General features: G+C 60.1%; 48 protein-coding genes, 4 tRNA genes and 1 pseudogene (1 of these 53 running past the window's edge). 19 read left to right on the top strand and 34 right to left on the bottom strand.

What is annotated here, in order from left to right:
• On the bottom strand, nucleotides 1–971 hold the 5' portion of the coding sequence (locus tag HUU46_18120) for a hypothetical protein (protein ID NUM55565.1). It extends 109 nt beyond the left edge of the window; the window shows 971 of its 1,080 coding nt (coding positions 1–971); it begins with the start codon at nucleotides 969–971; the stop codon falls past the left edge of the window.
• A 77-nt stretch (nucleotides 972–1,048) separates the two neighbouring features.
• On the bottom strand, nucleotides 1,049–1,735 hold the full coding sequence (locus HUU46_18115; protein ID NUM55564.1) for a hypothetical protein: 687 nt from the start codon (nucleotides 1,733–1,735) through the stop codon (nucleotides 1,049–1,051).
• Between HUU46_18115 and HUU46_18110 the strand changes: the two genes are divergently transcribed.
• Entirely contained in the window at nucleotides 1,736–2,257 is a 522-nt protein-coding gene (locus tag HUU46_18110) for a hypothetical protein (protein NUM55563.1), read from the top strand.
• Nucleotides 2,258–2,556: 299 nt separating this feature from the next.
• Here HUU46_18110 and HUU46_18105 read toward each other — a convergent pair whose 3' ends face one another.
• On the bottom strand, nucleotides 2,557–4,203 hold the full coding sequence (locus HUU46_18105) for a GAF domain-containing protein (protein ID NUM55562.1): 1,647 nt from the start codon (nucleotides 4,201–4,203) through the stop codon (nucleotides 2,557–2,559).
• Nucleotides 4,204–4,428: 225 nt separating this feature from the next.
• Here HUU46_18105 and HUU46_18100 point away from each other — a divergent pair, with 225 nt between their 5' ends.
• From HUU46_18100 to HUU46_18090, 3 genes are all read left to right on the top strand, one after another.
• Nucleotides 4,429–5,628, top strand: coding sequence for a hypothetical protein (locus HUU46_18100; GenBank protein NUM55561.1), 1,200 nt, complete (start codon nucleotides 4,429–4,431; stop codon nucleotides 5,626–5,628).
• Between the two features lie 88 nt (nucleotides 5,629–5,716).
• A complete protein-coding gene (gene rsmA, locus HUU46_18095; GenBank protein ID NUM55560.1) occupies nucleotides 5,717–6,565 on the top strand; it encodes a 16S rRNA (adenine(1518)-N(6)/adenine(1519)-N(6))-dimethyltransferase RsmA in 849 nt (282 codons plus the stop codon).
• 42 nt (nucleotides 6,566–6,607) lie between these two features.
• Nucleotides 6,608–7,645, top strand: a complete 1,038-nt coding sequence (locus HUU46_18090) for a PAS domain-containing protein (protein NUM55559.1) — start codon at nucleotides 6,608–6,610, stop codon at nucleotides 7,643–7,645.
• 265 nt (nucleotides 7,646–7,910) lie between these two features.
• Here the strand turns inward: HUU46_18090 and HUU46_18085 are convergent, their stop codons facing one another.
• Complete coding sequence (locus HUU46_18085; GenBank protein NUM55558.1) at nucleotides 7,911–8,624, bottom strand: HAD family hydrolase; 714 nt, start codon at nucleotides 8,622–8,624, stop codon at nucleotides 7,911–7,913.
• A 163-nt stretch (nucleotides 8,625–8,787) separates the two neighbouring features.
• Here HUU46_18085 and HUU46_18080 point away from each other — a divergent pair, with 163 nt between their 5' ends.
• Nucleotides 8,788–9,207 carry a hypothetical protein gene (locus HUU46_18080; GenBank protein NUM55557.1) on the top strand — a complete coding sequence of 140 codons (420 nt, stop codon included), beginning with the start codon at nucleotides 8,788–8,790 and terminating at the stop codon, nucleotides 9,205–9,207.
• A gap of 818 nt (nucleotides 9,208–10,025) precedes the next feature.
• On the opposite strand, the pseudogene HUU46_18075 reads toward HUU46_18080, so the two are convergent.
• Nucleotides 10,026–10,262, bottom strand: a pseudogene (locus HUU46_18075) (prepilin-type N-terminal cleavage/methylation domain-containing protein).
• A gap of 119 nt (nucleotides 10,263–10,381) precedes the next feature.
• On the opposite strand from HUU46_18075, the gene HUU46_18070 reads away from it, so the two are divergent.
• Nucleotides 10,382–10,963: an HD domain-containing protein gene (locus HUU46_18070; protein ID NUM55556.1), complete on the top strand. Its 582-nt coding sequence runs from the start codon at nucleotides 10,382–10,384 to the stop codon at nucleotides 10,961–10,963.
• A gap of 519 nt (nucleotides 10,964–11,482) precedes the next feature.
• Here the strand turns inward: HUU46_18070 and HUU46_18065 are convergent.
• The 3 genes from HUU46_18065 to HUU46_18055 form a co-directional block, all read right to left on the bottom strand.
• Complete coding sequence (locus tag HUU46_18065; protein ID NUM55555.1) at nucleotides 11,483–12,916, bottom strand: acyl-CoA dehydrogenase family protein; 1,434 nt, start codon at nucleotides 12,914–12,916, stop codon at nucleotides 11,483–11,485.
• A 77-nt stretch (nucleotides 12,917–12,993) separates the two neighbouring features.
• Nucleotides 12,994–13,170: a hypothetical protein gene (locus HUU46_18060; GenBank protein NUM55554.1), complete on the bottom strand. Its 177-nt coding sequence runs from the start codon at nucleotides 13,168–13,170 to the stop codon at nucleotides 12,994–12,996.
• Between the two features lie 1,360 nt (nucleotides 13,171–14,530).
• Nucleotides 14,531–15,172 carry a L,D-transpeptidase family protein gene (locus HUU46_18055; GenBank protein ID NUM55553.1) on the bottom strand — a complete coding sequence of 214 codons (642 nt, stop codon included), beginning with the start codon at nucleotides 15,170–15,172 and terminating at the stop codon, nucleotides 14,531–14,533.
• A 262-nt stretch (nucleotides 15,173–15,434) separates the two neighbouring features.
• Between HUU46_18055 and HUU46_18050 the strand changes: the two genes are divergently transcribed.
• Nucleotides 15,435–16,004, top strand: a complete 570-nt coding sequence (locus HUU46_18050; GenBank protein NUM55552.1) for a lactate utilization protein — start codon at nucleotides 15,435–15,437, stop codon at nucleotides 16,002–16,004.
• A gap of 11 nt (nucleotides 16,005–16,015) precedes the next feature.
• On the opposite strand, the gene HUU46_18045 is transcribed toward HUU46_18050, so the two are convergent.
• On the bottom strand, nucleotides 16,016–16,342 hold the full coding sequence (locus HUU46_18045) for a type II toxin-antitoxin system PemK/MazF family toxin (protein NUM55551.1): 327 nt from the start codon (nucleotides 16,340–16,342) through the stop codon (nucleotides 16,016–16,018).
• Nucleotides 16,342–16,572, bottom strand: a complete 231-nt coding sequence (locus HUU46_18040; protein ID NUM55550.1) for a hypothetical protein — start codon at nucleotides 16,570–16,572, stop codon at nucleotides 16,342–16,344. The genes HUU46_18045 and HUU46_18040 overlap by 1 nt, the downstream gene beginning before the upstream one ends.
• Before the next feature lie 80 nt (nucleotides 16,573–16,652).
• Between HUU46_18040 and HUU46_18035 the strand changes: the two genes are divergently transcribed.
• Complete coding sequence (locus HUU46_18035; protein NUM55549.1) at nucleotides 16,653–18,764, top strand: LUD domain-containing protein; 2,112 nt, start codon at nucleotides 16,653–16,655, stop codon at nucleotides 18,762–18,764.
• A 321-nt stretch (nucleotides 18,765–19,085) separates the two neighbouring features.
• On the opposite strand, the gene HUU46_18030 is transcribed toward HUU46_18035, so the two are convergent.
• The 6 genes from HUU46_18030 to HUU46_18005 form a co-directional block, all read right to left on the bottom strand.
• Nucleotides 19,086–19,664: a response regulator gene (locus tag HUU46_18030; GenBank protein NUM55548.1), complete on the bottom strand. Its 579-nt coding sequence runs from the start codon at nucleotides 19,662–19,664 to the stop codon at nucleotides 19,086–19,088.
• Nucleotides 19,665–19,807: 143 nt separating this feature from the next.
• Nucleotides 19,808–19,883: transfer RNA gene (locus HUU46_18025), tRNA-Thr, on the bottom strand.
• An 8-nt stretch (nucleotides 19,884–19,891) separates the two neighbouring features.
• Nucleotides 19,892–19,967 (bottom strand) — tRNA-Phe (locus tag HUU46_18020).
• Nucleotides 19,968–20,041: 74 nt separating this feature from the next.
• Nucleotides 20,042–20,959: a response regulator gene (locus HUU46_18015; protein ID NUM55547.1), complete on the bottom strand. Its 918-nt coding sequence runs from the start codon at nucleotides 20,957–20,959 to the stop codon at nucleotides 20,042–20,044.
• Between the two features lie 40 nt (nucleotides 20,960–20,999).
• Nucleotides 21,000–21,082: transfer RNA gene (locus HUU46_18010), tRNA-Leu, on the bottom strand.
• Nucleotides 21,083–21,162: 80 nt separating this feature from the next.
• Nucleotides 21,163–21,238: transfer RNA gene (locus tag HUU46_18005), tRNA-Cys, on the bottom strand.
• Nucleotides 21,239–21,376: 138 nt separating this feature from the next.
• Between HUU46_18005 and HUU46_18000 the strand changes: the two genes are divergently transcribed.
• Complete coding sequence (locus HUU46_18000) at nucleotides 21,377–22,348, top strand: ROK family protein (GenBank protein ID NUM55546.1); 972 nt, start codon at nucleotides 21,377–21,379, stop codon at nucleotides 22,346–22,348.
• Nucleotides 22,349–22,395: 47 nt separating this feature from the next.
• Here the strand turns inward: HUU46_18000 and HUU46_17995 are convergent, their stop codons facing one another.
• The gene (locus HUU46_17995) at nucleotides 22,396–23,997 is read right to left on the bottom strand and encodes a tetratricopeptide repeat protein (protein ID NUM55545.1); all 1,602 of its coding nucleotides are present in this window, start codon (nucleotides 23,995–23,997) and stop codon (nucleotides 22,396–22,398) included.
• 15 nt (nucleotides 23,998–24,012) lie between these two features.
• Complete coding sequence (locus HUU46_17990; protein NUM55544.1) at nucleotides 24,013–25,668, bottom strand: alpha-keto acid decarboxylase family protein; 1,656 nt, start codon at nucleotides 25,666–25,668, stop codon at nucleotides 24,013–24,015.
• A gap of 139 nt (nucleotides 25,669–25,807) precedes the next feature.
• Between HUU46_17990 and HUU46_17985 the strand changes: the two genes are divergently transcribed.
• The 3 genes from HUU46_17985 to HUU46_17975 are packed head-to-tail and all read left to right on the top strand — an operon-like array spanning nucleotide 25,808 to nucleotide 27,382.
• Nucleotides 25,808–26,500 (top strand): MotA/TolQ/ExbB proton channel family protein, encoded by a 693-nt coding sequence (locus HUU46_17985; protein ID NUM55543.1) that lies wholly within the window; start codon nucleotides 25,808–25,810, stop codon nucleotides 26,498–26,500.
• Nucleotides 26,497–26,952: a biopolymer transporter ExbD gene (locus tag HUU46_17980; protein ID NUM55542.1), complete on the top strand. Its 456-nt coding sequence runs from the start codon at nucleotides 26,497–26,499 to the stop codon at nucleotides 26,950–26,952. The genes HUU46_17985 and HUU46_17980 overlap by 4 nt, the downstream gene beginning before the upstream one ends.
• Nucleotides 26,939–27,382, top strand: a complete 444-nt coding sequence (locus HUU46_17975; GenBank protein ID NUM55541.1) for a biopolymer transporter ExbD — start codon at nucleotides 26,939–26,941, stop codon at nucleotides 27,380–27,382. Before HUU46_17980 ends, HUU46_17975 begins: the two co-directional genes overlap by 14 nt.
• A gap of 16 nt (nucleotides 27,383–27,398) precedes the next feature.
• Here the strand turns inward: HUU46_17975 and HUU46_17970 are convergent, their stop codons facing one another.
• Genes HUU46_17970 through HUU46_17960 form a run of 3 tightly spaced genes read right to left on the bottom strand, consistent with a single transcriptional unit; the run spans nucleotide 27,399 to nucleotide 34,090 of the window.
• Complete coding sequence (locus HUU46_17970) at nucleotides 27,399–28,553, bottom strand: PilT/PilU family type 4a pilus ATPase (GenBank protein ID NUM55540.1); 1,155 nt, start codon at nucleotides 28,551–28,553, stop codon at nucleotides 27,399–27,401.
• Nucleotides 28,554–28,601: 48 nt separating this feature from the next.
• Nucleotides 28,602–30,053, bottom strand: a complete 1,452-nt coding sequence (locus HUU46_17965; protein NUM55539.1) for a DUF1501 domain-containing protein — start codon at nucleotides 30,051–30,053, stop codon at nucleotides 28,602–28,604.
• A 23-nt stretch (nucleotides 30,054–30,076) separates the two neighbouring features.
• The gene (locus HUU46_17960; GenBank protein ID NUM55538.1) at nucleotides 30,077–34,090 is read right to left on the bottom strand and encodes a DUF1553 domain-containing protein; all 4,014 of its coding nucleotides are present in this window, start codon (nucleotides 34,088–34,090) and stop codon (nucleotides 30,077–30,079) included.
• A 738-nt stretch (nucleotides 34,091–34,828) separates the two neighbouring features.
• Here HUU46_17960 and HUU46_17955 point away from each other — a divergent pair.
• The 4 genes from HUU46_17955 (at nucleotide 34,829) to HUU46_17940 (ending at nucleotide 40,182) form a co-directional block, all read left to right on the top strand.
• Entirely contained in the window at nucleotides 34,829–35,788 is a 960-nt protein-coding gene (locus tag HUU46_17955) for a substrate-binding domain-containing protein (protein NUM55537.1), read from the top strand.
• Nucleotides 35,788–37,296: a sugar ABC transporter ATP-binding protein gene (locus HUU46_17950; GenBank protein ID NUM55536.1), complete on the top strand. Its 1,509-nt coding sequence runs from the start codon at nucleotides 35,788–35,790 to the stop codon at nucleotides 37,294–37,296. Before HUU46_17955 ends, HUU46_17950 begins: the two co-directional genes overlap by 1 nt.
• The gene (locus HUU46_17945) at nucleotides 37,280–38,254 is read left to right on the top strand and encodes an ABC transporter permease (protein ID NUM55535.1); all 975 of its coding nucleotides are present in this window, start codon (nucleotides 37,280–37,282) and stop codon (nucleotides 38,252–38,254) included. The genes HUU46_17950 and HUU46_17945 overlap by 17 nt, the downstream gene beginning before the upstream one ends.
• Nucleotides 38,255–38,379: 125 nt before the next feature.
• The gene (locus HUU46_17940) at nucleotides 38,380–40,182 is read left to right on the top strand and encodes a redoxin domain-containing protein (protein ID NUM55534.1); all 1,803 of its coding nucleotides are present in this window, start codon (nucleotides 38,380–38,382) and stop codon (nucleotides 40,180–40,182) included.
• Nucleotides 40,183–40,386: 204 nt separating this feature from the next.
• Here the strand turns inward: HUU46_17940 and HUU46_17935 are convergent, their stop codons facing one another.
• The 5 genes from HUU46_17935 to HUU46_17915 all read right to left on the bottom strand — a co-directional run bounded on the left by HUU46_17935 (nucleotide 40,387) and on the right by HUU46_17915 (nucleotide 45,816).
• Entirely contained in the window at nucleotides 40,387–41,952 is a 1,566-nt protein-coding gene (locus HUU46_17935) for an aminotransferase class III-fold pyridoxal phosphate-dependent enzyme (protein ID NUM55533.1), read from the bottom strand.
• Between the two features lie 74 nt (nucleotides 41,953–42,026).
• On the bottom strand, nucleotides 42,027–42,791 hold the full coding sequence (locus tag HUU46_17930; protein NUM55532.1) for a glycosyltransferase family 2 protein: 765 nt from the start codon (nucleotides 42,789–42,791) through the stop codon (nucleotides 42,027–42,029).
• Nucleotides 42,788–43,825: a DUF1080 domain-containing protein gene (locus HUU46_17925; GenBank protein ID NUM55531.1), complete on the bottom strand. Its 1,038-nt coding sequence runs from the start codon at nucleotides 43,823–43,825 to the stop codon at nucleotides 42,788–42,790. The genes HUU46_17930 and HUU46_17925 overlap by 4 nt, the downstream gene beginning before the upstream one ends.
• A 105-nt stretch (nucleotides 43,826–43,930) precedes the next feature.
• Nucleotides 43,931–44,725, bottom strand: coding sequence for a class I SAM-dependent methyltransferase (locus HUU46_17920; protein ID NUM55530.1), 795 nt, complete (start codon nucleotides 44,723–44,725; stop codon nucleotides 43,931–43,933).
• Between the two features lie 71 nt (nucleotides 44,726–44,796).
• A complete protein-coding gene (locus HUU46_17915) occupies nucleotides 44,797–45,816 on the bottom strand; it encodes an alpha/beta fold hydrolase (GenBank protein ID NUM55529.1) in 1,020 nt (339 codons plus the stop codon).
• A 129-nt stretch (nucleotides 45,817–45,945) separates the two neighbouring features.
• Here HUU46_17915 and HUU46_17910 point away from each other — a divergent pair, with 129 nt between their 5' ends.
• Complete coding sequence (locus HUU46_17910; GenBank protein NUM55528.1) at nucleotides 45,946–46,296, top strand: hypothetical protein; 351 nt, start codon at nucleotides 45,946–45,948, stop codon at nucleotides 46,294–46,296.
• A gap of 130 nt (nucleotides 46,297–46,426) precedes the next feature.
• Entirely contained in the window at nucleotides 46,427–47,749 is a 1,323-nt protein-coding gene (locus tag HUU46_17905; protein NUM55527.1) for a P-loop NTPase, read from the top strand.
• A 100-nt stretch (nucleotides 47,750–47,849) separates the two neighbouring features.
• On the opposite strand, the gene HUU46_17900 is transcribed toward HUU46_17905, so the two are convergent.
• The 6 genes from HUU46_17900 to HUU46_17875 form a co-directional block, all read right to left on the bottom strand.
• On the bottom strand, nucleotides 47,850–49,049 hold the full coding sequence (locus HUU46_17900; GenBank protein ID NUM55526.1) for an alanine--glyoxylate aminotransferase family protein: 1,200 nt from the start codon (nucleotides 49,047–49,049) through the stop codon (nucleotides 47,850–47,852).
• Between the two features lie 33 nt (nucleotides 49,050–49,082).
• Nucleotides 49,083–49,301, bottom strand: a complete 219-nt coding sequence (locus tag HUU46_17895) for a hypothetical protein (protein NUM55525.1) — start codon at nucleotides 49,299–49,301, stop codon at nucleotides 49,083–49,085.
• Nucleotides 49,288–49,560 (bottom strand): BrnT family toxin, encoded by a 273-nt coding sequence (locus HUU46_17890; protein ID NUM55524.1) that lies wholly within the window; start codon nucleotides 49,558–49,560, stop codon nucleotides 49,288–49,290. Before HUU46_17890 ends, HUU46_17895 begins: the two co-directional genes overlap by 14 nt.
• A gap of 383 nt (nucleotides 49,561–49,943) precedes the next feature.
• Nucleotides 49,944–51,302 (bottom strand): isocitrate lyase, encoded by a 1,359-nt coding sequence (aceA, locus tag HUU46_17885; protein ID NUM55523.1) that lies wholly within the window; start codon nucleotides 51,300–51,302, stop codon nucleotides 49,944–49,946.
• Between the two features lie 14 nt (nucleotides 51,303–51,316).
• On the bottom strand, nucleotides 51,317–52,933 hold the full coding sequence (gene aceB / locus HUU46_17880) for a malate synthase A (GenBank protein NUM55522.1): 1,617 nt from the start codon (nucleotides 52,931–52,933) through the stop codon (nucleotides 51,317–51,319).
• A 371-nt stretch (nucleotides 52,934–53,304) separates the two neighbouring features.
• On the bottom strand, nucleotides 53,305–53,910 hold the full coding sequence (locus HUU46_17875) for a hypothetical protein (protein ID NUM55521.1): 606 nt from the start codon (nucleotides 53,908–53,910) through the stop codon (nucleotides 53,305–53,307).
• A 150-nt stretch (nucleotides 53,911–54,060) separates the two neighbouring features.
• On the opposite strand from HUU46_17875, the gene HUU46_17870 reads away from it, so the two are divergent.
• Entirely contained in the window at nucleotides 54,061–54,966 is a 906-nt protein-coding gene (locus tag HUU46_17870) for a LysR family transcriptional regulator (protein ID NUM55520.1), read from the top strand.
• Between the two features lie 1,669 nt (nucleotides 54,967–56,635).
• On the opposite strand, the gene HUU46_17865 is transcribed toward HUU46_17870, so the two are convergent.
• A complete protein-coding gene (locus HUU46_17865) occupies nucleotides 56,636–57,247 on the bottom strand; it encodes an SAP domain-containing protein (protein ID NUM55519.1) in 612 nt (203 codons plus the stop codon).
• Between the two features lie 117 nt (nucleotides 57,248–57,364).
• The coding region (locus HUU46_17860; protein ID NUM55518.1) for a hypothetical protein at nucleotides 57,365–57,671 on the bottom strand (307 nt) is incomplete at its 5' end.

The following is a 57,671-nucleotide window of genomic DNA, read 5'->3' as shown; positions in this document are numbered from 1 at the left end:
AGATAACACGGGTTCACGGGAAACTGCTCGAGTCCCTTCTCGGCGACGACCCGCACGCCCAATTGCTCCGTCAGCGCCGGCAATACGTCGACCAGCCGCGATGGATTCAACGGCAACTCCATCCGCTGCCCCGTGCGCAACGGATATGGCAACGCCAACGTCACCTTTCGATCCAGGACCGCCCTGTGCTTGTCGCCGAGCGATGCCTCGTCAAGCAGCGCTGACGCAGGGTTTGTGTTCGCGGGCGTCGACAGGAAAATGAACTCCGGGGTACTTTCCGCCTGCACCGCGGCGACGCGCGCCGACTTCAGGATCGCCTCGATCGCCGTTTCCAGCGGCGCCTGCGCCAGGGCAAGTTCGCCGCACCGCGCGTCCCCGATCGAATTGTCCGCGACTATCGACACGCGCAGCGCGTATCCCATCCACATGAACACCGAACACAACGGCAATCCCGATCCGAACACGGCGTCGGTCTTCATGTCGCGGTACCGTTCGTCCAGCCGACCGGACAACGTCACGTTCAGGAGTTGCTCGTACCCTTCCGGAAACAGGAAGTAATACTGCGGGTGTTCCTCCATCGCCAAACCGCCGTGCGCCGCGACGGTGGTGGCGGCATCGCGGATTGGACGCCGCTTGATTTGGAGATCGCGCACAACCCGGCTCTCGACACCATTCATCAGCACGATGTTCCCGCCCGTCTGCGTTCCCATGGATCGAATGACATCGCCCAAGGTCGCGGCCTCGGGCCCAATTGTGACACGCACGTTCTTGGACTTGGCCGGTTTTCCCGCAGGCTTCTCCGCCGGTTCGCCCGGGCGATACACCTCGTTGGGATTGAGCGGAGGCAGCTTACCGGCCTTCGCGGGCTCCTCCACGGGGCCGGCGGGCTCCGCCTTGTTTTTCGCCTGTGTCGCGCAGGAAACCGCCATCGCACACGCGATACACACCAGGCCAAACCGCACGTATCTCATGGTGCAGACCCTCGGAAACACGTTCCCTCTCCGGCTAATACCCGCCAACCCGGAGGAAGTTCCCCACCGGAGATGTTTCAAATCGGATGATACGTACGGTCCACGCCCGGACGAAAGCAGCGCGGACAAATGTACGTTCCGTCCTTGGTCCGGTTGCGCGTCGCATCAACGGTGCATTGCACACAAACAACCGCGTTGCACTTGGAACACACCAATCCGTAGTCTGGCTGCAAGGGCGCCTCGGCCAGCCGCTTATCGTACGCCCCCTCGCCCCACGGCGCTACCCGAAGCGGCTTACTGCAATTGAGACAACGCGTGCCCTTCGCCTGCGGCGAGTACAAGTTGGCCCCCACCCATTCCGGCGAGCGGGTGTCCACGGTGAAGCAATGCACCGCCTCGCAATACGGACAGGTATACTCCGCAAGCTTTCGGCCATTGAGCGCCGGCACGGCGCGCACACACAGCGCCATCTCGACCGATTGCAGCGGTACCAGGTCATCCGGTGGGATGACCATCTGTTTTTGGCAAACGTTGCACTGCTGCTGAATGGTATTCGTCGCGTAGACGCCGCGCGTAGTGGTCTTCGATTCGTTGGCCCGCGCGCGCATGGTCAGCACGATCACCACTGCCGTGCCGATGGCCGCGCAAATGAGAGGGGGGAACCAGTCGGCCATTACAGCGTGTCCGTCCGCCGCCCGGCCAAACCTTGCCGCGAGCCGGCCGGTGCGATACCATGCCTGCGCAATCGCCTTGGAAACGTACATATGTCCGTGTTCGTCATAGTCCTACTTATGCCGGTCTTGGCGCAGGCCGATCAATCGGGCGACAACGTGTATGAAGTTCAGCCCAAAGCCGGCGGCGACTCCTACTTCGCGTACATTGTGGACACAACCGCGGACCCGCTGCAATTGCGCATCTACTACAAACCCGGGAAGAACCCCGGCGATCGCGATTCGGAACGGCGCGCCAACGTCGATATCATCCCCGTCGGCCGTGCCTCCGCCGACAGCGCCATCAAGCGCCGTCTCGATGCCGACAGTGTAGTGATTAATAAGGAGCGCTACCCTAAAGTCGAGGTTGAACGGGCGAACCAGGCACGTACGTGGGCCCTCGAATTGGACGAGAGCCTGAAGCTGCCTGACCCCACCCCAGTCGATCCCGGCGCCGCCCCGGACACCGCCGCGCCCGAAATCAGCCCACTCGCGCTTCGCGGTCCGCAGATTGGCCTCGTGCTGTGCTCCCTGATCGTCATCGGGATAATCGTCAAGCTGCTGATCATCGGATAACGCGCGTGAAACGCCGCGCGTGCCTGACCGAGCGACGAAAAATACACCTATCATGCGGCCGCCACAGTCAATCTCGTAATCGTCCTTCGTAATCGTAATGGAGTATCTGGCTTCGAGTTTGTAGCGTCCGGCCTCCGCGCCGGACGGTCCATACCGGCCAACCCCTGAAAGCGCTCCGCTCAAGTTTTCACAATCTAAGGTGGAACGCTGTTCATGACGACTCGTAATCGTAATCAAGCATTTTGGCTTCGAGACTGCGTTGTGCCCGCGCCTGTAGCTGCGCAAATTCCCGAAGTGCTCTAACCAACCGCGGCCGCCTGAAGCGACTCCACCTCGTACGCGTGAACCGGCTCTTCCTTGCCTTTCAACACAACTGTCCCAATTGGTCGCGCGTTCACAAATTCCTTCACTTCTTCGTACGTTGATTGGCTCACGATCACCTGTCCCGGCTCTGCAATGGAACAAAGCCGCCGCGCGGTGTTGACCCTGTCGCCAATCACCGTAAATTCCATTCGGTCCGGCGACCCCATGTATCCGGCGACCGCCTCGCCCGTCGCCACGCCGATGCCAAGCTCGAACAGCGGCTTACCCACCGCCGCGCGCTTCTCGTTCAACTCGTCGTTCTTCGCCTGCATGAACAGCGCCGCCTTCACGCAGCGCAAGGCGTCCTCGCCCTTCGACATGGGGGATCCAAATACCGCCATGATCTCGTCGCCAATGTACTTGTCGAGCGTTCCTTCCAAGCCGAAGATGATCGACGTCATCGCGGTGAAGTGCTCATTGAGCATGTCCACGAGATCGTGCGGCGGAATGCGCTCCGCGATCGGCGTAAACCCGCGCACGTCGCAGAACATCGTCGTTACGGTCTGCTTGTTGCCGCCCAGCGCGAGCGCGGTGTCATCCTTCATGATTTGCTCGACAATGCTCGGCGACAAAAAACGGCCCAGGTTCGCCCGCTTCTTCTCGGATTCGAGCATGCTTTCGTATAGCCGCACGTTGTCAATCGCCATCGCCGACTGCGCAGCGAGCGACAGGAACAACTCGAGGTCTTCCTGCGTAAACGCCACCTCGTGGCTGCGCGTATCGACATAGATTGCGCCGAGGATGCGATCTTCCACCTGCAACGGCACGCACATCGCGCTTCGAATCTGTTGGCGAATGATGCTCTCACGGCCGCCCAATTGCGCATCGCTGTCGCGGTCCGCCATCAGCACCGGTTCTCCGTCAATCGCCGCGCGCCCCGCGATGCCCATGCTCGGGCTACTCGCCTGCAGGTCCTGCCCCATCTGCCGCGCGACGCTGACCTTTAGGCCGCTCGTCGCCTCGTCCTTCATCATGATGAACCCGCGCTGCGCGCCCAGCGCGTCGATCGCTGTGTCGAGTACCGCCGACAACCGTTTGTTCAAATCGAAATCCGACGCAATCAATTTGCTCGCCTGATACAACGCCGACAGCCGCCGGAACGCCTTGGTCATGCGCAAAAAATCTTGGTCCGACGTGCCGGCGGGCTTGCCGCCCGCGCGCGGCGCCGGTGTTGCGCCTGACTTTCCAATAAGAGTCATGCTGCGCTCGACCGATTCCATCTCCTGTCGGATGCGCTGAAGGTCCTGCACGACGGCGGATTCGCGCGAACCTTCGTGCGGCGCCGGATCGGGCGCGTCGGTGCGGTAGATGATGCGGCATTTGCTCCCCAGCCAAATCTCGTCTTCGTGCGCAAGCACCCGTTCGACGATTCGCTGCCGGTTCACATACGTGCCGTTCGTACTGTTCAGGTCGACCAGCACGACGTTTTCCCCACGCCGCTGGAACTTCGCATGGTGGCGCGACACTTCGTCAACGACAAGCATCACGTTGTTGTCTTCCGCACGGCCCACCATGAGCACGGAATCCAACAACGGTACGGTAATCGGCGCAAGGCCCTGCTGTTCGACAATGAGTTGCTGCATGTAGAATCCAGTCCCAGGCAAACTACGATGATAACAACGCCCCGGATAACCGTCAAAGCAACAAGAAATTGGCGAAACGAATGCGCCGAACCGCTACAATCTCCCAAGACCGGGGCTTGAAAAGCGTACAGTGTCGTTCAGGTTTTCGGGGTCGTTTAACTTCTTTGGGTCGTTGAGGTCCGTTCGGTCCTTTTCGCCCTTTACTGCGTGACCTGGGGGATCGCCATGCTTCTGCTCGCCCTTCTGTCAATATTCGCCGCACCCGAGTTGCTCCGCATTCCCGGTCAGGCGGACACCGGCTGCGTCGAAATTCACGGCGTCGCCGCGGGCGAATTCGACGCTGCCGCGTGGGAAGCGGGCGCCTTGCACTTCGTCCCGGATGTCCGAGAACCCCTCTTGTCGCCGCGCCAATCCGGCGCGTTCCGCAATATTTACGCGCCGTCCGCCGTAGAAACGCCCGGCGGTTGGCGCGTGTTCTACGGAGCGTGGGACGGAGTCCATACGCCCAATGACCGCATCTACTCGACGACCACAAGGGACTTCATCGATTTCGGCCCGCGCGATACCGTCATCGAGCACGGCGCGTTCGTCCACGTCTGCAATGTAAACGCGCTCCGCAATGCCGTCGGCAGTTTCGAGATGATGTGTACCGCGTATCCAGCCGCGAATAATCTCAATAAGCCCGCCTACTTCACGAGCACGGATGGCGCAGTGTGGAACGGCTCCCCCGCGCCCCACGCCGCGACGTTCGACGACCTCGTCGTGATCGAAGGTTACGACGGTTTTGCCGGCGCGGACATTAACGGCATGAACGTAATCCTGCGAGACGGCAATGCCTTGTGGCTCTACTTCAACAATTTCGATGAGCGCGGCAAACTCTTTCGCGCCACAAATGCCGGTGAGAAGCGCTTCGCATTTGAAGGAGCAATTCTGGATACGAGCCATTACGTGAACGACGTAAAGCGCCTCGATACCGCATCCGGTCCGCACTATCTGATGGCGCTGCACCAGAACACGGGCCAACTCTGGTACACCCTGTCCGCCGACGGTAAATCGTTCGCGCCCGAGCGCGTCCTCGCCGATCGTCGCAACGAAGCCGATCGCTTTATCGTCGCCGTGTGTTGGGTCACGCAGAATAACAGGGTCCTCGGGTTCTTATATGGGGCGGGCGCCGTACCGGAACTGAACCGCAATCGAATCTTCGCGCGATGGCTGCAAAAACGAATCGTGTACGCCGACTCGCACGGACGGTCCCACGAAACCCTCGGCGCACTCGGCCCGGACCGGCAGATAATCCGGCTCCCAACCGATCTCAAGGATGACGTCGGCGCCGTCGATCTGTACGCGGAAGACGGCGCAACACAGATCCATTCCATCGAGAGATTCAAGATCGAGGCAGGCGCCTGCTATCAACTGAAGTGGTGAAAGCGCCGCATTGGCCGTCACGCGCCCGCCCTGATAGAATATGGCGATATGATTATCGATACGTTTCGCGCCGCCGAGACCGACTAGGATGGCGCTCCGCGATCTCGTCCAGCGATACGGCATCTCGTTTAAGAAGTCGCTCGGCCAAAACCTTCTGCTTGACGACAACATCAACCGCATCATGGTCGACGCCGCGGCGCTTTCGTCCGACGACGATGTGATTGAAGTCGGCGCGGGCCTTGGAGCGTTGACCGCGAACCTCGCGGAACGCGCCAGGCGCGTCCTGGCGATCGAAATCGACCGCGCGTTCATGCCCGTCCTCGAGGACCAGTTCCGCGGCACGCCGAACGTCACACTCTTTCGCGGCGACGTGCTCAACCACAGCCTCGCGAAACTCGTCGAGGAATACCTGCCCAACGGCGCGTCGTACAAGATGATTTCCAATCTTCCTTACTACATCACGACCCCCGTTCTCTTTCACTTTTGGGAAGCGCCGATACGCTTCGAGCGCCTCGTCATGATGGTGCAGCAGGAGGTCGCGCAACGCATGACCGCGCCCGTCAACGACTCGGAATACGGCGTACTGTCGATCGCCGCCGCACTTTATGGTGAAACGACAACGGTCCACTTCGTACCGCGCACCTGCTTCCGCCCGCAACCGAACGTTGACAGTTGCATCGTCCGCAGCATCCTGCACAAGGCGCCGCGGTTCGACAGCGTCGAACCCAAGTTCGTCATGAAGGTCGTTCGCGCCGCGTTCTCGCAGCGCCGCAAAACCCTGCGCAATTCGCTCACAAAAACCGGCGCGTTCGGCGCGGACAGGGCCGCCGTCGAGGCCGCTTTCTCCGCGGCAGGCATCGATCCCGCGCGCCGCCCGCAAACCATGAGTCTCGACGAATTCGCACGGCTCGCCGGTGAAATCCGCGCGCGAATCTGACACACTTCCGCGGGGAATTCCACGACAGGGGTATACTTCTACATGCACGACCTCAACGCGGAGATCATTCAGGGCCTCGCCAGCGGGGTCATCGCCGTCGATCGCGACGCCACGATCATTACGTTGAATCCCGCCGCGTCCGAATTCCTCGGCGTGAGCGTGGACGCGATTCGCCCGGGATCAAACTTGAAGGATATTCAACACGCCGAACCGCTCGCGGCGCTCCTCGCCGAAATTATGCGCAGCGGTCGCGCCGTCTCGCGGCATGAAATCACCCTCTCCTGTCCCGGCGGCATCGTAAAGCAAATCGGTCTGTCCGCCTCGCTCCATCGCGGCCAAGGTGCGTTTGACGGCGTCATCGTGCTGTTCACGGACATGACGGAGCGCCTGCGCCTCGAACGCAGCGCGGAACTCAACCGTCAACTCGCCGCCCTCGGCGAACTCACCGCTGGCGTCGTCCACGAACTGCGCAATCCCGTTAGCGTCATCAGCGGCCTTGCCGAACTCCTCATACGCAAACTCGAGGCCGGCGACGCGCGCCGAGAGGCCGCGGAAACCATCCTCCGCGAAACCCGCGAAATCGAACGGTCCATTTCCCAATTCCTCGGGTTTGCCAGACCCTTCGAGTTGCAGCTCGGCACCTGCTCGCCCGCGGACATCATCGACCGCACGATTCAGCTCTGCCGGCGACGCGCCGAAAACAACGGCGTCACCATCGAGAACCAGTCCGGCTCGCACATGCACCCCATGCGCGCGGACCTTTACCGCTTCGCGCAGGCCCTCTCGAACATCGTCAACAACGCCATCGACGCCGCGCCCAAGGGGGGCCGTGTCGTGCTCGACGCATATGAGGAAGGCGAAACTACAGTCTTCGAAATCGCCGACAACGGCCCCGGCATCCATCTCCGGCCCGGCGAGGACCTCTTCGCCCCCTTCTTCACCACCAAGGAAGGCGGAACCGGCCTCGGCCTCACCATTGCCCACCGCATCGTCACGGCCCACGGCGGCTCCGTCTCCTACTCGAACCGCCCCGACCGCGGTGCCTGCTTCGTCGTGCGCCTCGCGCGTGCGGGACGCTAAAGTGATTTGAGAAATTACGTAGCTGCATTTTCGTGCTCGTGCTCGTAATCGTGCTCGTGCTCGTGCTCGTAATCGTAGTCGCACACTCGATTTGCACCGAAACCTACGGGACATACCTGAGGTTTCTTAAACCGCTCCAGGCCATCAGGATTCGCCGATCGATTCAACTATTGCTCGTACTCGACATCGTACTCGCAGTTGTTATCGAGCAGTCGATTACGATCGCAAACTCGATAATGCGGCTGTGTAATCCGCGCGGCCCGCTTCAGAATTTCACCAGCAACTCCGGCAACTCGCTGATGTCCCGCACCCTCACGTCCGGCTCATGTGCCGGGCTGTCGCTCATACGGTGCTCGTACGGTCCGTCGACAAGTACCGCCGTCATCCCCACGCCATGCGCGCCGCACACGTCCCGGTGCGGCTTGTCGCCCACGTACCACGCGCACGACGCATCCAGCTTCATCGCGTCCAGCGCGTGGCGAAATATTCTCGGGTCAGGCTTGTTCGCGCCAAACTCCGCCGAGAAGACCATGAACTCGAACAGGTCGAAAATGCCCCCAGCGCGAAACAGGTCCCGGTGATACTGGCTCGTCAACAAGGTATTCGAGATCAGTCCTATCCGGTAGCCCATATCGTTGATTCTCTTGAGCGCCTCGCGTACGAACGGATACAGCGGCCGCACTTCCCACCACCCCAGCACGCCGTACCAGTCCTCGACCGTCTCGGCGCTTGCGTCCATCCCCGCCTTCGGCAGCCATTCGGCAATGATCGGCCGCAAGTCCATCGCCGGGCGTGGGGCCGGCAACCGCTCATACCGGGCCAGGATGTCCCGCGACATCCCCATGAACCATTCCGGCGACGCGCCGTTTGGGAGTCCATTCGGATACGACTTCTCGAACCCCGCATCCGTCCACATGTCAACGGACTCCAACAGCACCCCGCCCATGTCGAATAATATGGCCTCGGGTCGTTTCAGCATCGGGAGCACTCCTTCCGGCAAACCGCCTATTGAATCAGGAGCGCTACGCCGCCTGCAAAGTTCCGCGGTCGAGGGGCGGAACCCGTTCGCCGGGCGGACCGTATATTCTTGACGTGAATCCCCATATCGCGTATCGTACTCGACACACGAGTGGAGACGATTCATGCGCTGGGGCCGGTCTACGATTATTGGGATTTCCGTCGCTGCATCCGCGGTGGCATTTCAAGGCTGCGGGACCGTCGGCGCGTTGAACAATCTGCTGGGCAACGTCATCGGCACCGCGAACAATGCCGCTGGCAAGACCCTCGACGCGGCGGGCACCACAGCCAGCAAGGCCCTCACTCCCAACACCTACGCCGAGCTGGCCAAGAAAGCAAAGCAGCAACCCCGCACCTACTACCCATCGACGACCGCGCCGCGCACGTCCGCGCGCAACCACGATGCGGTGAACAATTCGTCAAATTCGACCAGCGGCCGGGGCAAGAACCCCGGGTCCTACTTGAGCGGGAAGGGCGGATCGAAGTCGAAGTCGTCGACCGGCCGGAAGAAAACGTACTTTACGGTTCCAAAATCGCAGCGCTAGCCAACAGCCCGCGCCTTCCGCTGTTATCCCAATCCGTGATGGCTGTTCTCTTTTAGCACTTGCTCGTCGTTCACGACCGGGAACGCTCCCGGATACTTCACGTACTCCACGTGCCCATCCATATACAACACGTTCGACCCGCCGGGCAGATGATTGAAAACGACCTGGGCGTCGCCGGAATCCGCAAAACTCGCCGCACCAAACGTGTCCCACATCACCGGAATCTCGCTCTGCGCCGCCGCGCTGCCCGCCGGGCTGTTGATGTCCGTAATCGTGAACCGTTCGACGCCCTCCCGCAGCACGCGCACGGCATCGCCCCCCGCCGTGCCCTTCGCCAACGGCGGCGCGGGAACCCACGGCGGCCAAATCGGCGAAGTGACCGACAAGTCTTCCGAATAGTCCTTCACGCGGACGTTGCCGACGCCCAGAATCGTGACCGTCGCAAGTATCGGGTTGCTGGCCTTCGCGCCCCACACGCCGTAATACTCCGCGGGCGACGTCGCCACGTACCCTTTGTAGTGATACGACCGCGCAAGCTCCGCGCAAAGGAAGTAATCGAGCGAGGTCGTATCGTTCGCCGCAATCGCCGCGTCTTGCCACGTTTTGAAATCGCCCGTACCGGGCACACGCTGCAACACGCTGGCCCACGCGGGGTCCCCGCCGCTGTCGGAAGGACACTGCGCCACGCGCAAATCGGTTAAGTAGTCGGGATAGATGGCCGCCGCGCGCGGCGACTCGAATAACGGCGACGACCGTCCGTCGCCGCGCACACTCCCATACGGAGACGACGGCGGAAACGAGCCGCGCGCCTCGCCGCCATACATCTTGAACACGATGCCCAACTGCTTCATGTTGTTTACGCAACTGATGCAGCGCGTTGCCTCGCGCGCGCGCGCCAACGCGGGAAGCAGTATCCCCGCGAGGATGGCGATGATCGCGACCACGACCAGCAACTCGACCAGCGTGAAGCCTCCCCTCGCCGGTCGCACACGATTACGCACGCGATTGCTCGGCGAAGTAATCTCAGCAATAGCTTCAGTCGCCAATCCCCGCATCTCCCATCGCTCCCAAAACTATCATTACTCCCATCCGATCTCTACAACTCGTTTGCCGCCGTCCGTACCTCCTGATACTATGACCACTCCGTTGCACCGCGGGCAAGCGAGGAGGACCAATGCCGAATACACCCGACAATATGTTGCTCTTATTGGCCGAGGCAATTGACGCCCGCGAAGAACTCGCGATCGGCTCGTCCATCCGCGTCATGGACCACGCCCGCCGCTTCGGCAAGGCCCTCAAATTGAGTGCGAAAGATCAGCGCACGCTCGAACGGGGCGCGCTCCTTCGTGACATTGGAAAAATCCGCGTCCCAAACAGCGTACTCCTCAAATACACCATCCTCACCCACGACGAATGGGACCTCATTCGCAAGCACACCCACCTCGGCGGCGGGATCGTGAAAACAATTCCATCGCTCAAGGATATCGAACCCATCGTGCGCTACCATCACGAATGCTGGGACGGCACCGGCTACCCCGACGGACTCGAAGGTAAGAAAATCCCGCGTCTGGCCCACATCATTCGCATCGTCGACGTGTTCTGCGCCATGACCGCCGTCCGCCATTACCGCCAAAATGTCCACTCCGTCACCCAAGCCCTCGACCACATCAAAAGCGAATCCGGCAAACACTTCGCGCCGGACTTGGTGGATGTCTTCATCAAAGCCAAGATTGGCAAAGCGGACAAGCGAAAATGAAGACGATTCATTCAACCAATTTCTCTCGTTCCCAACTTTCCATTCTCTCTCTCGTTCCCAACTTTCCATTCTCTCTCTCTCGTTCCCAACTTTCCAGTTGGGAACGCACTCTTGAAAAGCTCCGCTTTGTGAGCGCGAAGGACATCGACCGCGCCGGTGACAAAAGCGGCAGCGTCGAAGACCTCGTGCCCTGCCGCACTCCATTATCACGTGCTTTTCGGCAATTGCCATCTCTGTCGCCGCCGCAACCAATCTCGTAGTCGATCTGTACCGAATCGTAATCGAGTATTTGCCTTCGATACCGAACGACGCCCGCACCGGTAGCTACGTAAATCCTCGAACTGCGTTACTCGTTCATTCCGATCGAAATTGCGCAGCGCCGACGTACATCGACGTCACGACGAGCACCGCATCCCTCCGGCGGTCGAGAAGCTGCGAAACTCTTTCGCGTGATCCATCTCGCCCAGATCAATTGCCTCCCCAGCTCCCAACTCCCGATGTCCTCTCCCGTCTGAAATCTCAAATCTGAGATTTGAGATTCCTCTGCTTCCTCGCCAGTGCGTTCCCCGCGAACACCGCCAGATCGCGAAAGACTGCTTCTGCCCGCGCCTCGCGTTCGTCCTCCGCCACCGTCAAATGCGCTTCGATCCGCCGGACCATGTCCCCCAACTCGCCTGCTTCCGCACCCGGCGCGAGGTGCTCGAACAACAATCGGTGCGCCCCTTTGCGTTCCATCGCTTCGATGCCGTCTAGAATCTGCCGGTGTGGCGGGCCCTCCCAAATCGCGAGTATCATCGCCTCGCGCAACCACCGCTCCACGCCAAACTCCGCCAGCGTGCCCATGCCCCCATGCACTTCCATGCACCACTTCGCCGTCCGCACCGCCAACTCCGCCGTCCAATATTTCGCAAGGTGCACGACGATACGAAACAAATGGAACCGGTCCGAATAGGGTGGCGTCTCCTTCCACACCTCGTCGAACAACAGCACCGACTCCCACGCCAGCGCATGTGCCGTTTCCCATTCCGCGACGCGTTCGCGTATCTGCTGGCGCATCAGCGGTTGCTCTCCAATCGGTTTCCCGAACGCCACGCGCCGGTTCGCAAACGCGATCGCGTCCGCCAATGCCCGCTGCATGAGCGCCGCGCTGCCGATGGCGTTGCACACGCGCGAACAGTTCAGCACTTCGAGAATGTGATATATGCCGTGTTCGGGATTACCCAACAGATACGCCTCGCTGTCGCGCAACTCGACCTCGCCGGTGAACACCGAGCGCGTCGCAATCTTGTCCTTGATCCGGCGAATGCCATAGTTGAGTTCCCCGTCCTCGCGGCGTTTGGGGACGAGGTAAAGCGCGAGCCCGCGCACTCCCTTTGCCGCTCCCTCGGGCCGCGCCGCCACCACCGCCACGTCCGCAATTGCGTTGCTTGTGAAGTACTTGTCGCCCGTCAGCAGCCACCGATCCCCGTCGCGCCGCGCGACCGTTTCGACGTACGTACCCAGGTCCGATCCGCCACCTGACTCCGTCATCCACGTCGCGCCCTGCCACACCGTCTCGTCCTCGCGCAGCAAGTTCGGGATGAACCGCGCCCTTACATCCTCCGCGCCATACTTCGACAACGGCAACAGGGTCGACAATGACACGGTGTACGGACAAAACAATCCTGGATCGAAGTAGGAACAGATATATCCAATCCGAAACGACGACCTGAGCGACTGTTCCTTGAACGCGCGCCACACGACTCCGGCCTTGTACCCTCGCCGGAGCATCGTCCAGTATTCCGGCGCGCACTGCACCTCGTCGATGCGCTTGCCAAACACGTCGAACATCCGCAACCACGGCGTCCCGGCCCGGTCGTGCGCCGCGCTAATTCCCTTCCCCTCGCGTTCCCACCACGCCTCGTAGTCCGCGAGCGCCGCCTCCTGCTCGATCCGATGCTGTATCTTTCGCATCGCCCCACTCGGACTGCGCAACCAATCCCACTCCATGACAGAGTACCTCCACTAGTGTCGTGACTTTGAAATCCGCACTATTTGCCGTGCTCGTGCTCGTGCTCGTACTCGTAATCGTGCTCGTACTCGTGCTCGTGCTCGTGCTTCGCGCCCGTGCTCGTGCTCGTGCTTCGCGCCCGTGCTCGTGCTCGTGCTTCGCGCCCGTGCTCGTGCTTCGTGCTCGTAATCGTAATCGTACTCGTGCTCGTACTCATGCTCGTGCTCGTAATCGTACTCGTGCTCGTGCTCGTGCTTCGTGCTCGTGCTCATGCTCATGCTCGTACTCATGCTCGTAATCGTGCTAATCCGAAAATGCACAAATTGTCCCGCGCGCCGAAGGCGCAACGCAACCCTAGCCAGGGGCATCGCCCCTGGAAAATGTCCACGCCCCTATCACCGCGCGCTGAAAGCGCACCGCTCAAATTTTCATAATCTCTGGCAAAACTCTGTTCATGACGACTCGTAATCGTAATCGAATATTTGGCTTCGTTTGAACACGTCGCATATGGCGGCGACCCGAGTCCTTGGTAGACCAAAGCAGAACTTTTCAAGAGTCGATTGTCGGCGTTCGTCCTGGCTGCCGTCCATCTCGTATATCCCGTCCATTCGGTCCATGAATCTGCATTCGTTTGGCTGAAGCCATGCATCGCAACGAGTACTCCGCGAACAGGGGTAATTCAGGGACTACGAATTACGTTGCTCACTCTGGCTGACGCAAGGTATCTTTACGCTCGTGAGCCGAGTCGCACGCGTTGTGGTGCTGGGGTTTGCCCATCATGTCACGAAACGGGGCAACCCCTGCGCGGACGTGTGTTACTCCGACGACGACCGCCGCGCGTACCTGCGCTTTCTCCGACGGTATACCGAACGCTACGGGTTGGCGATGTGGGCCCAAGCTGCCTCCACACAGCGACGCTACGGGGAACGGCGACGAGCGGTTGATATGAACTTAATTCGTGGTCTGAATTCCCTGAATTCCCTCTGAATTCCCTCCCAATTGCGTAACGTGCTGTCTCAAATAAACTTGAAGAACGCTTTGTCAATCAATTACCCCTCGTTCCCGAAATCGCATCCATCGCCTCGCGCCGTCGCCGCAAAGCCATTCCTCAAACCGAACCGTGTGATCCGCGTGATTCGCAGTTGCCGTTTTCCCGTCCCGAGTGCAACACGTCGCGCGTAGAAATGAATGACGTGCACGAACCCATCGCGGAACTGCGGCTCTGAGCCAACCAAGTCTCCCATTGCGCGAAGCATTACACCAAAGGAGCAGCGTACCGAACATGAATATCATGAACGCATCCCCGAGCAGATCCAAAACGCGATCAGAACTGACCAATACGCCAAACCGCACAGAATATTTATTGAAGTTCGCAATTGTTCGCCAACTTCGTCAAGCAAATCACCCCCTTGTATCGTCAAATTCACTTCGTTACACCCCCCTCACTACATCCGGTTCCTCGAACCGATCCGTGAGATCCATGTGGTCCGTGGATGACATTTCCCCGTTCCGAGTGCAACACGATGGGCTAATAAGTAGGGCGTTGGAGTCGGGAGACTGGAAGCGGATGATAGGAGTCAGGAGTCGGTAACCAGATGAATGGGAGCAGCCGGCGGGTACCGCTGAAGTTCGGCGCGCACGTTCGCGTAGAGTTCGGGAAGCCAGACCGGCTGCGCGTCATAGCGCTCGGGCGTTTGTGTCCGAAGGTCCGTTGGAGCGATGACAACACGAGAATTCTCGATGCCAACTTCAGCGGCGAGGGTGAACAGTTCCTCGATGGCTGCGTCGCCCATGGCGAGGCAGCCGATGGACGCGTCGCGTCCGTGGATGAAGATATCGCCGCCGAGATCGGTCCGGCCGTCGGCGCCGGCCATGGCGCGATCGAATTCGTTGGGGTAGTTGACCTTCATGGACAGGTGAAATGCGCTGTTCGGGTTAAGTCCGTCGATCGCGTAGATGCCTTCTGGGACTTGTCGGTCTCCCTCGCGCAGTTTTGGGCCAGCGTTACCGCTCGCGGCGACAATGGGGTAGTCGCGAATGAACGACCACCGTCCGTCGTTTTCGGCGTAGAGTTCAACGCGCCGCGAATCCTTGAACGCGAGTAAAGCAATCCGTGCCGGCGGGAACAGGCAATCAGCGGCGTCAAACCGCGAGCGCAGCCGTTCCCGTGCGGCTGGGCCGTATTGTTTGACGACGTCTGCGACCGTGCGCTTGCCCATGAGTTTGAGATATGCCGGCACCCAGATGGTCCGTCCGTATTGATATACGATGGCAATTGTAAAGAGAACGATGACTACGGCAACCGTGACTCGAACAATGCTGCGCAACAATCGCACGGATGCCGGACCTCCGCGGTGATTTGCCAACGTGACAGCAAGTATAGAGAATGGCGCGTGGGCGTTGTACCCGATGCCATTCGGTTTTCGGCGTTGTGCTTCGCGATCGTCGAAGTCCGATGGGTGAGGGTTAGCGGGGGAACATATGGAGTTCAGTCCGGCCGTGGTCGAACGGTTCACAACGGCGTACCAACGGGTTGCGGGGGTGGCGCACGTCGCGCGGTCGGCGGACGACGTCCCGGGTCTCGTGCATGCGATAGTCGAAGAGCGAGGCGCAACGTGCGTGGCGCTGGCGAACCTGGTGGACGGCATGTCGAGCGCAATTGCGGGGGCGCTTGGCCCGAACGTGCGGGTGCTGACAGAGCCGTTTGACTCCGGCGCTTTGCCGGGTCTGATCGATCAAGCCCAAGTCGGCGTCACGGGCATCGCGTTCGGCATCGCGCAGACCGGCACCCTGGTCGAGATCGCGACAGACGACGCAACGCGGCTGGTTTCAGCGTTGCCGCGAGTCCACATTGGCGTCGTGCGCGCAACTGACCTGCTCGAACGGTACGACGAAGCGGCGCCGCGCATCCGCGCACTGTTCGAAGCGAACCCGGCAAATTGCGTCGTGAGCTTTCTTTCCGGTCCCAGCCGGACCGGAGATATTGAGCTAAAGCTGACGTTGGGTGTGCATGGCCCCGAGTCCGCGCACGCGATCGTTGTGCTGGATTAATGTGCAATGCTTCAATCGAATTGGTCGGAGTATCCGAGAGCAAATGAAATTGAAGTGAATACTTCCTGTAGCTTGGCCTCGGATAATTGTGTGATTCGTGCTCCGATCTCTCGCTTAGGAACGGTCTGTAGGTTGTGAAGATTAATTGCGCATGGGCTCGTCATACCATCGCCTGGCCCAAGCGCGACTTCCGAAGGCACCCCCCGAATGGTAGACGTAATTGGAGCGACGGTTACGGAATGGAGATAAGGAATTGCCGAGTTGCGAGTGAGAACCAATACGGGTCGTCTCTTATCCGGCGGGTCAAACCGGTACCAGCGAATTTTTCCTCGCTCGATCACTCAGGCCATACTCGATCTTTTTCCGCAAACGGGAACTCGTCCGGCGTGACTGGGAAACGGAGATACCCTTCACGGTCGATCCGTTCCAACTGCTCCTTCTTTGTCTCGGTGTGCGCCCGCTTGATCAGATTGCGAAGATACTCCGGAACTGTCACCCCCATGCGCTTGGCGGCGCGGGTGACTTTGCGGGCGGAGCGATCATCGAGCGTAGTGCGAAATTCCTTCATGGCGTTGCGGACGCGAATAGCATTATGCTTTGGGTTGCGGGCGCTTGTGCCCGGTTCGCTTCCGTAACACGGAGTATAGCATGGCAACGGCCCGTTACGAACGACTCTTCTCCCGCATTCGCGAGTCCATCGAACATCCCAAGCACAGCCAAGCATTGATGCGCTGCATGCAGCGCGGTCGCGACAAGCGCGCGGAAGCGCTGGCTTTGTTGCCGGGTGGCGCTGCGTTCCGGGACGAAGTAAAAAAAACCAAGGACCGCTGCATCGATCGGCAGCCGGAGTTGCTCGATCGCTTCATCGAAAACACGCGCAAACGCGGCGCGAATGTGTTCCTCGCGAAGGACGGCGCGGCGGCGATCGACTATGTCCTGCGTCTGGCGAAGGACCGCGGCGCGAAGACCGTCGCGAAATCGAAATCGCTGACAACCGAGGAAATCGAGATCAATCATCCCTTGATTGAAGCGGGTCTGAAAGTTATCGAGACCGACTTGGGCGAGTTGATCATTCAATTGGTGAACGAGAAGCCCTACCACCTCGTGTTTCCTTCCGTACACAAAATGGCCGAGGACGTCGCGGAAATCTTCGCGAAGGCGACCGGCAAACCCGTCAGCAGCGACATCCCGTCGATCATGAAAGTGGTTCAGGCGTACCTGCGCCCGATCTTTCTCGAAGCCGATATCGGCATGACCGGCGCAAATATAGGCGTCGCCGAGAACGGCGCGATCGTCATCGAGACAAACGAAGGCAATGCGCGCCTCGTATCGAGCATCGGCGATTGCCACGTTTGCGTGATGGGCATGGAAAAGATCGTCGAGACGGTCGAGGACGCGATGCTGATGGTGTTGGCGCACCCCGTCAGCGCGTCAGGCCAACTGCCAACGACGTACGTCACCTGGATGGCCGGGCGTTCGCCCTTGGGCAAAGGCGACGGCCGCGCGCCGCGCGAATCACACATCGTAATTCTCGATAACGGCCGCGCGCGGATGCGCGACGATCCGGCTATGCGCGAATCGCTCAACTGCATACGTTGCGGCGCGTGCATGAACGTCTGTCCCACGTACGGCGTCGTGGGCGGCCACACGTTTGGCTATATCTATCCCGGCCCAATTGGCATTCCGTGGACCGCCGAAGTGCACGGACTCGAAAAGGCGGGCGACTTTGCGTCCTTGTGCATCTCCTGCGGGCTGTGCAAGGAGATCTGCCCCGCGCAGATCGACATGCCGATGATGATCGCCGAGGTCAAACACCGCGACGCGAAAACGCACGGGCGCCCGCGCGTCGATCGCGTCATGATGGGTGCGGACAATGCGGCGAGGCTGGCCAGCGCCGTCGCCCCCGTCGCCAATGTCGTGATGAAGAGCAAAGCGGTTCGCGGCATCATGGAAAGGGTCTCCGGAATTTGCTCGAAGCGCGCGCTCCCGGAATTCAAGCGCGACACGTTTATGAAACGGTTCGCCCGGCACATATCCACCACGCGTGACGCCAAGCACAAGGTCGCCTTCTTCGTCGACGTCTACGCGAACTACAACGCGCCCGAACTCGGAATGGCCGCGGTGAGCGCGCTGGAAGATGCCGGCTGCGACGTAATCGTGCCGGAACAACGCTCGAGCGGTTACCCATACATCGCGTATGGCGACCTCGATCGCGCCCGCGAGACCGCCGCGTACAACGTCGCGCGGCTTGCGCCGTATGCGGAGCAGGGTTACGACATCGTCGCAACCGAACCGACCGCGGCGTATGCGCTCAAGGTCTCGTATCCTAAATTGCTGCAAAAGAGCAGGAAGTCGCAAAGAGTCGCGTCGGCGACGCACGAGATTTTCGAGTACCTACTGACGATCGAATCGGAAGCCGGCGCCGCGTCTTCGCATTTGTCCGGCAGGCGGTATGCCTTTCACGTCTCCTGTCATCAACGCCCGTTAGGATCGGGCCACGGCGCGATGGAATGGCTGCGAAAACGTGGTGCAACGGTTGAACTGGTGGAAACCGGCACCTGCTGTGGCATGGGCGGCACATTCGGCCTGAAGGGCGGCGCCCTGGGCTACGAACTCTCGATGACTGTGGGGAAGCCGCTATTTGCCTTGTTCAATGCATCGAATGCCGAGGCTATCGTCACGGAGAGCAGTGTGTGCGCGATTCAACTCGCGGAAGGCACAGGACTCCCCGTTATACATCCGCTCGCATTGCTCGGGTAAGAAAAACAAAAAAAGGCGGCCATGGCTCTGCCACGCCCGCCTCAACAGGTCGTAATCGTCAAAAAACTCAGAGGGTCAACTTATTACCAACCGTTACCGTCGATACCATTCGGAAAGCTGAGACCGCCACCGACGAGCACCCAGAAAATCAGGAACGGCCACAAGAGAAGCCACAACAGAAACATAACCAACGTCCTCCTTTCGCGTTTGTCGTTTGGCCCCTTTGGCTTAGAGGCTGAAGAAAGTCTAGCACAAGGGGATCGCCAAGTCAAGATTTAGACATTTTGCCCGCGCTGACCCAATCCGTTGTGCATAAGACGGTTAGCTGACTTCCACCCCGACTTTCGCCAGTGCCCGCCGCAGATCGTCCGGCGTGAACGGCTTGGTCAACGTCGCAGCCGCTCCGTGCTCGATCGCACGGTTCGCAAGTTCCTTGTCCTCCGCCGCGGCCACGCCAACGATGCGCGCGCCCGAAATCTCCGGGATGTCCTTGACCCGGCGAATCACCTCAAGCGGATCGATGCCCCCAAGCCGGAGGTCCAGGAAGATGACATCGGGCGCAAACGACGCCACCAAACGCCCGGCATCGAAGGCGTCAAACGCCGTTTCAACGTGGAATGGCGAGCGTGCGCGTTCCAACAGCCGCTTCACGACCTGCGCGACCGTCCGCTCCGGATCGATGAGAAGTATCCGGACGCCGGCGGCATTCAAGTCACCATGAACGGGGATGCTGTTCTCGCGGAGGAATTGGACGAGGTCCTCCCTGCGAATGCGCCGGTGCCCGCCCGGCGTCTTGAAAACGGTGATCCTGCCGGCCTCGGCCCATTTGCGAATGGTGTCGGCAGTGACGTGACAGTATTTGGCGACTTCAGAGGTGCTGAACGACTGTTTGATTTCCATAAATGCGGCATCACCTGCGAGACGACGGCAGTAAGAAATCCAACGCAGGAACCGTGCGGTCCACATCCGACCGCTACGGCCACGATTCCTTCCGCGAAGAACCCCTGGTCCCGTTCGCCCAACGCTGCTACTAAGTTGAACAGTGGAGCTGGATCGGGGAATCGAACCCCGGACCTCATCATTACGAGTGATGCGCTCTACCGACTGAGCTAATCCAGCCTATAAAATGGTGCCAAGGGCCAGAATCGAACTGGCGACACGCGGATTTTCAGTCCGCTGCTCTACCAACTGAGCTACCTCGGCACGCACAAAGTAAGAGAATACGAAACGCACGCGGGCAAGTCAAGCACTGCGCAAGCCTAGTGTGGCGTAACGGGTTACGCGGTGGGGCCGCGGCGATCGGCAAACACGCCGCCCTGCTTCGAATTCAGCGCCATGGACCGAAGGCGGGAAAGCAATTCAAAGAGGTTTTGCGGCGATACCGTTTCCTTGTTGTCGCAATTCGCCACACAAAAAAGCACATCGAGCGCCTTTTCCTTGCCCGCGGCAAGATCCGGCGGCCGCTCGTTGCCGGTTACGGCGTGATAAAGCTTGCCAAGGTGCGCAGCCCAAACCTTGCGCACCCACGGGCAATAGGCGCGCATGTGTTTTCCGGGCATCATAACCATAAAGTGGCCGCCGCCCATGTGCCCGACGTACGCGACACCTTTCACGAGTTCCTGTGCGCACTGGTCCAGCGCGCGGCCAAGATGGCGCACCGCCTTATTGCGCCCTTCGTTGCCGTACTTCCGCCCGAACTCGCGCAGATTCAGTAACTCGCAGTGCGCCACGCAAAAGTTTTCCCGCGTGCTCACGCGCCGCTGCAATTCCCGTTTCGTCGCCTCCGCGCTTGGCAGCGACGTTAAATCGTCCATTGCCGTTCCCGCCGAACTCGTTCGCAGCAGCGACTCGATACGCTGCAGAAAATTCGTTATGTCGAACGGTTTCGAGACAAAGTCGTCCGCACCCTGCGACAATCCGTGGACGATTTCTTCCTCGTTGCTCATGGCGGACATGATGAGGATGGGTGTCGTGTACAGATCGGGATCGCGGCGCACACGGCGGCAGATTTCGAACCCCGATACGTGGGGCAGCATCACGTCAAGCACAATGAGGTCGTGCCGGTCGGACTGGAGCGTTTCCACGACCTTTTTGCCCGACCGGTGTACCGTGCAAACGTGACCGTTGCGGCCCAAATGCTCCGACACAACCTGACTTGTAGTGGGGTCGTCGTCGACGATGAGAATTTTGGCCACGCTACAACCCTATCTCACTGCCGCTCAAGCAATGGAAAAGTGGGCGAGGAGGGACTCGAACCCTCAAGCCCGTTGGGGCAGCGGATTTTAAGTCCGCCGTGTATGCCATTCCACCACTCGCCCGTACCGACCCGCGGGGGTCCCGTTCCGTCGCGGATAGGGGCGGCATTACTACTAGTTCCCTCTTCCGAGCCGAGAAAAAATGGAGGCGGCACCCGGACTCGAACCGGGGAATGAAGGCTTTGCAGGCCTCTGCCTTACCAACTTGGCTATGCCGCCACCCTCGTTGGGATCATATCGGAGGTTTTCGGAACCTGTCAAGAAATTGTCTCGTACTTGCACTCACGGAATGCACACTAAAAAAGAGCCTGCGGGTACAGGATTTCGTGTTATGCTCCGTTTTGGGAGGGAACACGCATGAAAAAGCCGCTCAAGCCGGGGGATCACATTGTCGGACTGGACATCGGCGGGACGAAGATGATGGCCTGTGTGTTCGACCACAAGTTCACGGTGGTCGGCCGCTGCCGCAAGAAGAGCAAGTCCAGTAAGCAGGAGTCCCCGGAGGCGCGAATCGAACGCGTGGTTAGAGAAGCCATCGACGACTCCGGCGGCAAGTCGGTCCGCGGCATCGGGGTAGGGTCGCCGGGTCCTCTCGATCCGAAGACCGGTATCATTATCGACACGCCAAACCTCGGTTGGAAAAAATTCCCACTGGGTGAAGTTCTCGCGAAGGCATTCAAAGTCCCGGTCGCGGTCGACAACGACGTGAACCTGGGAACGTATGGCGAATGGGTATTCGGAAAGGTCAAAGACTGCAAGGACGTCATCGGCCTGTTTCCGGGCACGGGCATCGGCGGCGGCATCATCGTCAACGGAAAGTTGTACCATGGCGCATCGGGCTCCGCGGGCGAAGTCGGACATATGACACTGGAAGTTGACGGGCCCTACTGCGGCTGCGGGAAGCGCGGTTGTCTTGAAGCGCTCGCTTCGCGCGTGGCGATCGCATCGGAAATCGCGGCATTGGCAGCGCGCGGCGATGCGCCGTACATTCTCGAAAACTGCGGTACGGACCTCGCCAACATTCGCAGCAGCGCCATCGCGAAAGCGATCGACGCCGGCGAGAAAATGGTGGAAGGCGTCGTCCGGAAGGCCGCGTTCTATACCGGCATCGCCGCCGCAAACCTCGTCAATATCTTCAGCCCGGAGGCCCTGGTTCTAGGGGGCGGGCTCGTCGAAGCCATGGAATCGCTCTACATGGAAGAGGTCACGCGCGCGCTGAAGATTCACACCATGCCGTTTCTGCTGAAGTTTGTAAAGGTCGTCCCCGCGAAGCTCGGAGACGACGCGGTGGCCATGGGCGCGGCGCATCTTATCGCGCAGCGACTGTAACCGTACCGTAGTGGTTTTGCAGTTACACTCGCCGTGCGCGGCATGGCTTATGGAGAAGCACTCGTATTCTCCCCGGTCTCCGGTAAGAGCGACTCGAGCGCTACAGGCAGCGTCGCCCCCAGCCGTTTCGCAACCGCGGCGTGCTGGCCCGCCTTCGCTACTTCTCCCCGGTCGAGTAACGTGTCGGCAAGCTCAATGTGCGTTTCCGGCTCCAACGGATTGATGGTAAGGGCACGGTTCAGTTTTTCAATCGCCGCGAGTGTATCACCGCGCTTTCGTTCCAATCTCGCGAAGTCTATCCAGGTGGCCGGGTTCGTCGAATCCAGTTCGATCGAGCGCACGAACGCTTTCGCCGCACCGTCCAAATCGCCGCGTTCGGTCAGTACTCGCCCCATACCCGCGTGAGCCAATGCGTTGCTTGGCGCCGCTTCGATGCATCTCTCGTATTTGTTCTGCGCGGCGTCCCACTTATTTTGCTTCTCGAGTATCGCACCGGAATTGACCAGCGCGTCGGCATGGTTAGGCGCCAAACGCAACACTCTATCGTACGCGGCCAGCGCCTCGTCGAGCTGCCCGCTGTCCTCCAACGGAAATGCGAGTCGAATGTACCCGTCGACATCCCCCGGCGCGAGCGCGGTATAGTTACGAAATGCCTCGATCGATGCGGCCAGGTCGCCATTCTCGTAGAGCACCTGTCCGAGATTAAACATCGACTCGGGCTGCTTGTCGCACAATTCAACCGCTTTGCGCAGCGCCTGCGCTGCCTTCGCGAGATCGCCCTTCGCGCGTAACGCCGCGCCGAGCCCACCGTATGCCTCCCGCAATTTCGGGTTCGAGCGAATAGCGGCGTGAAATGCATTGATGGCCCGGTCGATGTGTCCTACCTTCGCAAAGTGAAAACCGAGTGCCGCGTGCGCTTCGGCATGATCGGGATCGAATTTCAATGCGTGTTGAAAGCACGCCTGAGCGAAATCGAGTTTGCCTTGCGCCGACACCGCTCCGCCAGTTTGCGTCAAGAGCACGGCCACGGCTTCGCGCGTAGAAACGGGTTTGTAGTCCTCCGGATTCAGACACGGAAACGGCAAGTACTCCGAGAGATAATCAACGCTGTCGTGAACCTTTCCGCGTTGCGTGGTCTCGACGTAGTAGCGGTCGCACCGCACGAGCACGTGCCCATGCCCGGAGACCAATTGCATCGGCAATCCAATGCGTTCGCCGAGCGCGACATAGAGCGCGCTCATGGAAACGCAGTTCCATTGGCGCTTGTCAATCGCGTCGGCAAATGAAACGAACACGTCGGCGGGGCGCAAGTCACGATTGGCGAATCCCCAATGGGTGTAGACAAATTCCGCGATCGTCGCCAGTTTGGCTTCGACGCCGGCCGCTGGGGCCAGGGCGGGTTTGAGTTCCGAGGCAAGCGAATCCAAGCGCTCTGCGTATAGCGGCGCGTCGACGCTCGCGTCAAGCGCGTGGGCGATAATCAACGCACACGCGCCCAACTCGGTTTGTTGGCCGCCGGTCTCGAGGGGTACAAGCGCCGCGAGGGGGTCGGCGCCTGGTTCCACGGCATTCGCGCCGGGCAGCAGCAATAGCGTCAGCGCGAAAAAGCGCCAACCCCATGTCGAACCCGCATCACAATCCGTGTACATTCGCGCGATCCGTGGTCAGCTTTTCGTCTTCGATTTCTTCACGCGCTTGCCGAGGCTGCGCCCCAATCGTTCCATCGCGCGCGAACTGTCGTACGGGTCAAGGTGCACATTGATGATTGAGAACCCTTCGTCATTCTCGTTTGCCTGCGCGAGCGCCGCGTCAAATTCCGCTTCGGTGCGCGCCTCGGCCCCCCACCCCGCGCCGAGCAATTCGGGCATTCGGTGGTACTGCCAGTTGAGGATATCGTTGTACGGTCCATCGTCAATGAATCGCTCGGTGCTGTACCCTTTGTTGTTCAGTACGATAACAATCGGGTTCAGCTTATGGCGCACGATCGTCGCCAGTTCCTGGCCCGTCATTTGAAACGCGCCGTCACCGACAAAAACGATGGGCCGCAGTTTGCGCTTGTTAACGTGCGCGCCGAGCGCGGCGGGGATTGCGAATCCCATTGATGCGTAGTAGGACGGCCCGAGGAACTCGGTGTGGCTTCGCACCGTCAAATCCGACGCGCCAAACAGACTGTCGCCGACGTCGCAAATGACAATGTGGTCGTCGCTCAGCATCGAATCAATCCGTTCGAACAAGCGGCGTACCGTCATGGTGTTCCGCGGTTTGGTCTTGAACTCGACGCGCTTCGGCGGTTTTGGCTTCGCCCGCGACGCGTTACGTTTCGGCAGCGCGTCAACCAGTCCGTCGATAAAGTCGCGCAGTTGAATTCCCTCGTACACGTGCCGCTTGATACCGATTCGTTCCGCGCTCGCATGAATGGTTTTAGCCGGATCGAGTTTGGCCGTGAAGATGCCGAGATCAATGTCCGTCAAAAACGCGCCGAGAATCACCAGGCAATCTGCGCGTTCGACCGTCCTGCGCACGTCGTCTCGGCCCATTGCGCCGGCGTACACACCGATATAGCCGGGGTGGTCTTCCTCGATCATCGATTTGCCGAGCAGGGTGGATGCGACGGGTATGCCCGTGTGGTCGACCAGGCGTACCAGCAGATTCTGCAGTCCGAACCGGTGAATCTCGACGCCGCCGAGAATCACCGGGCGCTTGGCCTTCCGCAACATCTCGACCGCCTCGGCGACTGCTTCCTTCAGCGTTTGGGTATCGCTTTTCGCGCGGTCGAACTTCCACGGTTTCGGCGCCGCGCACGGGACCATGGCCATGTCGCGCGGGATTTCGATGTAAACCGGGCGCTTCTGGCGGATGCACGCATCCAGCGCAAAGTCGATTTGTTCCGGCGCGTCTTCCGCGTTTTCGAGCGCGACGGCCGCCACCGTCACGCGCTCGTAAATCATCCGCTGCGTGTTGTAGTCCCGGACCTTGTGGTGGAGGAACGGCGAGCGTTCACGCTCGCCGAGGCCCGGCGCGCCGCTAATGAGGATGAGCGGCGACTTCTCCGCGTAGGCGCCGGCCACCGCGTTCAGCGCGTTGAACCCTCCCACGCAGTACGTGATGCATACGGCGCCGAGTCCATTCACGCGGGCATACGCATCGCCCGCGAACCCCGCACCAATCTCCGTGCACGTGCCTACAACCTCCAGCGGACTGGCCACGAGCTGATCGTAGAACCCAAGCACATAGTCGCCCGGCACGCCAAAGACGTGTTTCACGCCCAATTCTTCCAGCCTGCGGATCAGGTAGTCGCCTACGGTTGTACGTGGTGGCATATGGATGAACTCCGGAATTTCGGTCTTGCGCACACCAACACAATGCCGTGCTTCACGGGCTTCTGCAACTCGACCCACCGCTTTTGGTATAGTACCCGCGTGGCTGGGTGGGTCCGGTCATTATTGAGCGTGGTGGGGCATGAAAATCCTTTGGTTTGCGATAATGTACGACTGGCCGGTGCTGACACCGATCATATTCTGTTCGGTATTGTGCCTGGCTGTAATGATCGAACGATACTGGTTCTTTCGGAAGAACCGTGTGAATACCGCGGACTTCATCCATACGCTCCAGCGCGAACTCGATAACGGACTCGACCACGCGAAGGCGGCGGCGGAAAAACAGAAGGGTATACTCGGCGAACTCGCCGCGGAAGGCATTGTCATCGTCGGCAAGCACCCGGAGCGTTTCGAGCCGATGTTTGACGTGACAACCTCGCTGGCGATGCGCGAGCTCGATCGCAACCTCGCCGTACTCGGAACGATCGCGACGGTCGCGCCCTACCTCGGCCTGTTCGGCACCGTGGTGCGGATTCTCCTCACGTTCGGTGAACTGTCGCAGGAAGCTGGTGGCAATGTCGCCAACGTCATGTTCGGCATTGGGTCCGCTCTGGTGGCCACCGCGGCGGGTCTTGGCGTGGCGATCGCCGCGGTCGCTCTAAACAACTACTTCCGAACGCTGGTGGAGAAGTTCGCGGGTGACTTCGAGGTGCTTAAGCTCGTCCTTCTCAGCGTTGTCGGCGGCGGTTCAACGCGCGCCCAACGCACTGTAGCTGCCGCGCAGTACGCGCGCCGTCCCACCGATCCCCGGCTCGCCCAACAAGACCGTCCATGAATCACGTCGATCGCGGCAAGAAGCACGTTTTTGGCGAGATCAACATCACGCCCCTGACGGACATTTTTCTTGTTCTGCTCATCATTGTCATCGTGGTCGCACCATACATGACGAATGCGCGGCGCGACATCAAAATGCCACGCATCACCACTGGCGACAGCGTCGAACAGAAATGGCTCACCGTTGAAATCACCAACGACGGCGGGTACTTCATCGACGCGATCTCGATTGAGCCCGATGCACTGGCGGACACGCTTCGGTCGCGAATTGCGTCCGTTCCCGAAAAATTTCTCGTCGTACGCGGCGATCGCGGATCGAAGAGCAAGGCCGTGATGCACCTCTTCCAAGCCGCGAAGGATGCGGGGTTCGAGCGCGTCATGCTCGCTGGGGAAGCGGACGAGGGCGGCACTCGCTCAACTTCCGCAACGGAGGTCCCGCGTGAGGGCGCATAACAAGGGCGTGATGGACGAGATCAACATTACGCCGCTAACGGACATTTTCCTTGTGCTGCTGATCATCATGATGGTCGTCGCGCCGATGCTGAATTATCGCGCATTGCCCGTGCATTTTTCGTCCGCGAACGCGCAGGAGAGCAGGACCGAGACGGTCAAAATCATGTCCCTCGCAATTGCGGAGAACGGCGACATCCAGATTGAGGGCGAAATCACCGCCCGCGACCGCGTCAGACAGGTCCTGCAGGACAGGACAGCCGCCTTCCCCGATGGCGTGGAAATCGCCGTTGCGCCGGACGCGTCACTCGATGCGATGACCTTCGCGTTGAATGCAGTCCAGATGGCAGGCATCCAGAAAGTCGCCGTTACACAGCAGACGGAACCAGCAGCCGAAGGACCCAAGGCTGAAGCGACGCCGACGAAGAAGTGAGCGTTGCGCGATTCTGCTACGACGTAAAGTGGTGCGCCGGCTTCTTCAGTATTCCGCCGCGATCCCTGCTCGTGAAAATACCCTGAAGGTTCATCTTCAATTCCTCGGGATTGTCCGACGCCCAGATTGCCGTCTCCTCGTCGATCATGTGGCGGCGGACCAAATCCGCGAGGCTTCGGTTGAAGTTCTGCATACCTTCATCAATGCCGGCGGAAATGGCCGTGGGGATTTGGCGAATCTCGTTGTCACGAATCAACAGGGCAACGCCGGGATTGTTAAACATGACTTCGACCGCGGGCACCCGCCCCTTCCCGCCCGCCATTGGCAGCAGCCGTTGTGACACGACGGCCTGCAATTGCAGCGCGAGTTGCGAGCGAATCTGGTCCTGCTGGTTCGAAGGGAACAAGTCGAGGATGCGGTCGATCGTCATCATCACATTGGTCGTATGCAGGGTGCTCAATACAAGGTGGCCCGTTTCCGCGGCGCCGATGCACGTCTGAAACGTTTCGACGTCGCGCATTTCGCCGATGAGGATTACGTTTGGGTCCTCGCGCATCATCGCGCGCAACCCGGTCTTGAAGTCTTTCGTGTCGATCGACACTTCTCGCTGGCATACGCTGCACTTCCTGTCCGCGTGCAGGTACTCGATCGGGTCCTCGAGTGTGACGATATGCCCTTCGCGCTCTTCGTTGATTCGGTCGAGGATGGCGGCAAGCGTCGTCGATTTGCCGCTGCTCGTCGTGCCGGTGATTAGTACCAGTCCGCGCGGCAGAGACACGATGCGTTCCATCGCCTTGATCGGCAGATTGAGTTCGCTGAACGTCGGTATCTTCGATTTCACATAGCGCAGCACGACCGCAATCGTTCCCCGCTGCCGGAAGCAATTCACGCGGTAGCGCCCGACGCCCGGCATCGTGAGCGCGTGGTCCGCGTCGCCGGTGTGGAGAAATCGCTCGCGGCCTTCGGCGCCGAGAATCGTATCGAGGATACGCATCAAATCGTCGCGCGTGAGCGTGTCGAACTTGGTGAACCGCAACACGCCATCCACGCGAGTGGCCGGCGGGCGGCCCATTTTCAGGTGAATGTCGGATGCGCCTTGTTCAAGCGCGTATGAGAGGATTTTACGTAGCAGCGAATTGTCGGTGGCGGCGTGGCTGGCGTTCGGGTCCATGGCTCCCCCTTTCCGAACACCTCCGCAACGATTATACCACGTGAAATCCTAGGCGATGAGGCCTGGGAGCGTATTGCCGAATACGTCCGTGAGGCGGAAATCGCGGCCTTGATAGGGGAAGGTCAGTTTGAGATGGTCGATTCCCATCAGGTGGAGAATCGTCGCGTTGAAGTCGTGCACGTGGACGGGGTCCCGCGCGACGTTGTAACTAAAGTCGTCCGTCTCCCCATAGACCGTACCCGGCCGCGCGCCTCCCCCGGCCATCCACACGGTATAGCAGCGGCCATGGTGGTCGCGCCCGTAGGTTTCCTTTTGCAGGCCGCCTTGGCTATACACGGTGCGGCCAAACTCGCCGCCCCAGATAACGAGCGTATCTTCAAGCATGCCGCGCTGCTTCAAATCCTTAATGAGCGCCGCGCTCGGCTGGTCCGTATCCTGGGCCTGCGTCGAGATATCGCGCGGCAATTCCGCGTGCTGGTCCCACCCGCGATGAAAGAGCTGCACGAACCGCACGCCACGTTCCGCGAGCCGGCGCGCCAGAAGGCAATTTGCCGCGTAGCTGCCGGGACGCCGCACGTCCGGCCCGTACAAGTCGATAATGTGCTGCGGCTCGTTCGAGAAATCGACGAGTTCAGGTACCGACGTCTGCATGCGGTACGCCATTTCGTATTGGGCGATACGCGTTACGATTTCCGGGTCGGCGAATTCTTCGTACTGTTTTTCATTAAGCCGTGCCAGGCCGTCCAGCATGCGCCTCCGCGTGTCCGCGTCCACACCCGGCGGGTTCTTGATGTACAGGACCGGATCGCCCGACGATCGCAGGTTTACACCCTGGTGTTCGGCCGGCAGGAAGCCCGCGCCCCAAATGCGCGGATATAGCGGTTGCATGTTGACGCGCGGGTTGCCCTTCGAGATCAACACGCAGAACGACGGCAAATCGTTGTTCTCGCTGCCGAGCCCGTAGCTAAGCCACGCGCCCATGCTTGGACGCCCCGCGAGTTGCGCGCCCGTCGTAATGTACGTCGTCGCGGGATCGTGGTTGATCGCCTCTGTCGTCAGCGAGTTGATGACGCACATTTCGTCCGCGATGGACGCCATGTGCGGGATGATTTCGCTGAACCACGCGCCGCCGGGACCGTGTTGCGCAAACTTGAACTTGGACGCGACGACCGGAAAACTCTTCTGCTCGGAGGTCATCGTCGTGAGCCGCTGATTACCGCGCACGGACGGGGGCAACTCGGAACCGTGGCCCGCCTGCACGGTCGGCTTGAAATCGAATAGATCGAGTTGTGACGGTCCGCCGGATTGGAACAGGTAGATGATCCGCTTCGCTTTCGGCGCGAAGTGCGGAGAACCGATTGCGTGCTGCGCACCGCGCGCTTCGGCAAACATCGACGGACTTAACAGCGATCCCAACGCCGCCGTCCCAATGCCACACGCGCACCGCCCAAAAAACTGGCGGCGGGTGTGCATGACAGCGTTTTCGCCCAAGGGATTCATAGTACCTGCGGAGACCCTTCCACCTACCCTTTCGTCACCGTTTCGTCCAGATTCAAGATCATGCTCGCGATAGTCGTGTACGCGGCCAGTTCCGCGGCATCGAGCGTTTCGTCGCGCTTCGCTTCGCCGACGGAGAGCAACTCGAGCGCGGCGTCCGGCTTCGCGCGATATGTCTCGAGTTGCCTCGTGAACGTATCGACGAGCACCGTGCACTCCTCGCCCGCGGGCTTCCGCGCGGTCGCGAGCTGGAACGCGTAACTCATGCGCTCGAGCGGGTCCGGCCCCGCCTCTTTCATCATGCGTTCCGCGAGCATTCGCGACGCCTCGACGAACTGCGGATCGTTGAGCAGTGCGAGCGCCTGGAGCGGCGTATTCGTGCGCGCGCGCCGCGCCGTACACACCTCGCGGCTTGGCGCGTCGAAGATGAGCATCGACGGCGGCGGCGATTGGCGCTTCCAGAACGTGTACATGCTGCGCCGATACAACGCATCGCCGTGGTCCTGCTCGAAGTATTGGGCGGTATACGTCTTGTCGCCGTACGACACTTCTTCCCAGATGCCCTTCGGCTGATACGGTTTCACGCTCGGCCCGCCAATCGTTGGCACGAGCAGTCCGCTAACGGCGAGCGCGTTGTCGCGCACTATTTCGGCGTCCATGCGATAGCGCGGCCCGCGCGCAAGCAATCGGTTTTCGGGGTCCCGTTCGTTCAACTCCGGCGTAGACTTCGCAGACTGACGATAGGTCGCCGAAGTGACGATGAGCTTCTGCATCGCCTTCACGTCCCACCCGCTGCGGATGAACTCGAGTGCAAGCCAGTCCAACAGCTCTGGATGTGACGGCCATTCGCCCTGCACGCCGAAATCTTCCGTCGTCTTGACAAGCCCATCGCCGAAGTAATGTTGCCAATAGCGGTTCACCGTGACGCGCGCCGTGAGCGGGTGCGTTGGATCGACCAGCCATTTCGCAAGACCGAGCCGGTTCGCGGTGGTCTCCGCCGGCATGGGCGCAAGCGTCGTGAACACTGCGGGCTGCACTGTCTCTCCCGGCTGGTCGTATTGACCGCGCTTCAACATGAAAGTTTCGCGCGGCGTCTCGAGTTCCGCCATCACCATCGTCGTGGGCACGTCTTTTTCAATCGTCGCTTTCTTCTGGTTGAGGGCCGCGAGGTCCGCCTGGAGTGCGGGCCACTCGGACCAGTTCCGCGCGCGGAAATACTCCTGCAACGACGCCAACTGACCGTCCGTCCTCGCGGTCTCCGGCGCGATGAGGATTTGTTCGATCGAGATCGGAATATCGCCGACGGTTTCGTCTGTCTTTCGGAACGCGAACTGATAGGCATTACCGTAGTTCACGACTTTCATCAGCACGCGGTTCTCGCCTTCGACGAGGTTTGCAGTGACGATGTCCTGGTCGGCCTTCAGTGCGCGCTGTACGTTCTGATCCAGAACAACCTGTTCGTTGACCCAAATCTTGACGGCATCGTTCGTGCCCACGCCAAACGATATTGTCCGCGCGCTCCGCGCGGTAATGGTGCGGTAAAGGTACGTCGCCGCCACGTTGCCGCTCAGGTCGTGCGCTTCGCCATCCTTGAGGCCCGGCATCAACACCCACTTCGCGCGCTGATCGTCATAGGTTGCCGTTAAGTCGACGCCCTTTTCCGGATCGTACGCGGTCTCGTACGCGGTCTTGCCATCTTCCGCCACATACGGGCCGTTCACGTACCATGGGCCGAAGTCCGCCGGCGCCATGGACTGATCTTTTGTCAGTGAAAGCCGAAAGCGGCCGATGTTGTGTCCGGCGAACTTCGATTCCTGTTTTAGCCGAAACCGCAGCACCGATCCGCCCGCGTACCCGTACGGCCGCGACGTCGCGAAAACCGCCGTGCGCGCTTCTTTCTTCGCCTCGCCGTCGACGGACCAGCCGGTCTCTGGATTACCGTCTATCGCTTTTGCCACCTCGAAAGTTGACTGTGAAAAGTCCGCGTTGGCCGCGGCGAGCAGCACCCGGTCGAATTTTTCTGGATCGGACGCCGCCGCGATTTCGACCTCGAACTCGGTCAGTACAAAGTTAGAATTCTCCGCGCGGCCCGCACCTTTGCCCGGCAAGGTGTCGTCCTTCATTGCTTCGAGCCGGATGGCGGTGAAGTCCGTCACGTCGGTAGGCACAACGAACTCGTACGTGTCCTTCTCCGGGTTCGTCCCTTCGGCGAGGACCGACCGGTCGTATTGCTCCTTCAGCGTCGCGCCCCCGGTCGAAGTTACCGTCGCGGGATCGAGGACCTGCCAACGGGCGCGCACCTTCTCCCCCGCGCCTTTTTCCCATTCGGCCTGTGCCGCGTCAATCTCGGGAACGGGCCTCCGCAAGTTCGCGAGTGCGGCGTCCACTTCAATTTGCACCGCGTCCAACGCAACTTTCTGATCGGGCAGCGGCGCTTTAATGTGCGGAACCGCGTTGCCTTTGTTACCGTCGGACCCTTGCTCCGGCACCGAATTGAACAGGCCGAAGAACTGGTAAAAGTCTTTCATCGTGAACGGATCGAACTTGTGATCGTGACACTGCGCGCACCCGACCGTCAGGCCCATCCACACCGTGCCCGTCGTGTTCACGCGATCGACGACATACGCAACGCGATACTCTTCGGGTATGACGCCGCCTTCGAACGTAATCATGTGGTTGCGGTTGAATCCGGTCGCGATGCGTTGTTCGAGCGTGGGGTTCGGCAACAGGTCGCCCGCAAGCTGCTCGATGGTGAATTGGTCGAACGGCTGGTTTCGGTTGTACGCGTCGATCACCCAGTCGCGCCAACGCCACATGTACCGCTCGTTGTCCACATGATACCCATTCGTGTCCGCGTAGCGGCTCACATCGAGCCAGTAGCGCGCCATCTGCTCGCCGTAGTGCGGCGACGCGAGAATGCGGTCCACCGCCTTCTCGTATGCGTCCGGACTTGTGTCACTCAGGAATTGCTCGATTTCGCTCGGTGTCGGCGGCAGTCCGGTGAGGTCCAGCGTCGCCCGGCGGATCAACGTGGTCTTGTCCGCCTCCAACGCCGGCTCGAGCCCCTCGCGTTCGAGGCGCGCAACTATGAAATTGTCAATTGGGTTTCGCACCCAGTCCTTGTGCTCGACCGCGGGCACTTCATGCGCCACCGGCGGCACAAAGGCCCAGTGCTTCTCCATCTTGCCGCCCTGCTCAACCCACTTCTTGAGCAAGTCCACTTGCTTGGATGTCAGCGTCTTCCCAAAGCTTTCCGGCGGCATGCGGTCGGCGGCGTCGCTCGCGGTAACCCGGGCCACTAGTTCACTCGCCGACACGTCGCCGGGCACAACGGCCGTCTTGCCCGATTTGCCCGCCCTGTACGCGCTTTCGCCCTCATCAAAGCGCAGGTCCGCTTTCCGCTCCTTGTCGTCCGGCCCGTGGCACGCGAAACAATTGTTTGAGAGGATCGGGCGGATGTCCCGGTTAAAGTTCACGCGATCGGTGTCGTTCACAGCCGGGAGCGCTGCCACTTTCGCTTCGCCGGCTGGGGCAGGTTCTGGCTTCGATTGTTCGGGTGCGGGTGATTCGGTTTTGTCGTTCAGCGCACCGACAAGTTCCAACGCGCGCTCGTAAACCGCCAGTCTATCTGACAATTCCTTTTGCTGCTTGCGCGCTTCATCCAGTTTTTGTTGGAGGGCGGGTAGCGCGGAGTTGCTGTCTTCGGCTTCCTTCTTTGCGGCGTCGAGCTGCGCGGTCAGGTCCTTGACTTTTGCGTCAAGCTCCCCCGCTTTCTTGGAAGCCGCCTCCGCTTCGGCAGCGGCCGCATCCAGCGGGCCCTGCGAGTCCATGACCTGCTTGCGGATATCCTCAAGCCCCTGCTTCAGCGCCTCCTCCGCTTTCGACCGGGAGGCCGGGTCCGCTTCGAGCTTCTTCAGCAGCTCGACAATGGAATCGACCGACGGCGGTGCCGCTGCTTGAGCGGATGGCGGGTCGTCCGCCGCCGCGCCAAGATTGGCGCATAAACACAGACACGCGACAGAGTAGCAGCGCAAGAGCATCCTTCACATTCCTCCTGCGTACCATGATTCCAAAGCAGCGCCGAAAGGTCAATAGAAAATACAGGATTTCCTGTCTCGGCCTGCCGCCGGCACCCGGGACCCGGGAGCAACAACGACGCGCCGCAGGCAGTCGAGTGGCGCGAATGCAGATGGGAATAAACAACGCGGGCGGGACGATTGGTTTCGAGTCCAATCGTCCCGCCCCAATTCCTAAGAAGCGGCCTGCGAACTAGGAGGCAGCCTCTTCTTCGCACAGAGTCTCGACGAAGTCCAAAATCCGGGCGAAGATGTCGCCGATGTACGGGATTTCGGTCAGCGGTCCAAGAATCTGGCTCAGAAGGTCACACAGTGCGGATGGAAGCATTTGACGTTTCTCCTCTTCTCGTTTCCACCTATTTCGATTGGCCCCATGCCAACAGGGAATGCCAGTCAACTCTTGACTAACTTCCACTTCTTAACATATTACCACAAACCCCCGGTATCGTTACAAGCAAAAAAATTCTGAATTAATCGAATTAATTGACTATTTTGCGTAGTCTAAAACTCCAATGGCCCTGTCTCGCCGGGCCGTACTATGCAAGTCCCAATAAAACACTTTACAAAATGCCGAATCTGGCTTTCAAGCCGGGCTTCGGCCAGGCAGGCCGGGTTGCCACGAAACGTCGCCGCCCCAAGGTACGTGGTTGCCCTCCGGCGCGGTTCCAAAGTAAAGTATCGGCGTTGAGGGGATCCCGGGGCATGCGCTTTCCAATTCTTACAGTTCTGACTATCTTGGCCGCGATCACGAGCTGCTCGCCCACTCCTGGTGAGCCGGCAGCGGGCGCAGTGGGGGAGCCGCCGCCACCGGCCTCGGCATCGAAGACCGTTGGCGCGTCGCTCCTCACGCAGGGACACCAGTTCTATCGAGACCTCGTCGCGGCAATGGAAACCGAAGCAAAGAAACAAGGGTATTCGCTGCGCATCCAGTACGCCGAGTTCCAGAGTCCCAAGCAAATCAACCAGATCGAAACCTTCGTCCAGCAGGGCGTGGATGCGCTCATCGTCGCGCCCTGTGATTCGGCGGGCATCGCGCCAACGATTAACGATGCCGCGTCCAAGGGTATCCCCGTATTTACCGCGGACATCGCGGCACACAACGCAAATGTCACGTCGCACATTGCGTCCGATAATGTGCTCGGCGGAAAGCTCATCGGCGAGTACCTTGCGAAGCTCCTGAACGGCAAAGGCAATGTCGCGATTATCGACAACGCCGAAGTCGCGTCCGTTCAAGAGCGCGTCGCCGGTTTCGAGGAAGCGATCAAGGGATATCCCGAAATCAAGATCGTGCAGAAAGCGCCGGGTTACGGGCGCCGCGACAAGGCCATGCGCGCTGCGCAGGACGTTATCCAGGCGCAGTCCGATCTGAACGCGATATTTGGAATCAACGACGATTCCGCCCTTGGGGCGCTCGCCGCGCTCGAATCCGCGGGCATGCAGGATAAGGTCATTATTGTCGGCTACGACGGCACGCCGGAAGCGCGTGATGTCATTCGGTCGGGTAGGGCGCTGAAGGCCGATACCGTGCAACACCCGGAAGAAATCGGCAGAATCACCATCCAGACGATCGCCGATCATTTCGCGGGAAAGCCCGTGCCCAAAATCGTTCCGGTGCGCGTGGACATCATTGACAAGGCGTCGCTCGACGCGGAGCAGAAATAATGACCGAATTTGTTCTCGAAATGCGCGATGTGACCAAGCGGTTTCCGGGCGTCGTCGCGGTCAAGAACGGCAACCTCGATCTGCGCCCGGGCGAAGTGCATTGCCTCGTCGGCGAAAATGGCGCGGGCAAATCGACGCTGATGAAAATTCTCTCCGGCGCGCAACCGCTCGACTCCGGCACGATTCGACTGTCCGGCGAAGAAGTACACATCCATTCGCCGCACCACGCGCAGCAGCTTGGAATAAGCATGATCTACCAGGAATTTAACCTTAGCCCGTACTTGAGCGTCGCAGAGAACATTTTCCTGGGCCGAGAGCCCCGCATTCCGAAAACCCCGTTCATCAATTGGAAGAAGATGTATGCAGACGCGCGAGAGATTCTCGGGCGCATCCGCGTGAAACTCGATGTCCGCAAACCGGTGAACGAGTGCAGCGTCGCGCAGCAGCAGATGGTCGAAATCGCCAAGGCGATTTCGTTCAATTCGAAGATCATCGTAATGGACGAGCCGTCGGCCACATTGACCGACCACGAGCTCGAAGCGCTGTTCGAACTCATCAAGGAACTTAAGCGCCAGGACATCGGGATGATCTACATCTCGCACCGGCTCGAGGAGATTTTCGCAATCGGCGATCGCGTCACCGTAATGCGGGACGGCGAGTACATTGCCACGAAACCGGTGACCGACGTCTCGCGCGAGCACATCATCCGCATGATGGTCGGGCGCGAACTGACGCACGAGTTTCCGAAGGAAGTGTTCGAACGCGGCAAGGAACGGTTGCGCGTCGAAAGCCTGTCGCGCAAGGGTGCGTTCAACAACGTGAGCTTCAGCCTGCACGAAGGCGAGATTGTTGGCCTGACCGGCCTTGTCGGCGCGGGCCGGACCGAAGTCGCCCGCGCGGTCTTCGGCGCGGACGCGATCGATGCCGGCACAATTACGCTCGACGGCAAGACGATTACCGTGAAATCGCCGCAGGACGCCATTCGGCAAGGCATCGGACTGCTAACCGAGGACCGCAAAAACCAAGGATTGATCCTCGGCATGTCCGTGCGCGAAAACACGACACTCGCGAACTTGCGGTCCCTCGTGAAGTGGCTGTTCGTGAACCGCGCAAAAGAAAAGCAAATTACGGGCTCTTTTGTGAAGGAACTGCAAATCAAGACGCCGACCATCGAGCAGACCGCGCAGAACCTCAGCGGCGGGAATCAACAGAAGGTCGTACTCGCGAAATGGTTGTTTACCGAGTCGAAGATTCTAATCTTCGACGAGCCGACCCGCGGCATCGACGTAGGCGCGAAAGTCGAAATCTACAAGCTCATGAACGAGCTCGTGCGCAAGGGCGTCTGCATTCTCATGATTTCCAGCGAACTGCCGGAAGTCCTCGGCATGTGCGATCGCATTCTCGTGATGCACGAGGGGCACATCGCGGGCGAACTTTCGCGGGCGGACGCCACGCAGGAGCGTGTCATGCACCTCGCGACGGGGCAGCGCCTTGCAGACGTCGCGTAATCCCGCGCGCGCCTTTCTCCTTTCGTACGGTTTCCTGATCGCCGCGCTGGTCCTCGAATGCGTTGCCTTTGAGTTGCTCGCGCGCAGACAAGGCATCAAACCGTTCCTCTCCATTGACACGCTGCTCCTCGTCCTCAACCAATCCGCCATCTACGGTGTTGCTTCCGTCGGCATGACCTTCGTCATCGTCAGCGGCGGCATCGATCTCTCCGTCGGATCGCTCATCGCGTTCGCGGGCGTGGTCTGCGCATCGGTAACCAAACAACTCGGCGCGGGCTGGGACGCGATGCTCGTAGGCTGGTGCGTGGCGCTCGCCGCCGGTGCCGCGGCAGGCAGCGTTTCCGCACTCTTCATCACGAAATTCCAGATACCCCCGTTCATCGCCACGCTCGCGGGGATGAGTACGATCCGCGGACTTGGTTTTCTTATTGTCCAGGGAAAGCCCGTGTTCGACGTTCCGGAGCGCTACACTTTTCTCGGCCGCCACATGATCGCGGGGACCATTCCGATTGGCGTTCTGATCCTCCTCGCGATATTCGTTGCGGGCGCCGTATTGCTCAATCAGACCCGGTTTGGCCGGCACGTCCGCGCGATCGGCGGTTCGGAAGAATCGGCGCGCTTGAGCGGCGTGCCCATCGACCGCGTGAAATGGGCCGTCTACTGCATGTCCGGCGTGTTCGCGTCGCTCGCGGGCCTCATGCTCTCTTCAAAAATGAAAAGCGGCGACCCCACCGTGGGCGTCGGCGACGAACTGCAGGTTATCGCCGCCGTTGTCGTCGGCGGCACCAGCCTCGCCGGCGGACGCGGCACCATCGCCGGCACCTTCCTCGGCCTGCTCATCATCGCCGTCCTCGCCACAGGCCTAACATGGATAGGCATGGAAAGTTTCGGGCAGCAGGTAATTCTGGGAATTGTGATTCTTGCGGCAGTGCTGCTCGATCGACTGAAGCGGACATAGAGTTTCCGATCGGGGAATGTGCCGTCCACGCTCCCGAAAGCTGACACTCGCTCCTGATTCCTCTTGCGAGGTCTGATATGACTTATCTATGATTGCGATCCGCCCGGGAGAGTGGAGACGCGACTATGTCTTTTCCTGAACCGCCGGCGCTTGGCAGAATTCCGCGGCCGTCCGATACGGGGCTGGCCGTCGCGAGCCTGATTCTCGGCCTCGTGTCGATTCCCACAGCGCCCTGCCTGGTAGGCGGAATCCTCGCAATCGCGGGCGTCGTAACGGGCGCCGTCTCGCTGTCGAAAAACGCGGAAGGGCGCCCCATGGCCATTATCGGCTGCGTCTTGTCGGTGATCGGACTGCTTTCCACGGCCGCTGCTGTGATCGTTGGGTTTCAATTTGCTACGAAGGCGTTCGACGAGATGGGCCAAATCGCGCTGAAGGAGGACCATGCAGAATTGGTCGGGGTCCGAGCGCCCCAGCTTGAGCTTCAAACACTCGAAGGCGAGTCGATTGCACTCGCCGGCCTGAAGGGCAAACGAGTTGTCATTGACGTTTTTCGTTCGGGGGACCCCGATTGCGAAGAACAAGTCAAAAGCCTTAACGCACTCTTCGCGGATGTAAGCCCGGACCAAGTAGTAATTCTGGGGATCGCCGCCAAAAGACAAAGTGATATGGAGGCATTTGGCGACAGCCGGCCGAAATACAAGGTCGCTGTCCTCGAAAGGCTGCCGTGGCCATTCGATGAAACCATCTGGTACCCCACAACGTTTTTCATCGACCGCAATGGAGTAATTGACGCGGTAACGGTCGACAACCAGCCGGTGGAAACACTTCGCCAGCTTGCCACCGCGCCCGATTACACCGATGCGCCCGCCGAAGTTTCACCGGCAGTCGAAGTAACGCTCGATCCGGCGGACGGTACCCTGCAATTCTCGCAAGCATGGTCGATTCGATTCGACAATCCGCAGGCAATGTGCGTTGCTGACTGGAACGCCGACGGATTCTCAGACGCACTGATCGTCGATCACGATCCCGCGCTTCATGTCGTCGACGAGAACGGCGCAGAAATTGCCGCGGTTCCCCTGCCCGAGGGGTTCCAAACCGTCACCGAGATCGAGGCCGGAGTTCATAAAGACCATGGACTGCGGCTGCTCGGGCTGTCTCGGTGGGGCAACGCCGTACACGTTTCGGACTCCAGCGGCAACGAAGTGTGGAAATACAAATCGATGTGGGGAATCAACGGCGCGCATTGGGGCGACTTGGACGGCGACGGCAGCGACGAGATGATCGTGGGAATGAATGGCTTCAGTGGTTTGCACGCCGTAAGTTCGGAGGGAAAACGGCTGTGGACCGTTCGGTCCATCGGGAATGTTTGGACGCAGGCGGTGATTGGCGCCACAGCCTCGAATCCCGCCCGGGTTTTTGCAACCGAGGCGGGAGGTCAGGTGTACGTATATGACAACAGGGGGAACACGATTCGCGCGATCCGGCCGAGGGGACACTACTACGCGACTATGTCCGCGACGGTGGTCGACAGCACCGAACGAGTGCAGATACTCGCGATCGGAGACGAATTGGGCAACTCGGGCGCAAAAGCGCTTGCGTTCAACGAACGAGGGCTCGTCGCGTGGTCAACGCCAATACATACAGGCAGGGACGCGATGCGCAGTCAGGTATTTGCGTCGGGCGACGCCGATGGGGATGGGGAACAAGATTGGATACTGAAAAGCCCGGGGCAGGGATTGATCGTCGTTTCGAGCGACGGGCAGGCCAAAGGGACGCTCCCGTTCCAAGGCAGACTTCTCGGTTTTGGCGTGCTGAACGGAAAAGAGAACCATGCCTTAATCGTCACGCTCGCGTCGGATGAACTCACGGCATACCGTGTTGAGCTTACGCCCGAGTCCGCGGCGGCGGAACGTGAGGGCGCAGAGTAAGCCTTGGCCGCGTCACGTTTTTCGGATACCACGTCCTCGGGCGCGCCGCGCGAAAAGCGAGGAACTGCCTTCAGTAGGGTTTGCGCGGCGATTCTCATCTGGCTGCGCGTGGTCCTTAGTCCCGGCTGGTACTCTACGTTTGCGTACTATGGACACACGGGAAGCACGAGCACGACAAACGGTACGAATTTCAGACTCACGACACTAGCGCCCGACTTGGTTAAGTGCGCTTTCCATTCGCGAAAGCACCATATCCACGGCTTCGTATCCCGCAATCAGTGGAAGTTTTGTAAGGGCGCTGGGCGGGCACCCCGCCTTGTAAGTTTGCACGCTGACGTCCAGCCCTGCCCCGCTCAGCAACTCGGCAAACTTCTTCGCTGACGCCAGATCGTGAAAGTAGACGCCCGCGAGGTGACGGCGGCCCTCGATCGCGGCGACGACACGCTTGTGCTTGTCTCCAAGTTTGCGCAGCCTCGACTCGTAATACTCCCCGACGGCGGAGGTAACCCTCGCGTTCGCTTGCGCCCAGCGCATCGTAATGAGATACGCGAGCGATGCGAGTTCTTCCTGACCGTTCGTGACTAACGCCCCGAACTGCGGCAGGTTGTCATATTCGCTATTGAACAGAATGCGCGACGCGCAATACTCGCCGCCCGGGAAGCCCTTCCCCACCGCCACAAACGTCGGCTTTACGCCGTACTCCCGATAGAGAAACATCTCCGGGCTCCACACGCCCGTCTGTATCTCGTCAACTACGGTCGGGACATCGTGCTTCTTGCACAGCGCGTACATGCGCCGCACAAACCTCGGATCGAGCGTTTTGCCGGCGTAGTTCATCAACACGATCTCGTGAAACAACCCCGCGATCTTGTACTTCCCCCGATCGAACTCGTCAAACACCCATTCAAGCTCGACGGTGTGATTGGGCCGCACGCCGCGCACGGCGAACAATCCGCGTCTCTCCAAACCCTCCCGCATATCGCGCCACATGCCGCGCATAATCTGCGTCATCATTGTCGTGCCGTGGTAATTCGCCTCAATACCGCCTTCAAAGTCGCCGATCACCACGATGACCGGCGTGCGCCCCCCGTACCTCGGCTTATGCGAGTCGGCCTGCGGCTTGTAGAACCGCGCGAGAATCATTTTCAGCGCCGCCTCCGCCGCGAGGCTGCCGGTTTCGAGGTTGAGCACGCGGTTCGGCGACGACGGTTTCTTCGCGCGCAGCAACCGCGTAAACGCCGCGCGGCTCGTACCGTCTTGCCCCGCCGCGGCGCGCACCAATTCCTCCTCCAATAACCGCGTGATGTGGCCTCGCGTGTTGTTGTGCGTTGCGTTCGGAATGCCCAGTTGCCGGGCGATATCAATCAGTTTGTATCCGGGAAACGAATGCCCGAGCGGCGCGTGGTAATGCTCGCTTTTCGCGATGAAGTGCAGCGATCCGCTCTCGCCGACGCGGTAGTATCCGAAACCCGCCAATGGCGCGTGCGCGACCTTCGTTACCGGCTGGAAGCCGCGAGTGCCCGCGCCGGTTGCGCTCCGGTCCAGCGTGCGCGACACCGCGCGGCCCACTCGAGGGAGCAGTTCCAGCAAACGTTCCTGCATCTCCCGTGGAAAGAAACTGATGCGCCGCGTCGCCAGCGCGCGCAGCGATTGTGGCGGGTCTTCGGTCAACGCCGCTCGCGCCGCCGTCACCGCGTTCACGTAATCCGGGCCGACAATATCGGCCAGGCTCAATCGGACAGGAATGAATTTGGTCGTGCGCGACTGCATGAGAAGCTCTCCCCCATCCGCAATCTTACCCCGCCAAACGCCGGAGATCGAATCGCGTCAATCGCGACTTGGCTTCAGTCGTACGCTCCTTTGCGCAGGTTATGGCGAATCGTCAGTAAGTCCCGCATCGTTGGAAACGCATCGCGCACCATGCGTACGCGCGTGTCCGGGCTGTTAATCCAACGCACGGGCATTTCCACAATTCGCAGGCCGTGGCGCTGCGCGATGCAGAGCAATTCGACGTCAAAGCTGAACCGATCGAGCGTTTGGCGCGTAAAACAGATTTCCGTTGAACGCGCGGTGAACGCCTTGAACCCGCATTGCGTATCGCGCATGCGAGTCAGCCCCAACGCGAGAAGCAACACATTAAAGAGACGCCCAACGTGTTCTCGGACCCAACGCTGGTGCACGAGGACGTTCGCGCCCTGCACCATGCGGGAACCAATCACTATGTCCGCGCCACCGTCAATAAACGGAATCGCCTTGTCTAGTTCGTCAATCGGAGTCGATCCGTCCGCGTCGAAGAACAACCGGATGTCACCCTTCGCCGCGAGCATGCCCGTGCGCACCGCGTATCCTTTTCCACGGTTCTCGCGATACGAGATAACCTGCACCGCCGGGAAACCCGCACGCACGATCTCGGCGGTGGCATCCGCGCTGCCATCGTCTACGACGATGATTTCGGACGCGTGCGATTGCCTGACGAGATACGCGTGGATGTCGATCAACGTCGCGCCGATGCGCGCCGCTTCGTTGTACGCGGGAATGACAATCGATAGGCGCGGGACGGCCGTCAATCGGCCCTGCCCCGTATGTACTTCCGCCGCGTCCGCCATCATTCCTGAATCGGCTGAATCCAAATATTTCGGTATTCGACCGGATCGCCGTGGTGTTGCAGCAGTAGCGGGCCGGTCGGCGCTTCGACCTCGCTTACGCCGCCGGGTGTCGCATTCGGCAGCTTAAGGCGGTCGTGGACCAGTACTCCGTTGTGTAAGGCCGTCAGTTCCGCGTCCGACGTCTTCTTGCCTTGCGCGTCGAACTTTGGCGCGTGAAACTCGATGTCGTACGTTTGCACTGTCAGCGGTGGAAGTACGGCATCCGCCAGCGGCGCCGCGATTTTGTAGATGCCGCCGCATAAATTGTTCTGCGGCGCCGCGCCAAAACTGTCGAGCACCTGAATCTCGTACCGCCCCTGCACGTAAACGCCGCTGTTTCCGCGCGCCTGGCTGCCCACGCCTTCGTTCGGCATATACGGCGTAACGAACTCTAAGTGGATTTTGCAGCTACCGAACTCCTGCGTCGTGATCAATCGCGGATTGGAAACCTGCATGCCGCCCTCCGCCGTGCGCCCCCATTTCGGCGGATCGGCGATCCACGCATCGAGTTCTTTTCCCGGCGCCAACAACACGATCGCACCCTCCGGCGGCGCAGCCCCGAGCGATGGCGGCTTCACTTGGACGCGCTTCAACTCGAAGGCGGCAGGAGCGCCCGACTTCCTGCTAGGCTTAATCGTACCCTTCTTGCTCTCCCGTCCCGGAGTAAGCTCTCCCCTCATCGTCCCTTCGTTTGCCGTCGCGGTGACAAAGTACTCGCCATCAAGCGATACGACGCCGGTGAACGCGAACGTCTTGTCCTGATTATCGTCTGAAATCTTTCCCTCACCGTCCACCGTGTCTTTATCGAACACGGTCAGGACACCGTCCCACATGCCGGACTTGACTCCCCATATCTTCGCCTTGAGGGTTCTGGATTCCCAGCCCGGCGTCGTAAACTTGCCCTCCCAGATTCCCATCACGCCGTCGTCGTCCGCAGCGATGGCCTGCGTAATCGGCAACGACGCAAATAACACCAGTAGACGTAGAATGCATCTCATTGGATTGCACCTCATATTCCGTTCTTGCGTCCCCCGCACGGTCGAGAAACACCCGAAGTCGAGATTGTATCAGTCGAACGGAACCGACATAAACCGCCGGACAGCTTACTCGGAACTGCTCGGGGTATCGGGCTTGCGAAGCACGAACCGCACGTAGTGCGCGTCGCCCGATTCAAAGGCGCAATACAACGGCGACCCTTTTACGGCGGCAAACATCTCGAACATCTGCATGCGCCGCTTGTGGACCCTTGCCTCAATAAATGCGCGCTTTCGCTCGTCGTCCGCATCCAAGGCCAGCATCACGCCAGGGTTGAGACACTCCTCCTCTATCATCTCGAACCCGGGCCGCAACAAGTCTTCACGCAATGCATCGATCAGACCGGCATGCCGAAAATCCGCGAAAAGCATGTGCCCGCCAGGACGCAATACGCGGAACGAATGCGACACAAAACCGCGCATGTTCACGTAGCAATGCGAAGACTCGACGTTCACTATGGCGTCGAACGATCCGTCGGACTGCTTCAGGCGTTCGGCGGAGCCGACGGAAAATGTCAGGCAGGGCCGCTTCCAGTACGCCGAGCAGAACGCCACGGACGACGGACAGAAATCCATGCCGTGAACCAGGCGCGGCCCCAGGTATTTGGCAATGTACGCCGCGCCGCCGCCGCGCCCGCACCCCACTTCCAGCACGTCCTTATCGCGCAAGTCCACGCCGGACACCACGCGATGGTAGAGTTGCAGCGCATGGCGGTCGGGTTCGTCTTCCGAGTCGAGCGGCATGGATGGCGCGCGCGTTTCCGGATCTATCCAGCCGTAGTTCATCAACCGGACTTCGTGATCCCGAGCGTCGATGGTATTGATGTAGTGATACTGCGCGAGCGCCGTGATTCGCTTGGACATGCCGGCGAGTCGCCATGCAATTCTTGTGCGCTCTCGCTTCGCCCACTCGCGAAATCCGGCCATGCTTCGAGTCACTCTCCGTCGTGTGCCCAGTCGTCGTACAGTTGAAAGAACCGAACAAGCTGCTCCTCCGCCCAGTACCGTGCGCGAAACGGCGTGCCGTGCACGAATCCCACGTGCCCCCCGCGTTCGGTGAACAACGGATGGAGACAGTCGGACAAACTGGCGGTTTCCCGCGGAAGCGTTGAGGCGGGATTGAACGGATCGTCGGCCGCGCTCAGCAGCAGCAGTGGTATTTGCACCTTGTCGAGAAACTGCCCGGAACGCTGCGATCGGTAGTAATGGTCCGCATCGCGAAATCCGTGCAGCACGGCGGTTCCGTAGTTGTCGAACTCGACGAGCTTCCGCGCCGCCCTCACGCGCGCAATGTCGACACATCCGGGATACTGTCGCTCCTTCGCGATTGCCTTGCCAATGAGACCCCGAAGAAAATGGCGCGAATAGAACCCGCCCATGACACGATCGATGTTCGGCCCGGAAACGGTCAGATCGAAAGGCACCGAAACCACCGCCGCCGAGCAAACGTTTGACGGCACCGCGTCCGCCGATTCGCCCAACCATTTGGCCAGCACGTTGCCACCGAGCGAGAACCCGGCGAGATGCACGCGTCGATACGCCGACGCGACACGCGCCGCTACGAATGCAAGGTCCGTCGTCTCGCCGGAATGATACAGGCGTCGCGCTCGGTTCATTTCCCGGCTGCACCCGCGAAACTCCATCGTGACCGCCGTCCAACCGATGGCATGAAGCTTCTGATGCATGCCAAGGATGTACTTCGATTCGGCGCTGCCCTCCAGCCCGTGCAGCAAGAGAACCGCCGGCTTTCCGTCCATGCCGTCCGTGATATGAAGGTCCAGGAAGTCGCCATCGGGTGTGTCGACGCGCTCGATCCGCCGGGAAACGCTCGGCGTGCGCCGGAAAAGCGGCGCCCAGACGGTCTGCGCGTGCGCATTGCGTAACCACACCGGCGCGGTATAGGGGTGCGCGAGCAATGCTTCCATCGCTCGCGCTTTGCGTTCGGATTGGGACACACGAGTGGATGCGCCTCTTTGTAGTGACAGACTGCTCACAGCGGGTCGAGCGTAGCATGTGCCGCCCCGCGTTGCCAGTGGTCGAGCCAAGCAGGTACGATACTTCGGTTCTAACTCGGAGTGTCTACGATGCTCAGTATCTGGATGGGTGACTATACGCATCCTCCGGCGCAACCCTTGCCAGCGGCCGACCGATCCGCGCAGGAAGACGCGCGCGCCCGCGTTCGCGATTTGGAGCATGAAGTCGAGCGGCTCAAATTGCTCAGCCAGGCCCTCTGGGAGTTGCTCCGGGAAAAGTTGCAGGTCAGCGACTCCGACCTTGAAAAGCGCATAAACGAGGTCGACATGCGAGATGGCGTAAAGGACGGCAAGATGACGACCGTGGCGCTGAAATGTCCGACGTGCAGCCGCGTGTCGTCGTCGAAGCATTGGAAGTGCCTGTACTGCGGACAGGAATTTGAGAAGCCCGTGATGGGTTAACCGTACGGGACGTTGTCGCGAAGCCATGGAGTGACAAGGCGGGCACGTGTGTCCTCTTGGTCACTTACGTCTCGTAGTTTCTTTTGCCCCTGACGCTCAGAACATATTCGCTATTCAATAAGGGATACTCATGCTCGATCAAGCCGTCATCCTGAATTCCATGCGCCACATCATCGATCCTGACCTCGGGCGCGACATCGTATCGTTGGGATTCATCAAGAACCTCAAGATCGAGGGCGGCGACGTCAGCTTCACCGTTGAACTTACCACGCACGCCTGTCCCGTGAAGGATTCATTCAGAACGCGCTGCGAAGAGGCCGTGCGCGCGTTGCCGGGCGTCACCTCCGTCACCGTCGCGATGGGCGCGATGGAACGCAAAGAACGCCCCGGCTCGGGCATCAATACGCTCGAGAACGTCAATGCGGTAATCGCCGTCTCCTCGTGCAAAGGCGGCGTCGGCAAATCCACGGTCGCCGCGCACCTCGCGCGCGCGATGGTCCGTGAAGGGCTCAAAGTCGGTCTGCTCGACGCCGACGTGTACGGCCCGTCCGTACCCACGCTTTTCGGCATCCACCAGCCAAACGTCTCGATGCTCAATAACATGATCCAACCAATCGATGTCGAAGGCCTGAAGGTCATGTCGCTCGGTTTTCTACTCGGCGATCAGCCGGCCGTCCTGCGAGGGCCAATCGTCTCCGGTTACATCACCCAGATTCTGCGCCAGACCGGCTGGGGCGAACTCGACTATCTCGTCATCGACATGCCGCCCGGCACCGGTGACATTCAACTCACGATCGTGCAACAAGCATCGCTCGACGGCGCGATTATCGTGACTACACCTCAGGCGCTATCGCTCGTGGACGTCGCGCGCGGTATTCTGATGTTCGAAAAAGTCGCCGTACCCGTGCTCGGCGTCGTCGAGAATATGACTTCGTTCCAATGCCGCGACTGCGGAAGCGTCCATCATCCCTTCGGACGCGGCAAGAGCACGCTGCAGGAACGCTTCGGATTGCAGACGCTTGCCGAACTCCCCATCGTCCCCGGAGTCTCCGACCTCGCGCGGCCCGACGCCGGCGCGGAGATCGAGGAATTGGCGCGGCTTGCGGAAAACGTGCACCGCGCCATCGGCAAGAGCCGCATCGAAACCGAAGCCCGGCCCGAGGTGTCGTACGCGGACGGCTACATCCATATTAAATGGCCCGACGGCGAGGAGGACGACATTCCGCCCTACAACCTGCGCTGCGCCTGTCCCTGCGCCGCATGCGTCGACGAATACACCGGCCAGCCGCTGCTCGATCCAAACTCAATACCCCGCGACATCCAACCCCAATCGATCCAGCCCCTCGGCAACTACGCCGTCTCCATCGCCTGGTCCGACGGCCACTCCTCCGGCATCTTCGCCTGGGATTTCCTGCGTCATTTCGCGCAACGCCTCGCGCAAGCAAACGCATAGCCGGCACGCAGCTTTCCAGTAGCGCCCGGCTTCCGTGTGGGTCCGTCATGAAGAAACGCAAACGAGTGACTATTTGCGGCCTTCGGGTCTTTTGCGTCCTTTACGTCCTTGGCGGCACCCCCGCCCCCTCATACACTGCCTTCGCCTCCGCAACCGCTACGCCCGATCGAATCGGCGCGTCCATGGCGCTCAACACCGCGTCCATTGCCCCCAAGCACGTATACACATTCTTTGAGTTCGACGCATGCCCCATCAGCCCCACGCGCCAGATTTTCCCTGCCATCGCGCCAAGACCCGCGCCAATCTCCAGCGAATAATCCTTCAACAACGCCGCGCGCACAGCCGCTTCGTCGACGCCCTCCGGCACGCTCACCGCGTTCAACTGCGGCAAGCGAAACTCCTCGCGAACCACGAACTCGAGCCCCATCGCCTCGAACCCCGCGCGCAACGCCTGATGGTTGCGCGCATGCCGCGCCCACGCGTTTTCGAGTCCCTCTTCCTGCAAGATTACGAGCGCCTCGTGAAGGCCGTAGAGCAAATTGATTGGCGCCGTGTGATGGTACGCGCGCTTGCCTTCGCCACCCCAGTACGCCATTACTAACTGCAAATCGAGAAACCAACTCTGCACTTTACGGGTGCGCGCCTTGACCTTTTCGATCGCCCGTGCGCCAAAGCTCACCGGCGACAATCCCGGCGAACATGAAAGACACTTCTGCGATCCCGAGTACACCGCGTCTACGCCCCATTCGTCTATCGTCACGGGTATTCCGCCGAGCGACGTCACCGCGTCCATAATCGTCAGCGCGCCGTACTGTTGCGCCAACGCCACAATCGCCTTCGCGTCCGACCGCGCGCCCGTGGACGTTTCCGCGTGCACAAACGCGACGATCTTCGTCTCCGGGTGCGCCTTTAGTGCCGCTTCGACCTTTTCCGGATCGACCGGCTCACCCCACGTGTCCTGCACCATGACGGCGGTGCCGCCGCAGCGCTCGACGTTCTCCTTCATCCGCCCGCCAAACACGCCGTTCTGGCATACCACGACGGTGTCTCCCGGCTCGACGAGATTCACGAAGCAACACTCCATCCCCGCCGACCCCGGGGCCGACACCGCAAATGTCATCTCGTTTTGCGTCTGAAACGCATACTTCAACAACGCCTTCACCTCGTCCATCATCCGAATGAACTCGGGATCGAGGTGCCCCAGCGTGGGACGAGCCATCGCCGCCAACACCCGCGGATTTACATCGGAGGGGCCGGGCCCCATGAGCGTGCGTTGTGGAGGGTGAAAGGAATCAATCATTGGAGAGAATCCAGCTTTCGATCGGGTAACAGGCTACCGTGTTCTTGTACGCGATTTCCCTCGCTGCCGCAAGACCGCGCGCAAGGCTTGATTCACCGAATGATCCGAAGGGAACTCTGCGGCCACGTCGGGACTCAGGATAACGAGATTTGCATGCTTACGGTACTTCTCGAAGTGCATGCCCCGAACGCCCTTGCCAAGGTGTTCGCGTTCGTATTCGTCCCGCATCTCGTCATCTTTAGCCTTCTTCATACAACCGCCTTTCGCGCCGCGTAGCATATCGCGCACTGATTATCCTGGTAAACGGCCCATTCTCGACATGCACTACCGCAAGGAGCAGGCCATCGATCGAGTAGCCAAAAGTAACGTATTGAGCTTCCTTATCCGAGTGTTCCAAATCGGGAAAGGCGACCGCAAACGGATCGCCGAATGCCGATAGCGCCTGATGAAAAGTCACACCATGTTTCGCATAATTTCTGCGCGCCTTTGCCGGATCCCACTCAAACACTATTCGGAAAATCTTCCAATACGCTCAATATCTCTTCGAATGGCGACATCGAGCGGAATCCCATTGACGCGGTGGGCCTCTATTACCCTTTCGTGGACGGCCGCAAAAACTGCCGCAGGTCCCTGACGCTGCCAATATGCGATATCGAAACTCCTATCAAGGTCTTCGATCTTCCCCTTGCGTTCCGTAGCCCGACCGGTACCAGATATCATTGTTTTTCCTCGCATTGCGCTCACCCCGGTACTCGTCATCGGCTCGCGCCAATTATGCGACGAAATCTCACGGCCTTGCACGGTTTTCAACTCATCAACGGCAACGCCCGGCACAAGGCCGGGCGTTGCTTCCCCTCGGACTGCAAGACCAGGGTTGGTCTACACGAGACTCGATCAGTGTTTGCCGTTGCCGCCTTTTTCGAATTGGGCTTCTTCGGTCGAGCCGTCGAGGGCGGTGACCGACGACGCGCCGCCGGAGATGGCTTCCATGATGCGGTCGAAGTAGCCGGTGCCGACAAACTTTTGGTGCGTGGTGGCCATATAGCCGCTGCCTTTTTCGTACTTGAACTCTTTTTCCTGGAACCGCGAGTACGCCGCCATGCCCTCAGTTTTGTAGCTGCGCGCCAGGTTGAACATGCCCAGGTTGAGCGAATGGAACCCGGCAAGGGTGACGAACTGGAATTTGTATCCCATCGCGCCCAACTCGCGCTGGAAGTGCGCAATCGTGCCTTCGTCGAGGTTGCGCTTCCAGTTGAATGACGGCGAGCAGTTGTAACTCAACAGCTTTCCCGGGTATTTCGCATGAATGCCTTCCGCGAACTTCTTCGCCTCCTCGAGATTCGGCGTTGATGTCTCGCACCAGATCATATCCGCATACGGCGCGTACGCGAGACCGCGTGCTATGGCCATGTCCGTGCCGCCCTTGATCGTGTAAAAGCCCTCCGACGTGCGGTCACCGGTGAGGAACGGCCGGTCGCGCGGGTCGATGTCGGACGTGAGCAGCTTCGCCGAGTCCGCATCCGTGCGCGCAACGAGCAGCGTTGGCACGCCGCAGATGTCCGCGGCGAGGCGCGCGGCGATCAACTTCACAATGAATTCCTGCGTGGGCACAAGCACTTTGCCGCCCATGTGACCGCACTTTTTCGCGGACGCAAGCTGGTCCTCGAAATGTACGCCCGCGGCGCCGGCTTCGATCATCGCTTTCATCAGCTCGTGCGCGTTCAGCGGCCCGCCGAATCCGGCCTCGGCGTCTGCGATGATCGGCGCGTACCAGTATGGCCCGTGCTTGCGGCCGTCAAGCACCTGGATTTGGTCCGCGCGGCGCAACGCATTGTTGATCTTGCGCACAACCGCGGGCACGCTGTTACACGGATACAGACTCTGATCGGGATACATCTGGTCCGCGAGGTTGGCGTCCGCCGCAACCTGCCAACCGCTGAGGTAGATCGCCTGCAGCCCGGCTTCGACTTGTTGCACGGCCTGGTTGCCGGACATCGCGCCGAGCGCGGGAATGTATTCCTCGGTGTGGAGCAAATGCCAAAGCCGCTCCGCACCCATTTCCGCGAAGGTGTAGTCAATCTTGACCGTTCCGCGGAACCGCAGTACGTCCTCCGCGGAATACGGACGAACGGTGCCCTTCCAACGCTCGTCGTTTTCCCAACTCCTTCGCAACTCGCGCGCTTCGTCCCGATCAATGTCGTGACGAATCACGCGTTCTTCAAGTGCGACGGCCATTTCCTCGACTGTTCTCATGGTTGCTGCCCTCCTCAGTCCAACTGCTCGTATGCCCGCAAGGTCAAGAATTCTTCCAACTGCTCATTCGCAATGATTTCGTCAAACATGCGCGCGGCCAACTCGTACTTTCCGCCGGAGTACCGCGTATCGCCGACTTCGATGCGAATCTTCTCCAACTCTTCCTTCACAATCTGGCGAAAAAGCTCGATCGTTACTTTGCGCCCGTCGTTCAGCACGCCGCGCGGGTTGTGCACCCATTGCCACACTTGAGCGCGCGAGATTTCCGCCGTCGCCGCGTCTTCCATGAGGTTGTACAACGGTACGCACCCCGTCCCGCGCAGCCACGCTTCCATGTATTGAATGCCCACACTCGCATTTACGCGCAGGCCGTGCTCCGTAATCTGCCCCTCGGGCATGGCAAGCAAGTCCGCCGCGGTCACGTTGACGTCCTCCCGCATGCGATGAATCTGGTTCGGCGTTTTCATCACCTTGTCGAATTCTTCCATCGCGATGGGAACAAGACCGGGGTGCGCGACCCACGTGCCGTCGTGACCGTCCGTGGCCTCGCGCGTCTTGTCCGCGCGCACCTTCGCGAGCGCCGCCTCGTTTGCGGCGGGGTCGTTCTTGATCGGTATCTGCGCCGCCATCCCCCCAATCGCGTGCGCGCCGCGGCGGTGGCACGTCTTGATCGCGAGCAACGAATAGGAGTGCATGAAATGCGTGGTCATCGTGACCTGCGCGCGATCCGGAAACACGCGTGCCGGATGGTTCTTGAACCGCTTGATGCAACTGAAAATGTAGTCCCACCGCCCGCAGTTCAGCCCCGCGGAGTGTTCGCGCAGTTCGTACAGGATTTCGTCCATTTCGAACGCGGCGGGAATTGTCTCGATCAGCACCGTCGCCTTGATCGTACTGCGCGGGATGCCCAGTTCGTCCTGCGCCAGACAAAACACATCGTTCCACAAGCGCGCTTCAAGATGGCTTTCCAGCTTCGGAAGGTAGAAATACGGGCCCGTTCCGCGCGCGATCAGGTTCTTCGCGTTGTGGAAGAAATACAGTCCGAAATCGAAAATGCCTCCGGGCGCCGGCTTCCCGTCGACAATAAAGTGCTTTTCGTTGAGGTGCCAGCCGCGGGGACGAACGAGCAGTGTCGCAATAGTCTCGTTCAGTTTGTAGGATTTGCCCTCGGGGCTGCGGTATGTGATTGTGCGATCAACCGCATCGCGCATGTTGATCTGGCCTTCGATGGTCCCGTCCCACGTGGGCGAGTGGGAGTCCTCGAAATCGGCCATGAACATCTTCGCGCCGCTGTTCAACGCGTTGATGACCATCTTGCGATCGACCGGTCCGGTTATCTCGACGCGTCGGTCCTGCAGGTCCGCGGGCGTCGGCGCGATTGTCCAATCGCCGTCGCGAACGCTATTGGTCTCGGGTAAAAAGTCGGGAAGCTGGCCCGCGTCGAACGCGCGCTGGCGCGAGGCGCGCCGGGCCAACAATTCCTGGCGGCGCGGCTCCGCGAGCCGAACCAGGCGCGCCACGAAACGCAGCGCGTCCGGGGTGAGGATGGATTCGAAGTCCGGCGACAGGGACGCGCGGATGGCGATTCCTTCTTTTTGGAGCAGATTAAGCGACCCGGTAGCGACGGCCATACGAGAATTGCCCTATGTGTTCAGCCCCGCCCTCCGGGGCGCGACAAACTTACCAGTAGGTAGGCTATAAGGCAAGGCAATTGTTTCAATGGTTACTATTGATGAAACTAATAGTCCCGGATTCCCCCGAGCAACGTGCCGCTGCGCGGGACAGGCTCCGTCACGGGCCGTTTCAGCACCGGCCGAACTGGTGGCCAATACTGGCTGGTGAGGCCGTTGTGGGGACAACCCCCGGCGCGACCACTGTTTTCGGTGGTGCGAACCGCTAGTGGTCTGCGTCATTCGAATTTGGCGGTCCCAGTCACGAGAAATGCCGCCCGGCACGGAGACCGGGCGCTACAAACATCAACAAAATCGATTGACGGGAACCGCTAGTCGGCCGTAATGCTGATGTCGTCCACGCTCATGTTCGAGTTACCGTCGCCGGTACAACGGTTCTTGAATTGCACCTTGTGCCGTTGGCCGTCCGCGAACTGATCGAGGTTCTTTTGGACCAACGTGTACGAACTGTAGCCGGTGTTGTTTTCCTTGACCTTGAACACCTTCTGCCCGTCAACGAGCACTGTCAGCGAATCCTTGCCGTCCGGGCTCGAATCGCCGATCCAGAGGTAGAACCGCAGTTTGGCGCTGCCGCCCGACGGGAACTTTACGTTTTGCGTCAACGATCCTTTTTCGACGAACGTGTCCGCGCCGCCGAACCATGCCCAGTACACGCCGGTGCGCGGTAGCGCGGTGCCTTCTCCATCGCCGCAGGGTACTTCGCTTGGGGAGGAAACGATGCAGATCGGCGTGCCGAAGTTCGTGGACTTTTCCTTCCAAAAACCGGAGTTGCGCCCCGCCTCGAAGCTGCCGTCTTCGACCTTGTTGTCACCGGCGACGGCGCCATGGTTTGGCGCGGCGACGAGGACAGCAACCGCGATAAGGGGCAGCACCCAGCGCATGACGTTATTCATTTTCCGGAGGGGCTTCGCGTTCATGTGATACTCCTGATCTGGCCCACTTTAGGGGGCGCGACTTCCGCCGAGCCGGCCGGATGAAGCCCACTCGCCGATCCCATTATGCTAGTGAAACTATACGTGATGTAACGCCCAATGGGCAAACCCGGTTTTTCCGGGCGGGAGCCGACCATGCCGTCGCCGAACGTTCGCTATAAACACAACCGGCTTCTACAGTTACGCGGATTCTGCCACGCCGCCCGAACGGGCAGCATGTCAAAGGCCGCCGAGAAACTATACCTATCGCAACCGTCTGTATCACTCCAGGTCCAGGCGCTCGAGCGCGAGCTGGGCGTCAAACTGTTCGAGCGCCGCGGTCCCAGGATCGAGTTGACGCCCGACGGGCAACTCCTTTTCGAGTTGGCGCGGCCATTGGTCGACGGGATTGACGCCGTCGCCGACGACTTCCGCGCGCGCCGGCAGTCGGTGGACCGGGGGCGCGTGGATATCGCCGCGGGCGGGTCCACGATTCTCTATGTGCTGCCCAAGTTTGTCGAAGCGTTCGTCAAGGCGCACCCGCGAATCGAACTGAAAATCCACAACGTCACCGGCCAGGCCGGGCTTGCGCTGCTGCGCGACCGCGAGGTGGACTTCTGTGTCGGCCCATTGCTCGAGATTCCCGGCGATATCGCGTTCCATCCCATCGTTTCATACGAGCCCCTGCTCATCACCGCGCTCGACCACCCGCTCGCGAAGCGCAAGCGCGTCACCCTCGCGGACATCAGCAAGTTTCCGCTCATTCTGCCGCCGCGCACCTTGAGCACGTGGCGCATCGTTGAAAGCGAATTCACCAAACACGGCCTGCCGCACAACGTTAAACTCGAAGTTGGCGGCTGGGAAGTGATCAAGACCTACGTCGAGCTCGGCCTCGGCATCTCGATCGTCATGAGCATCTGCATCACGGGCGACGAGAAACTCGCCGTCATCCCCGTCAGCAAGTGGTTTCCCAATCGCACGTACGGCGTCGTGCTCCGCAAAGGCCGCGCCGTCTCGCCGCAGGCCCGGCGCTTCATCGAGATCATGGGCCCGGCGGTGTAGCTCCGGTCGTATTGGAGTGGGACGCCTGTTATTTGTTCTTGCCGTCGTTAGGCCCGTGCCTGGCTCCCTTCAATCCGGCGAGGTACCGCACATTCGCCTATCCCTATGCCCGGCGTGTTGCACTTTGGATTGACCACGGAGACACCCTCCTTCGCCGAAGCGGCTTCAGAGGATTGGCGGAGAGCACGGAGCGATACGGGGAAACGGGAATGATCGGTCGCGAGCGATCGCAGAGTGGATTTGGGAAACGAGGGTGATTCGCTTGACTGCGATAGGTGGGCAAGGACACTCTCGAAGAGGCGCGCTTGCGAAACGACCCCTGTTTGGTTGACACGCAATCGCGCGTAATGCGAAGAGCGGGGAAGTCGCGCGAGCGGGGTTGTTTGCGAAACGAGGGGTTTTGCTGGAAAGTCGCAGATTGCAGATGAATCAGTCAATATAGGACCTCTGTCCACAGATTTCAAAGATTACGTAGATTAAGAACTGTTTGCGGGTGCAGGGAGGCGAGCGGTGCAGATTGCGGCGATGCGGATCAGGCATGTGTTGTCGGATTCGCTTGTACGAAACGGCGGTGCGTGAGTGTGGTAACGGGCAGCGTGCGGAGGGTGCAGCGTCTTGTTCACGGGAGCGGCCTCTATTTCCCGTGCCCAGCGCGTTGCACTGGGATGGTCGCGATGCGCCACGAATCTCGACGAGGTGTCTTTGCGAGTTTGGGTCGAATTGATTGCGCTTGTGTATCTGTGTTGGAGTACTGTAATTCGTAGTCTGTCCCTGAATTCCCCTGAATTCCCCCTGAATTCCCCCCTAAACTGCTCTGTCGCAATTCACGAATCTGCGTGGCTACGAGAACGGACATGACTCGGTCTCGAAGCCAAATACTCGATTACGCGCACGAGCACGAGAAGACGGCTGCACGCGCGTATTTGCAGAGCCGTCAATTGTGAGTTTACGCAATTAATGCAATTGCGCTAGACGATTTACTGTCGGCGTGAGGCGGAAGGTCCTTCGTGTCGTCTTTCGGACCTCAGACTGCGTAAAATAACAGGTGGCTGTCCCTAGTTATTCCACGCTTTCGATGTATGGGTAGATACGGTTGATCGGTAGTTGGGCGGTGGCATTTGTGCTCACTGTTGCTTGACCGTCGCCCCAGTATTCCTCGCCGAGCCAGTTCACGCCTGTGTAATAAGCTTCGCATGAGTAGGCACCCGTCGTAATTCCGTTCCAGGTAACTTGTCCGCTGCTGTTTGTGTAGCCTTCCGTGGAGCCGCCCCCGGGGCTGTAGCGTACGACGCGAGCGCCTGATGCTGTCGACCCATTGGCATTGCGGACAGTTACCACAAGGTTGCCGGTGGCGCCAAAAGCATCCACAGCGAGAATAAGTGACACAAGACATGTACGACGCAAAAGCTCAATCTTTGTCGATCCCAGCAATGAGTGCCGCATGAAAAGATACCCCACATGAACAACAGTGTTCAGTTCGCACCAAACTTAACGATCTGTAGCAAGCCGTCGTGGGTGCAGGCCCGGCATCAACCCCATTTTGGGCCTACATAGTCAAGAAGCTAGCACGGTCGTCTTCGGCAGTCAATAATGCCAATAAGCAAGATTCCAGAAGTCGCAATAACAGGATGGAGGGCCCAACAGGTACTGACCCTCCATCCTCTGTAGTCTACGCTACTGGCACGAAACCGCCCGTAAGGAAAATTTTACCAAAGACCAGAGCCAAGGCCAGTTCCTGGATACCGTACGTCGTGTTCTCGTGGGCACTTTCCAGAATGGCGTTCCCACGCAGATGACGTAGGGCATACATCGCGAGTACCAAGTTCCGCAGATACTGAGGCCCGTCCAGGATCGGAAAACCGGTGCTGTTCTGCGGCGATGAGTCGACACGCACAAAGCGATGCGCGGAAAAGAACTCATCGAGCTCGTGCCGTTTCTTCTCGTATGTGTTGGCTGCGAGTGCAGCGAACTTTGTTGCGAGTTCCTCCTTATTTCCGGTCTGCGAGGCGCCGTATTCGCGCAGAATGCCCTTCAACTGGTCGGATGTACACGCGGACGTCGGGAATCTGGCGACGTGGAACGCCTTCACGCGCGACGCGTCCACCTCGGCGGGTGCGACGGGCGTGTCCACCGGCGTCACGTAATTCAACGAAGGAAACGACGGCCCGCCTGCGTTACGTTCGACCATATCGGTGAGTTTATCCATCGTGGTCTGGAACACGTACTTGCCTGTGTCCGTGCGCCAGCGGTCGGCAAACTCCGCCGCGGCTTGTCTCTTCAAAAGACTGCCGCCGAGGTCTGGACGGAATGTAAGGTTGTTGCCGCGTCGAGCCACGTGCCAAAGGGTAATAACAGAATAACAGGGGAATAACAGGGGACAGCCACCTGTTATTTGCGGTCATTTCGTGGTCTTCTTTGCCTTGGCGGTTTTTTTGTGCCAGCCTTTGGGGCGGCCCGGTGGGAGCGCGCGCAGGCGGCGGCCGAGTTTGGTTTCGAGTTTGCTGAGGAAGGTGTCGCCAGCGAGGGGGCGCCCGGTCTGCGTGCGGACGCGGAGTTGGCGGACCATACCGGGGTCGAGACGTTCGACGAGCGCGGCCTGCCAGTTCGTCGCGTCCCTCTTGCGCGCCCAGGCGGTCAGGTCGAGCAGGCCCGACGCGTCGCCCTGCCCCAGGTGTGCCGCGGCGCTTGACCACGGGTAGCGCCAC

This window comes from Candidatus Hydrogenedentota bacterium (assembly GCA_013359265.1).
Classification (GTDB): domain Bacteria; phylum Hydrogenedentota; class Hydrogenedentia; order Hydrogenedentales; family SLHB01; genus JABWCD01.
The sequence above is the reverse complement of the archived record's forward strand: the minus strand, read 5'-3'. Positions and strand labels throughout refer to the sequence as shown.

Bases quoted from the DNA above. Each gene is read 5' to 3' on its own strand.
- HUU46_18080 (NUM55557.1), top strand. From the start codon at position 8,788: ATGCGCTGGGGCCGGTCTACGATTATTGGGATTTCCGTCGCTGCATCC.
- HUU46_17925 (NUM55531.1), bottom strand. From the start codon at position 43,825: ATGAGATGCATTCTACGTCTACTGGTGTTATTTGCGTCGTTGCCGATT.
- HUU46_18085 (NUM55558.1), bottom strand. From the start codon at position 8,624: ATGCTGAAACGACCCGAGGCCATATTATTCGACATGGGCGGGGTGCTG.
- HUU46_18030 (NUM55548.1), bottom strand. From the start codon at position 19,664: ATGGAAATCAAACAGTCGTTCAGCACCTCTGAAGTCGCCAAATACTGT.
- HUU46_18070 (NUM55556.1), top strand. From the start codon at position 10,382: ATGCCGAATACACCCGACAATATGTTGCTCTTATTGGCCGAGGCAATT.
- HUU46_17950 (NUM55536.1), top strand. From the start codon at position 35,788: ATGACCGAATTTGTTCTCGAAATGCGCGATGTGACCAAGCGGTTTCCG.
- HUU46_17910 (NUM55528.1), top strand. From the start codon at position 45,946: ATGCTCAGTATCTGGATGGGTGACTATACGCATCCTCCGGCGCAACCC.
- HUU46_17870 (NUM55520.1), top strand. From the start codon at position 54,061: ATGCCGTCGCCGAACGTTCGCTATAAACACAACCGGCTTCTACAGTTA.
- HUU46_17960 (NUM55538.1), bottom strand. From the start codon at position 34,090: ATGCTCTTGCGCTGCTACTCTGTCGCGTGTCTGTGTTTATGCGCCAAT.
- HUU46_17955 (NUM55537.1), top strand. From the start codon at position 34,829: ATGCGCTTTCCAATTCTTACAGTTCTGACTATCTTGGCCGCGATCACG.
- HUU46_18055 (NUM55553.1), bottom strand. From the start codon at position 15,172: ATGGGCAAGCGCACGGTCGCAGACGTCGTCAAACAATACGGCCCAGCC.
- HUU46_17895 (NUM55525.1), bottom strand. From the start codon at position 49,301: ATGAAGAAGGCTAAAGATGACGAGATGCGGGACGAATACGAACGCGAA.
- HUU46_17930 (NUM55532.1), bottom strand. From the start codon at position 42,791: ATGATGGCGGACGCGGCGGAAGTACATACGGGGCAGGGCCGATTGACG.
- HUU46_17970 (NUM55540.1), bottom strand. From the start codon at position 28,553: ATGGACCCGAACGCCAGCCACGCCGCCACCGACAATTCGCTGCTACGT.
- HUU46_18090 (NUM55559.1), top strand. From the start codon at position 6,608: ATGCACGACCTCAACGCGGAGATCATTCAGGGCCTCGCCAGCGGGGTC.
- HUU46_17935 (NUM55533.1), bottom strand. From the start codon at position 41,952: ATGCAGTCGCGCACGACCAAATTCATTCCTGTCCGATTGAGCCTGGCC.
- HUU46_17995 (NUM55545.1), bottom strand. From the start codon at position 23,997: ATGTACACGGATTGTGATGCGGGTTCGACATGGGGTTGGCGCTTTTTC.
- HUU46_17985 (NUM55543.1), top strand. From the start codon at position 25,808: ATGAAAATCCTTTGGTTTGCGATAATGTACGACTGGCCGGTGCTGACA.
- HUU46_18115 (NUM55564.1), bottom strand. From the start codon at position 1,735: ATGTACGTTTCCAAGGCGATTGCGCAGGCATGGTATCGCACCGGCCGG.
- rsmA (NUM55560.1), top strand. From the start codon at position 5,717: ATGGCGCTCCGCGATCTCGTCCAGCGATACGGCATCTCGTTTAAGAAG.
- HUU46_17920 (NUM55530.1), bottom strand. From the start codon at position 44,725: ATGTCCAAGCGAATCACGGCGCTCGCGCAGTATCACTACATCAATACC.
- HUU46_17905 (NUM55527.1), top strand. From the start codon at position 46,427: ATGCTCGATCAAGCCGTCATCCTGAATTCCATGCGCCACATCATCGAT.
- HUU46_18100 (NUM55561.1), top strand. From the start codon at position 4,429: ATGCTTCTGCTCGCCCTTCTGTCAATATTCGCCGCACCCGAGTTGCTC.
- HUU46_17980 (NUM55542.1), top strand. From the start codon at position 26,497: ATGAATCACGTCGATCGCGGCAAGAAGCACGTTTTTGGCGAGATCAAC.
- HUU46_17900 (NUM55526.1), bottom strand. From the start codon at position 49,049: ATGATTGATTCCTTTCACCCTCCACAACGCACGCTCATGGGGCCCGGC.
- HUU46_18110 (NUM55563.1), top strand. From the start codon at position 1,736: ATGTCCGTGTTCGTCATAGTCCTACTTATGCCGGTCTTGGCGCAGGCC.
- HUU46_18035 (NUM55549.1), top strand. From the start codon at position 16,653: ATGGCAACGGCCCGTTACGAACGACTCTTCTCCCGCATTCGCGAGTCC.
- HUU46_18065 (NUM55555.1), bottom strand. From the start codon at position 12,916: ATGCGAAAGATACAGCATCGGATCGAGCAGGAGGCGGCGCTCGCGGAC.
- HUU46_18000 (NUM55546.1), top strand. From the start codon at position 21,377: ATGAAAAAGCCGCTCAAGCCGGGGGATCACATTGTCGGACTGGACATC.
- aceB (NUM55522.1), bottom strand. From the start codon at position 52,933: ATGGCCGTCGCTACCGGGTCGCTTAATCTGCTCCAAAAAGAAGGAATC.
- HUU46_17940 (NUM55534.1), top strand. From the start codon at position 38,380: ATGTCTTTTCCTGAACCGCCGGCGCTTGGCAGAATTCCGCGGCCGTCC.
- HUU46_18060 (NUM55554.1), bottom strand. From the start codon at position 13,170: ATGAGTACGAGCACGAGTACGATTACGATTACGAGCACGAAGCACGAG.
- HUU46_18105 (NUM55562.1), bottom strand. From the start codon at position 4,203: ATGCAGCAACTCATTGTCGAACAGCAGGGCCTTGCGCCGATTACCGTA.
- HUU46_17965 (NUM55539.1), bottom strand. From the start codon at position 30,053: ATGAATCCCTTGGGCGAAAACGCTGTCATGCACACCCGCCGCCAGTTT.
- aceA (NUM55523.1), bottom strand. From the start codon at position 51,302: ATGAGAACAGTCGAGGAAATGGCCGTCGCACTTGAAGAACGCGTGATT.
- HUU46_18040 (NUM55550.1), bottom strand. From the start codon at position 16,572: ATGAAGGAATTTCGCACTACGCTCGATGATCGCTCCGCCCGCAAAGTC.
- HUU46_17875 (NUM55521.1), bottom strand. From the start codon at position 53,910: ATGAACGCGAAGCCCCTCCGGAAAATGAATAACGTCATGCGCTGGGTG.
- HUU46_18050 (NUM55552.1), top strand. From the start codon at position 15,435: ATGGAGTTCAGTCCGGCCGTGGTCGAACGGTTCACAACGGCGTACCAA.
- HUU46_17990 (NUM55544.1), bottom strand. From the start codon at position 25,668: ATGCCACCACGTACAACCGTAGGCGACTACCTGATCCGCAGGCTGGAA.